53 protein-coding genes, 1 tRNA gene and 3 pseudogenes (2 of these 57 only partly in view) are annotated in these 57,671 nt (G+C 44.0%); 5 read left to right on the top strand and 52 right to left on the bottom strand.

Annotation, left to right across the window (positions count from 1 at the left end; translation table 11 throughout):
- On the bottom strand, positions 1–277 hold the 5' portion of the coding sequence (locus MKY54_RS30495; protein WP_339189019.1) for an S-layer homology domain-containing protein. Its footprint begins 2,588 nt before the window's first position; only the first 277 of its 2,865 coding nucleotides appear in the window; the start codon lies at positions 275–277; the stop codon falls past the left edge of the window.
- Positions 278–593: 316 nt separating this feature from the next.
- Here MKY54_RS30495 and MKY54_RS30500 point away from each other — a divergent pair, with 316 nt between their 5' ends.
- The gene (locus tag MKY54_RS30500; protein WP_076181746.1) at positions 594–1,034 is read left to right on the top strand and encodes a pyridoxamine 5'-phosphate oxidase family protein; all 441 of its coding nucleotides are present in this window, start codon (positions 594–596) and stop codon (positions 1,032–1,034) included.
- On the opposite strand, the gene MKY54_RS30505 is transcribed toward MKY54_RS30500, so the two are convergent.
- The 10 genes and pseudogenes from MKY54_RS30505 to MKY54_RS30550 all read right to left on the bottom strand — a co-directional run bounded on the left by MKY54_RS30505 (position 1,024) and on the right by MKY54_RS30550 (position 11,854).
- On the bottom strand, positions 1,024–1,215 hold the full coding sequence (locus tag MKY54_RS30505; protein WP_339189023.1) for an HTH domain-containing protein: 192 nt from the start codon (positions 1,213–1,215) through the stop codon (positions 1,024–1,026). The two genes, MKY54_RS30500 and MKY54_RS30505, sit on opposite strands and share 11 nt — an antisense overlap.
- Positions 1,216–1,266: 51 nt before the next feature.
- Positions 1,267–3,858, bottom strand: coding sequence for an FtsX-like permease family protein (locus tag MKY54_RS30510; RefSeq protein ID WP_076181744.1), 2,592 nt, complete (start codon positions 3,856–3,858; stop codon positions 1,267–1,269).
- Positions 3,855–4,435 (bottom strand): annotated as a pseudogene (locus MKY54_RS30515) (ABC transporter ATP-binding protein). Before MKY54_RS30515 ends, MKY54_RS30510 begins: the two are co-directional and overlap by 4 nt.
- Positions 4,436–4,459: 24 nt before the next feature.
- Positions 4,460–5,398, bottom strand: a complete 939-nt coding sequence (locus tag MKY54_RS30520) for a VanZ family protein (protein WP_339189025.1) — start codon at positions 5,396–5,398, stop codon at positions 4,460–4,462.
- A 101-nt stretch (positions 5,399–5,499) separates the two neighbouring features.
- Positions 5,500–6,338: pseudogene (locus MKY54_RS30525) on the bottom strand (HAMP domain-containing sensor histidine kinase); the annotation flags it as partial.
- Positions 6,335–6,481 (bottom strand): annotated as a pseudogene (locus tag MKY54_RS30530) (DNA-binding response regulator); the annotation flags it as partial. The pseudogenes MKY54_RS30525 and MKY54_RS30530, both read right to left, overlap by 4 nt.
- A gap of 95 nt (positions 6,482–6,576) precedes the next feature.
- Positions 6,577–8,820: a DUF3656 domain-containing protein gene (locus MKY54_RS30535; RefSeq protein WP_339189027.1), complete on the bottom strand. Its 2,244-nt coding sequence runs from the start codon at positions 8,818–8,820 to the stop codon at positions 6,577–6,579.
- Between the two features lie 1,005 nt (positions 8,821–9,825).
- Positions 9,826–10,680 (bottom strand): AraC family transcriptional regulator, encoded by an 855-nt coding sequence (locus MKY54_RS30540; RefSeq protein ID WP_094869785.1) that lies wholly within the window; start codon positions 10,678–10,680, stop codon positions 9,826–9,828.
- A gap of 90 nt (positions 10,681–10,770) precedes the next feature.
- Entirely contained in the window at positions 10,771–11,250 is a 480-nt protein-coding gene (rlmH, locus tag MKY54_RS30545) for a 23S rRNA (pseudouridine(1915)-N(3))-methyltransferase RlmH (RefSeq protein WP_036677839.1), read from the bottom strand.
- Positions 11,251–11,518: 268 nt separating this feature from the next.
- Entirely contained in the window at positions 11,519–11,854 is a 336-nt protein-coding gene (locus MKY54_RS30550; protein ID WP_339189029.1) for a helix-turn-helix transcriptional regulator, read from the bottom strand.
- A gap of 142 nt (positions 11,855–11,996) precedes the next feature.
- Between MKY54_RS30550 and MKY54_RS30555 the strand changes: the two genes are divergently transcribed.
- The gene (locus tag MKY54_RS30555; protein ID WP_339189031.1) at positions 11,997–13,409 is read left to right on the top strand and encodes an MFS transporter; all 1,413 of its coding nucleotides are present in this window, start codon (positions 11,997–11,999) and stop codon (positions 13,407–13,409) included.
- Between the two features lie 98 nt (positions 13,410–13,507).
- On the opposite strand, the gene MKY54_RS30560 is transcribed toward MKY54_RS30555, so the two are convergent.
- The 8 genes from MKY54_RS30560 to MKY54_RS30595 form a co-directional block, all read right to left on the bottom strand.
- Positions 13,508–13,675 carry a CxxH/CxxC protein gene (locus MKY54_RS30560; RefSeq protein WP_063829780.1) on the bottom strand — a complete coding sequence of 56 codons (168 nt, stop codon included), beginning with the start codon at positions 13,673–13,675 and terminating at the stop codon, positions 13,508–13,510.
- 231 nt (positions 13,676–13,906) lie between these two features.
- Positions 13,907–15,658: a thiol reductant ABC exporter subunit CydC gene (cydC, locus tag MKY54_RS30565; protein WP_339189033.1), complete on the bottom strand. Its 1,752-nt coding sequence runs from the start codon at positions 15,656–15,658 to the stop codon at positions 13,907–13,909.
- Positions 15,655–17,421 (bottom strand): thiol reductant ABC exporter subunit CydD, encoded by a 1,767-nt coding sequence (gene cydD / locus MKY54_RS30570; RefSeq protein ID WP_339189036.1) that lies wholly within the window; start codon positions 17,419–17,421, stop codon positions 15,655–15,657. Before cydD ends, cydC begins: the two co-directional genes overlap by 4 nt.
- Positions 17,421–18,437, bottom strand: a complete 1,017-nt coding sequence (gene cydB / locus MKY54_RS30575; protein WP_076191480.1) for a cytochrome d ubiquinol oxidase subunit II — start codon at positions 18,435–18,437, stop codon at positions 17,421–17,423. The genes cydD and cydB overlap by 1 nt, the downstream gene beginning before the upstream one ends.
- Positions 18,424–19,827 carry a cytochrome ubiquinol oxidase subunit I gene (locus MKY54_RS30580; RefSeq protein ID WP_076105177.1) on the bottom strand — a complete coding sequence of 468 codons (1,404 nt, stop codon included), beginning with the start codon at positions 19,825–19,827 and terminating at the stop codon, positions 18,424–18,426. Before MKY54_RS30580 ends, cydB begins: the two co-directional genes overlap by 14 nt.
- Before the next feature lie 222 nt (positions 19,828–20,049).
- Positions 20,050–20,277, bottom strand: a complete 228-nt coding sequence (locus MKY54_RS30585) for a cold-shock protein (protein ID WP_036677829.1) — start codon at positions 20,275–20,277, stop codon at positions 20,050–20,052.
- Between the two features lie 92 nt (positions 20,278–20,369).
- Positions 20,370–20,570, bottom strand: coding sequence for a cold-shock protein (locus tag MKY54_RS30590; RefSeq protein WP_019914582.1), 201 nt, complete (start codon positions 20,568–20,570; stop codon positions 20,370–20,372).
- A 419-nt stretch (positions 20,571–20,989) separates the two neighbouring features.
- A complete protein-coding gene (locus tag MKY54_RS30595) occupies positions 20,990–22,237 on the bottom strand; it encodes a trypsin-like peptidase domain-containing protein (RefSeq protein ID WP_076124305.1) in 1,248 nt (415 codons plus the stop codon).
- A 388-nt stretch (positions 22,238–22,625) separates the two neighbouring features.
- On the opposite strand from MKY54_RS30595, the gene MKY54_RS30600 reads away from it, so the two are divergent.
- Positions 22,626–22,832 carry a hypothetical protein gene (locus MKY54_RS30600; protein ID WP_036677826.1) on the top strand — a complete coding sequence of 69 codons (207 nt, stop codon included), beginning with the start codon at positions 22,626–22,628 and terminating at the stop codon, positions 22,830–22,832.
- Here MKY54_RS30600 and MKY54_RS30605 read toward each other — a convergent pair.
- The 21 genes from MKY54_RS30605 to rpsF form a co-directional block, all read right to left on the bottom strand.
- On the bottom strand, positions 22,801–23,607 hold the full coding sequence (locus MKY54_RS30605) for an MBL fold metallo-hydrolase (RefSeq protein ID WP_036677825.1): 807 nt from the start codon (positions 23,605–23,607) through the stop codon (positions 22,801–22,803). The two genes, MKY54_RS30600 and MKY54_RS30605, sit on opposite strands and share 32 nt — an antisense overlap.
- Positions 23,608–23,621: 14 nt before the next feature.
- Positions 23,622–24,362 carry a two-component system regulatory protein YycI gene (gene yycI / locus MKY54_RS30610; protein WP_036677823.1) on the bottom strand — a complete coding sequence of 247 codons (741 nt, stop codon included), beginning with the start codon at positions 24,360–24,362 and terminating at the stop codon, positions 23,622–23,624.
- Between the two features lie 38 nt (positions 24,363–24,400).
- On the bottom strand, positions 24,401–25,693 hold the full coding sequence (gene yycH / locus MKY54_RS30615; RefSeq protein ID WP_339189041.1) for a two-component system activity regulator YycH: 1,293 nt from the start codon (positions 25,691–25,693) through the stop codon (positions 24,401–24,403).
- Positions 25,690–27,519, bottom strand: coding sequence for a cell wall metabolism sensor histidine kinase WalK (gene walK, locus MKY54_RS30620; RefSeq protein WP_339189044.1), 1,830 nt, complete (start codon positions 27,517–27,519; stop codon positions 25,690–25,692). The genes yycH and walK overlap by 4 nt, the downstream gene beginning before the upstream one ends.
- Positions 27,519–28,250 carry a response regulator YycF gene (gene yycF / locus MKY54_RS30625; RefSeq protein WP_076124308.1) on the bottom strand — a complete coding sequence of 244 codons (732 nt, stop codon included), beginning with the start codon at positions 28,248–28,250 and terminating at the stop codon, positions 27,519–27,521. The genes walK and yycF overlap by 1 nt, the downstream gene beginning before the upstream one ends.
- Before the next feature lie 190 nt (positions 28,251–28,440).
- Positions 28,441–29,988, bottom strand: coding sequence for a M23 family metallopeptidase (locus tag MKY54_RS30630; RefSeq protein WP_339189046.1), 1,548 nt, complete (start codon positions 29,986–29,988; stop codon positions 28,441–28,443).
- A gap of 316 nt (positions 29,989–30,304) precedes the next feature.
- Positions 30,305–30,949 (bottom strand): hypothetical protein, encoded by a 645-nt coding sequence (locus tag MKY54_RS30635; protein WP_339189048.1) that lies wholly within the window; start codon positions 30,947–30,949, stop codon positions 30,305–30,307.
- Between the two features lie 188 nt (positions 30,950–31,137).
- Positions 31,138–32,424, bottom strand: coding sequence for an adenylosuccinate synthase (locus tag MKY54_RS30640; RefSeq protein WP_076105178.1), 1,287 nt, complete (start codon positions 32,422–32,424; stop codon positions 31,138–31,140).
- 211 nt (positions 32,425–32,635) lie between these two features.
- Complete coding sequence (gene dnaB, locus MKY54_RS30645; RefSeq protein ID WP_036677807.1) at positions 32,636–33,997, bottom strand: replicative DNA helicase; 1,362 nt, start codon at positions 33,995–33,997, stop codon at positions 32,636–32,638.
- A gap of 1 nt (position 33,998) precedes the next feature.
- The gene (gene rplI / locus MKY54_RS30650) at positions 33,999–34,445 is read right to left on the bottom strand and encodes a 50S ribosomal protein L9 (protein WP_036677804.1); all 447 of its coding nucleotides are present in this window, start codon (positions 34,443–34,445) and stop codon (positions 33,999–34,001) included.
- The gene (locus MKY54_RS30655) at positions 34,442–36,448 is read right to left on the bottom strand and encodes a DHH family phosphoesterase (protein WP_076124313.1); all 2,007 of its coding nucleotides are present in this window, start codon (positions 36,446–36,448) and stop codon (positions 34,442–34,444) included. Before MKY54_RS30655 ends, rplI begins: the two co-directional genes overlap by 4 nt.
- Before the next feature lie 11 nt (positions 36,449–36,459).
- Positions 36,460–37,377, bottom strand: a complete 918-nt coding sequence (locus MKY54_RS30660; RefSeq protein ID WP_076124314.1) for a DUF2232 domain-containing protein — start codon at positions 37,375–37,377, stop codon at positions 36,460–36,462.
- Positions 37,378–37,383: 6 nt separating this feature from the next.
- The gene (locus MKY54_RS30665) at positions 37,384–37,686 is read right to left on the bottom strand and encodes a MazG-like family protein (RefSeq protein ID WP_170914153.1); all 303 of its coding nucleotides are present in this window, start codon (positions 37,684–37,686) and stop codon (positions 37,384–37,386) included.
- Positions 37,687–37,909: 223 nt separating this feature from the next.
- Positions 37,910–38,335 (bottom strand): CBS domain-containing protein, encoded by a 426-nt coding sequence (locus MKY54_RS30670; protein WP_036677795.1) that lies wholly within the window; start codon positions 38,333–38,335, stop codon positions 37,910–37,912.
- A 194-nt stretch (positions 38,336–38,529) separates the two neighbouring features.
- Positions 38,530–39,555, bottom strand: coding sequence for an LCP family protein (locus MKY54_RS30675; protein ID WP_076099795.1), 1,026 nt, complete (start codon positions 39,553–39,555; stop codon positions 38,530–38,532).
- 322 nt (positions 39,556–39,877) lie between these two features.
- Positions 39,878–40,822 (bottom strand): D-alanyl-D-alanine carboxypeptidase family protein, encoded by a 945-nt coding sequence (locus tag MKY54_RS30680; RefSeq protein ID WP_036677789.1) that lies wholly within the window; start codon positions 40,820–40,822, stop codon positions 39,878–39,880.
- An 84-nt stretch (positions 40,823–40,906) separates the two neighbouring features.
- The gene (gene opp4A, locus MKY54_RS30685) at positions 40,907–42,625 is read right to left on the bottom strand and encodes an oligopeptide ABC transporter substrate-binding protein (protein ID WP_076278205.1); all 1,719 of its coding nucleotides are present in this window, start codon (positions 42,623–42,625) and stop codon (positions 40,907–40,909) included.
- A gap of 193 nt (positions 42,626–42,818) precedes the next feature.
- Positions 42,819–44,768 (bottom strand): DNA mismatch repair protein MutS, encoded by a 1,950-nt coding sequence (locus tag MKY54_RS30690; RefSeq protein WP_339189051.1) that lies wholly within the window; start codon positions 44,766–44,768, stop codon positions 42,819–42,821.
- Positions 44,769–45,279: 511 nt separating this feature from the next.
- On the bottom strand, positions 45,280–45,552 hold the full coding sequence (rpsR, locus tag MKY54_RS30695; protein WP_036651767.1) for a 30S ribosomal protein S18: 273 nt from the start codon (positions 45,550–45,552) through the stop codon (positions 45,280–45,282).
- 21 nt (positions 45,553–45,573) lie between these two features.
- Positions 45,574–46,080: a single-stranded DNA-binding protein gene (ssb, locus tag MKY54_RS30700; protein ID WP_036677780.1), complete on the bottom strand. Its 507-nt coding sequence runs from the start codon at positions 46,078–46,080 to the stop codon at positions 45,574–45,576.
- A 48-nt stretch (positions 46,081–46,128) separates the two neighbouring features.
- Complete coding sequence (rpsF, locus tag MKY54_RS30705; RefSeq protein ID WP_036677776.1) at positions 46,129–46,413, bottom strand: 30S ribosomal protein S6; 285 nt, start codon at positions 46,411–46,413, stop codon at positions 46,129–46,131.
- A 217-nt stretch (positions 46,414–46,630) separates the two neighbouring features.
- On the opposite strand from rpsF, the gene MKY54_RS30710 reads away from it, so the two are divergent.
- Positions 46,631–46,828: a YjzC family protein gene (locus MKY54_RS30710; RefSeq protein WP_036677774.1), complete on the top strand. Its 198-nt coding sequence runs from the start codon at positions 46,631–46,633 to the stop codon at positions 46,826–46,828.
- Positions 46,829–47,195: 367 nt separating this feature from the next.
- Here the strand turns inward: MKY54_RS30710 and MKY54_RS30715 are convergent.
- The 4 genes from MKY54_RS30715 to MKY54_RS30730 form a co-directional block, all read right to left on the bottom strand.
- Positions 47,196–47,286, bottom strand: a tRNA-Ser gene (locus MKY54_RS30715).
- A gap of 43 nt (positions 47,287–47,329) precedes the next feature.
- Complete coding sequence (locus MKY54_RS30720; protein WP_036677772.1) at positions 47,330–47,542, bottom strand: DUF951 domain-containing protein; 213 nt, start codon at positions 47,540–47,542, stop codon at positions 47,330–47,332.
- Positions 47,542–48,585: a mechanosensitive ion channel family protein gene (locus MKY54_RS30725; protein ID WP_076181708.1), complete on the bottom strand. Its 1,044-nt coding sequence runs from the start codon at positions 48,583–48,585 to the stop codon at positions 47,542–47,544. The genes MKY54_RS30720 and MKY54_RS30725 overlap by 1 nt, the downstream gene beginning before the upstream one ends.
- 21 nt (positions 48,586–48,606) lie before the next feature.
- Complete coding sequence (locus MKY54_RS30730) at positions 48,607–48,852, bottom strand: DUF3343 domain-containing protein (protein WP_076124321.1); 246 nt, start codon at positions 48,850–48,852, stop codon at positions 48,607–48,609.
- A gap of 119 nt (positions 48,853–48,971) precedes the next feature.
- Here MKY54_RS30730 and yyaC point away from each other — a divergent pair, with 119 nt between their 5' ends.
- On the top strand, positions 48,972–49,580 hold the full coding sequence (yyaC, locus tag MKY54_RS30735) for a spore protease YyaC (protein ID WP_036677770.1): 609 nt from the start codon (positions 48,972–48,974) through the stop codon (positions 49,578–49,580).
- On the opposite strand, the gene MKY54_RS30740 is transcribed toward yyaC, so the two are convergent.
- The 8 genes from MKY54_RS30740 to mnmE all read right to left on the bottom strand — a co-directional run.
- Positions 49,552–50,052, bottom strand: coding sequence for a DUF4446 family protein (locus MKY54_RS30740; RefSeq protein WP_036677768.1), 501 nt, complete (start codon positions 50,050–50,052; stop codon positions 49,552–49,554). The genes yyaC and MKY54_RS30740 overlap by 29 nt on opposite strands.
- A 36-nt stretch (positions 50,053–50,088) precedes the next feature.
- Complete coding sequence (locus MKY54_RS30745) at positions 50,089–51,234, bottom strand: aminotransferase class V-fold PLP-dependent enzyme (RefSeq protein ID WP_339189053.1); 1,146 nt, start codon at positions 51,232–51,234, stop codon at positions 50,089–50,091.
- A 197-nt stretch (positions 51,235–51,431) separates the two neighbouring features.
- Complete coding sequence (locus MKY54_RS30750) at positions 51,432–52,274, bottom strand: ParB/RepB/Spo0J family partition protein (RefSeq protein ID WP_248548868.1); 843 nt, start codon at positions 52,272–52,274, stop codon at positions 51,432–51,434.
- On the bottom strand, positions 52,267–53,028 hold the full coding sequence (locus tag MKY54_RS30755; protein ID WP_036677762.1) for an AAA family ATPase: 762 nt from the start codon (positions 53,026–53,028) through the stop codon (positions 52,267–52,269). The genes MKY54_RS30750 and MKY54_RS30755 overlap by 8 nt, the downstream gene beginning before the upstream one ends.
- A gap of 178 nt (positions 53,029–53,206) precedes the next feature.
- Positions 53,207–54,022 (bottom strand): nucleoid occlusion protein, encoded by an 816-nt coding sequence (gene noc, locus MKY54_RS30760; RefSeq protein ID WP_036677760.1) that lies wholly within the window; start codon positions 54,020–54,022, stop codon positions 53,207–53,209.
- 414 nt (positions 54,023–54,436) lie between these two features.
- Positions 54,437–55,162: a 16S rRNA (guanine(527)-N(7))-methyltransferase RsmG gene (gene rsmG / locus MKY54_RS30765; RefSeq protein ID WP_339189054.1), complete on the bottom strand. Its 726-nt coding sequence runs from the start codon at positions 55,160–55,162 to the stop codon at positions 54,437–54,439.
- A 3-nt stretch (positions 55,163–55,165) separates the two neighbouring features.
- Positions 55,166–57,052, bottom strand: a complete 1,887-nt coding sequence (mnmG, locus tag MKY54_RS30770) for a tRNA uridine-5-carboxymethylaminomethyl(34) synthesis enzyme MnmG (protein WP_036677754.1) — start codon at positions 57,050–57,052, stop codon at positions 55,166–55,168.
- Positions 57,053–57,091: 39 nt separating this feature from the next.
- Positions 57,092–57,671, bottom strand: partial view of a tRNA uridine-5-carboxymethylaminomethyl(34) synthesis GTPase MnmE gene (mnmE, locus tag MKY54_RS30775; protein ID WP_339191321.1) — the end only. It continues 797 nt past the right edge of the window; only the last 580 of its 1,377 coding nucleotides appear in the window; its start codon lies off the right edge, out of view; its stop codon occupies positions 57,092–57,094.

Here is a 57,671-nt window from a genome sequence, read left to right on the forward strand (position 1 = left end):
CGGCTTGATCAGCATTTGCTTCTAGCCCCAACGACAGGACTATGATTTTCGCCAGTTCGGCACGTGACATAGCCTTTTTCGGTTTAAAAGAGTTATCTTCATAACCTGAGATTATTCCTGCTTCAGTTAATGATTGAATCTCCTTTTGCGCATAAGAGCCTGTGATGTCTTTGAACTGCGCGGCCTCACCAAACACCATATGTGGCGTAAGAGTGCTTAATAATAGGGCAAACACAATCATCAGACTGAGTTTACGGCGTGCTGCTTGGAATAACATTGTTTCTTCCCCCTTCTTACTCTAAAAATATCAATGAGTCTGTCGTCCTAGTGAGTTCCAAGGATGGCATTTTACACCATTATTCGACAACTTCTTGATTCTACAATAGGACCAGGGTAATTTACAATGTCTATTACATAAAAAAAATAGATATATTTGTAGACTGGAGATTAAATGGCATAAAAAAAAGACCATCGAGTATAAGCTTGGATTGATGGCGATTTAATATTTTATCGTATTATTCTTCACATGCACTAAGATTTTACAATGATAAGCTTAATAATGTATGCCTTATGACACTTTAGGAGGTAATATAATGGGCAAGTACGACGAAGCCATGAAGCTGCTGGAAGAACAAGCGGGTAACAAGGACGGCCTGATCTCACTATCCACCATCGCACTGGAACCGGGGGCTAATGGCAAAAGCCATCCCTCCGCCCGCATTGTAGACGCCTATTATGAGGACGGTGCGTTCTACACCGTTACTTACGCGACCTCAGGCAAGATGCAGCAGATCGCCCAAAACCCCGAAGTTGCTGTTTGTATCATCGTCGAAAACTTTACGGCCGATGGTATCGTTGAAAACCTGGGCTGGGTATGTGACGAGAAAAACGCGGAGATGATGACAAAGCTGCGCACAATATTCGCCGGGTGGTATAACGAAGCCAATAACGACGAAGATCCTAACACATGCCTGCTGCGCATTCGCCTGACAAAGGGCCTGTGGAATGACGCCCATAAAGGGATCAGTCCATAATATAGTATCCTTCGCCCTTGCCGCTGAACGAGGCAATCGGTATGCCAGCTTCACTTATTTTTTCGATATCCCGGTAGATCGTCCGCAAGGATACCTCGAAATGCTCGGCAAGCTCCTTGCCCGTTACCGTACCTTTACCGGAGATGATCAGCAGCATGGAGAGCAATCGGTCGACTCGCATGATTGTGTGTGACGTCGGGTAACGTCTCCTCCTCTGGGTGAAGTAAGTGAATCATATATTCTCTTGCTTTAATGCATCAATAATATTCTCCTTTTTTACTTTAGCTCCGGAATAAACAACCGCAGAGCTGACAATGACAAATACACACACAATGACAGACAGAATGCTCATCCAGGGCAGGGTGAACCCATAGCTGAATTTGTTCGCAAATGCTTTATAGATCAGAAACATCACGGCGAAACTGACAGGAAGCCCATACAAGAGCGACTTGACCCCATAAAAAACACTCTCATAGTTCAGCATTTTTGCAAACCCCTTTGGCGTCGCGCCTACGGATTTCAGCATCGCGAATTCCCGTTTGCGAAGAGCCAGCCCTGTTGAGATCGTATTAAAGATGTTCGCAACAGAAATCGCAGAGATTAATACGATAAAACCGTAAGAAAAGACGTTCATCAGCAGAATCTGTTGTTCTTCTCTTATTCTGAATTGATATACATTGTAGACATTCAGATTGGTCTCATTCATCGCTTCAATTTCCTGCTGCGTTTTCACCGGTTCCGTGCTTTTCAAATGGAGGTACATCGAAGCGTTAGCCAGCTCCTCGCCGTCTGCCAGCCGATTCATGACGCGTTCCGACACGATCATATTTAACCCGCCTACGCCTACCGGGCTCATCCCCATCGGTGCCTTATCCGTCAATGCGGCAAATATCACTTTATTTGCCTTCGTTTCTTCCCCGCTCGCTTTAATAAAACTCGTTAGCTCGATATGTTGTCCGATATTCGCATATATGGACTTCGTCTGAATATATTTACCCGTATCTATATCTTTGTAATGAATCGTATCCATCACGATTGCGGCGGGATGATCCAGATCCGTAAGCTGTTCGTAATCTGCGCCAACCGCTCTGGCATAGGCTTGCAGGCTCGAATCATTCATTGCATAGAGCTTAATTTCGTAAGGGTATTTCCCGTCTTGCAGCATACTCTTATCCTGCTTAACCTTCTCTTGCAACTCGTCGGCGATGCTTGCTGCATCGACCCAAGCGTTCCCGACTAACTCATGACTCACGTTGTATTCCGTGACGCCATCCAGAGATACAAGCGATTGCATCAACCGGTCATCTAGTCTTTCGCCATTACTGGACGACACTTCAATATCGTAATTGATGCCTTCCAGCGACAATGCCAGAGATTGTGTCAGGCCAGTCGTGAAAAACGATATCGTCAAAAACAAAACGATGCTGATGACAAGCGAAAAAAGAATAACATGATGTCTTCGTTTGTTCCTTTTTAAGTTTTTCAGCCCGATTTCTGCTTCGATTCCGAAGAGCTTACGAATGATCTTCGACGTCTTCACTGCTTTGGCCGTAAGCTTTACGTCAGTGGTTTGGCGAATCGCGTCCACGGGAGATGCCCTGGATGCTTTAACCGCCGGGAGATACGCCGAAACGAAAATCGTCAGCATCGAAACAAGACAAGTAATCAAGAGCAATAACGGCGTGACGATAAGCCTCAGCTTTTCACTAGTCCATAATGCCCCTTCAATCATTGTGTTCATGAACGAAAAGGCGATTCCGATTCCGGCAAGACCGCATAAGATACCAATGGGAATGCTGATCAAACCAATGACGATACCTTCAAAAAATACGGAATTTCGCTTCTGCCTTTTCGTCGCCCCCACGCTCGCGAGCATCCCTAAATGGCGGGAACGTTCCGAGACGGATATCGCAAAAGCGTTATAGATGAGTCCAACCGAGCCAATTATAATAGTCCCTATAATGATTGCCGATAATGAGAACATCATGCTGGATGAGGCCCCGCTGCTGGACAAGCCATAATAACGAAGCAAATCGTTATTATATTGGACAGTGTCAATTTGGTTTTTCTCAGCCAGCTTCTCCGCATGTGCGAACAAGAACGGATTGACCCGCTGCAAGACCACCGACGCATCGACCCGATCGTCCCCCCCGATGATATGATCATCGACATAGCTAATGATCGTATAAGCCGGGGCCCAAGCCGTTTCCGACACCGGACGTTTAATGAAGCCTACCACCGTATAATCCCTAATTATGCTATGCTGTAATGTCTCGGTCAATGTGCCGTCTTTCCTGCGCAGCGGTTCCGTCTGATCCAGGGGATGATCGCCCCCTTGTTCGAATCGGTCGCCGACGCGAAGCGTTAGACGGTCGCCGATTTCGTACTTCACTTTGCCATTTGTTGCAACAGACTCGGAGATCACAACCTCCTTGTCCGTGTGCGGAAGACGTCCCTTGCTTATTTCAATCTGAAATTGTGTGAACCCTTGCACATCATATTCCTTAATGAACAAGTACGGCTTATTGGAATTTTGTCCCCCTTCTAATGGGGCATACCCAAGGTCTCTTGTGATTGCAACCGTTTTGGTTGCATCATCGCCCTGTATCGCCGCAAGCTGTTTCTTGGTTATATCTTGATACTGAATATGCCACTCCCCTGTATCTGTGATAGTTTGTCTGATCATTAAATCCGCAAAGGAAAAAACAAGCGTAATGACAGCGGTCATCATGGATACCGAAATAATTACGCCAAAAATAGTCACAAGTGTTCGTCTCTTGTTCTGCTTCAGATGCCGGATGGTTAATGTATTGACAATATTCATCGCCTTATCACCTCGTTTTTGGCAATCCTCCCATCTTCAATCGAAATGATTCTGTCGGCTTGCAGGGCGATCCGTTCGTCATGCGTGATTACGATCAGTGTCTGATGATAGGTCTTATTCAGTATTTTCAATAAAACGACGATCTCGCTGCTATTCCTGCTGTCCAGATTCCCGGTGGGTTCGTCGGCCAGCATGATCGCAGGATTGCCGATGATCGCCCTGCCAATCGAGACACGCTGCTGCTGTCCACCGGATAGCTGATTCGGCAGATGGTTTAATCGATGCTGCAAATTCAACGTATTCACAAGATCAGCCCGATTTGCCTGCGTCTGAAGATGGCCAGCTGCGTTTCGTCCAAGGTATACATATCCGTATCCTGTACATACACTTTCCCGCCAGTCGGTCGATCCACACCGCCCAGCATATGAAGGAGTGTCGATTTCCCCGATCCGGAAGGTCCGATAATTGCGACGAATTCACCTTTTTGGACCGAAAAGGAAACATCATCAAGCGCCTTCACCGCCGATTCGCCTGTGCCGTATATTTCGGACAAATTTTCAATTGTTAAAATCTCCATTGCCATCCCTCCTTCCCTAGATGCTCAATTCCAGGTATATACCATCTCTCTATATCCAACATCCCAAAGGGTTTCATTCCCCTCAATGGTTATCTTAAGCTCCTTAGCCCCGGTGAGATAAAGGATCCTCATATCCGGCTCATGGAGCTGATCTTCTGTAGATACAGACAGGAGCTCATGCCCGTCAACGGTAACCTTAATGCTGCCCTGAAAATCCTTATGATCAGGAATTCCATAATTCAAGCTAAGATACAGATCTCCCTTATTGTCTAGCGAATACGTATATGTTTCCTTCTTTTTACCTTCGATGCCATACACATTATATTGGGGTGTCACGTCTTGACCGCCAATCTTAAGACTGTTCTGTTTGGTTCCCGTTAATCGATTTCCGGTACTATCTTCCCATTCGTTTATCGCTACAAAAGGGGCCAACTCTTTGGTGAACACTTGATCAACTACTCCTAAGACCCCCCACACGCCGAGCATTAAGACAGCACTGGCAATTCCCGTAGCAGTGATATTTCTCCAGTAGTTTTTTGTACGGAAGCCAATCTTGTAGGCCCCGAATCCAATAGCAGCGCCCAATGAGTTCTTTATGACGTCGTTCGTGTCAAAGCTGCCGAGGAATGTTAGTGCCTGGATGGTCTCCACCACAAGAATGGACAGGATAAACCCTGTCATGAAGCGAACAAAGCTGGTGCGGTATAACAACGGAAACAGTATGCCAAAAGGTATGAAGGCTGCAATGTTTCCAATACCCACCAAGTCCATCAGTGTCGGATGTAGAAGATCGGAAAGACCCGGCACCCTAAAAAAATCGTCCGGCAAAAAAATAAAGGTGTACTGACTGGTTAGATCTACCTTATCCGCTCTGCCGAAAGCAAAAAACATAAAATAAAGAATAATCAGGGTGTAGCCTATCGTGATAAAAAAAGTAATCTTGCGATGCTGCTTCATTTGCATGGTTGTACCTCCATCGTTCATCTGATGAATATCATTTTATCTGTCCAAAATGACTTTACAGTGACATTGGAGGTGACAGTTTAGTCACTTATGGAGTGCTGTTAAATCACATGCTTATAAAATTTGATCCGAAACTCTGTACCAGTCCCGCTGTCGCTCGTTACATCAATCACGCCGTTCTGGCTTGCAATGATGCTGTGAGCCATCGCAAGCCCTATACCGATGCTTCCTTCATTAGCATTCTTTCCTTTATAAAAACGTTTGAATATATAAGGCAAATCCTCTTTCGGAATGCCCTCTCCGTTGTCAGCAATAACGATTTCCGTAAATAGCACGTTGTCGGAAAATGTGATGGTAATCGCACCGCCCTCAGGTGTATGCTCCACTCCATTCTTCAAAATATTGATAACCGCTTCAGCAGTCCAATGGAAATCGCCGTCAAAAGAGACGTTGTCATCCCCTGTGATGGAAACGGTCTGTCCCTTAATATCCATCGGAATCATAACCGGCTCCAGTGCATTTAGGATTAGGGTTTTCATGTGTATTCGATCTTTTTTGAACGGGATAGTCCCCCATCCATTTTCGCTAGCTTTAATAAAGATGAAACAAGCCAATCGATCCGTTCAAGTTGAATGCGAATATGATGGGTGAACTCCGTTCTTTTGAGTGGAGGCAGATCAGGGGCGCTTAACAGATCTGCCATGACTGTCATAGAGGTGATCGGTGTTTTGAGTTGATGTGAAATATCGGAGATGGCATCGGTCAGTTGAAGCTTATCCTGCTGCAATAGAGAACGATGCTCGGAGAGCATGCGTGTCACCTTGTAAATATCATTCTTTAAGATGCTAAGCTCACCTTCTTGATTATCGCGAGGGTCAAGGGAGGCCTGGCCGCTGCTAATCTCCCGTAAATAGATGGACAGCTTCTCTAGCTCGTAATAGTGAACTGATCGATGTCTTCGGCGAGCACCTTTCGGGCTGAAGCGGCATTATCGCAGAGAACAGTCCAATAACCCTCTTGCTGCAGCGAATATTCCAGTCCCGACGCGATCGTCTTATCATCTTCAACTAATAATATTTTCATCTGAAGTTCATCCTTATGATTGGATTGAATTGCACCTGTCTCGGATTTACTTATAGTATTCCCCAAGATTTTAGAACATTTAATGAATTCCACGACTACACAATCTCTTTATTAAAATGTCCTCTTGTGTCTGTTTCCTGATTAAAGACAGCATTATTCATAGAGCCATTTAATTTGCCTGACGCCATATTAATGACTTTCACAACCTGCTCTTTTGATTCAACTGTGAAGTTTAATCTGAGCGCCTCGATTCCTTTGATGATTTGTAGCTCATCTAAAAGATTAAGCGTCTTCCCATTAAGGAGAGTCGTTGTACAATCATTATGGGAAATGATAGGGAACGTTCCGTGCTCATCTTTTAACTCATAGCTCTTCGTTTTGCAAATTCTGCATTGATTCATTTTTTTCATCGGGCAATATTTTGTAAACATCAAAGGAACCTTGCCATATACAATCATTTCCAGTGCAGGATAGCCGTCATTTTCTTCATAATAGGCATTCCTTAAATCTTCAATTTGGCTCTTATTCAATTCATAAGATAAAGTGACTCGTTTTGCACCTAATTTATATAATTCATAGCAACTAGTAGCATTAACAACATTTAGAGAATAGTCCGTAACAAACGGATTCGTTTCTCTGTAGTGATAAATTCCGCCATATCCTCCGATTAGTAGCTGCCCTTCTTTTTCCTTATAACGATTCTGATTTCTTCTAACAACATTTTCATAATAGATTTCCTTAATTCCACAGCTCACGCAAGCATCATACTGCTCCTTAGTCGTTACAGAGGCCGTAAAGTATGGTTTTTCAGGGGCAAAGCTTATTTTTTCTTTTGCTTCCAAAGCCTTGGTTCTTTTCTTCTGGCTGTTAAGCTTTAAGTCATATAAGCCCAGTACAATATCTCTTCTTGCTGCATTTAACAGTTTAGCTGGAATAAAAGCATTGCATTCCTCAAAATCCACATGATTAAGTTCGAATATCGTATCATTTAATCTTGAAAATTGCTTGATTACCTGGTCTTTTGTTGTTGGATTATTAATGGCTTCGCCTAGTATTTCCTCGCTTTCATATGAATAATGACAGCCTAAGCCCTCCGCATCTATGACAAGCTTTGAATCTGGACGTGCATATACTCTAATATCGAGGTTAAACCGCTTAAATTCTTTTTCCAGTGATGATTCTAATTCTTTGTTATAGAAATAATCCTTCGTTTTATATACTAAATCTCCCGTAGACATCTTTTCTTTGATTTTGATATAGCAGACATCATCTGCTTTGTTGATTAATTCGCCCTCTTTATCGTACAGTTTTGCAACCGTTAAATTAACATCTTCATTGTTGTGACTGATTCGAATGGTATCGTTCTGATTTAAAGGACGTGTAAGTGTTATTTCATACCTATCTTTAACAATCTTGCTGATTGTTCCAATTTCATAACCAAAGTGATTAGGTCTTAAAATGTTTGTAATATTTCTCCTATCTTCGTGAAACAAATATCCTTTAGTAAATGTTCGATTGAATGTTTTCTTCAGATTTTCTTTATCTTCTTCGGTTATTTTATGATCTAAGGCCATGCGATATTTGGATACAACATTAGCAACATACGTAGGCACTTTCATTCGGCCTTCTATTTTTAAAGAATCGATTTCTTTTAAATCCTCGATATAGTCGATTGTGTTTAAGTCCTTGGTAGATAGAATATGGTTTTTCCCTAAAGATGTACCTGTTGTCTTATCCATGAGTTCATACTCCTTACGGCATGAACCCACACATCTTCCGCGATTTGCGCTTCGATTACCCATTAATCCTGACATTAGACAGTTTCCCGAGTAAGATACACATAAAGCACCGTGAACGAAAATTTCTAAAGGTATCTCAGCTTTTCTTTTGATCTCTTTTACTTTTTCAATCTCAACCTCACGGGACAGAACAACTCTTTTGGCACCAAGTTCTTTTAATAATAAAGTTCCGTCTAAATCGTCTATTCCCATTTGAGTTGAACAATGTGCTTCCATATCAAGAAAGTTTTTAACGATATAATCGAACGCAGTCAGATCCTGGACGATAATGCCATCAACACCGATTTCATTTAATTCGTGTATCTGCTCTTTCATCTCTTCAACTTCATTTTCAAAAACGATGGTATTCATTGCAACATAGATTTTAACGTTCCTCAGGTGCGCATACGTAACAGCCTCTTTTAACGTTTCTAAATCAAAATTAGATGAGTATGCACGTGCACCAAATTTTTGCATTCCTAAGTATATTGCATCACAACCATTAGAAATTGCAGCTTTTAAAGCTTCCATATTTCCTGCTGGAGCTAGTAATTCAGTCATTTCTTCCTCCTTATGACCCAAAAATTAATAAAATTTGTAGTTACTTGTGATACGGTTCAGCGCTTTGTCTGTAACGGCAAGTTTTGCATGCTAGTTTGTCCAAAGGTGTTCTTAAAAGTACATCGTCAGGACTGCATGGTATTGAAGAACGGTTAAAGGTCGTTTTCACGCTTTTGTTATTGCTTTTGTTATTGCTTTTCTTAACAGCAGGTTTCCGCTTGCCGTACTGCGTCATCTCTTCTTCTTAGTCCCCTGCTTCATCCCAGTTAAGATGGATAATACGATAATAACTACTATAAATCCGATAAATGACGACATGGCCGCTCCCGTTTAAATTAATAAGATTATTAGAAAATCAAATTTCAGACTATTACCATTAATCATAAAATAAGAACTATACTTAAGCTGCAGCAAAACGCACAAGCCAATGGCTTGTGCGCTTGTTTTAAATGACCTCATTTGCTCTGAGGGACGTATCTCATAATAATTCTTTAAGTACATTTTTCGCCACGCGTATCTTCTCATCATTAGCGTCACGAAGCATACCTACAATATCCTGAATATCGCTCTCAGCTGAGGTAACCATAAACTCTTCACTCCTCATGTATAGAGAATTATTTGGCTCCTGGAGCCAAAATTGAGCAGGAATTATGGGTGCCTAGCATTGCCAAGTAGCAAACATTTAATTTTACATAAGTATGAGCGAGCATCTGGCGCATTGATTAGCAGCCTTAAAAGAGCCTCCACTAAAATCGAAGTGGAGGCTCTTTTTACATTTTTGTTATTTCAATTGTATTGGCTTTCAACCGTTATGCCGTGCAGTTCAAGTCATTTAAACTAATATTGAGTTCTGTTCTCCGCTTTACCACTACTTATGATACGGTTCACCGCGCTGTCTGTAACGGCAAGTTATAGGGCCATCCTTTGTGGGGATGACCCTTTATTAATCTAGATTTGTTCAGTTGTCATCTTCGTTAACGCCTACATTTCGCTCGCATAAGAGCGTTATTTTTTCTTCACCGGTATCCAGATTTCTCCTGAAACATTCCCATGCCGTGCCATTCCATAATACATTTCGAAACTAGGGCCCTCAACCTGTTCGTATTCAGATGTCGGAAACCACTCAGAATAGATTCGTTGCCATAGTTTTTGCATATCACATTGCGGCTCCGGGAAAATCGCCCACGTTAATGTTGGGACAGAAAGTTTTGTAAATCTCTCCGGAATTTCAAGACCCTTAGGTAAATGATAACAGACCATGTATTTGAAAGATTCTTTAGTGTGATCGTAAAGGGCGGCGTGTAACATGGTGTCACCAAAACGTCCCAGTAAGTCGTTCATAAGATCAACGCTGCCATCATCATCACATTTTATACGGAATTGAGGAACTTCAGAGAACGCTGTTTTCTGGTCTGCATTTATAAATCCATATACTCCAAACATCTCAAAAGAACCTCTTTGCTCAATACGGTAATTCATTTCGACATCCCCTTTTATTGAAATATGAAAGGACATTCGAGGATAGGCTTTTAGAGAAACGCCTGTATCGCGCGCAGATGTCGGCATAATACCATGAAGATTCTTAAAGGCCCGTGCAAACGCCTCCGGCGAATCATATCCATATTTCATAGCTACATCAATAACCTTTGAGTCTGTTGTCTGCAGTTCGAATGCCGCCAATGTCAACCGTCGACGTCGAATGTACTCCGATAACGATACGCCAGTAATAAATGGAAACATTCTTTGAAAATGATAGGTAGAGCAACAGGCTCTCTGTGCTATTTCATCAAATGAAATAGTGTCCGCTAGATTTGTTTCGATATATTCCATGGCACTATTCATCCTGTCCAACCAATCCATCGTATTCCCTCCCTTCAAGGCAATTTTATCGGAAATAAAAAATGAATACCTTGCAATTTCTGCACGAAAAAGTCAGCAAAAAACTTGCCCTTATTTATGATACGGTTCCCCCCGATTGATCTTCACCGCGCGATACACCTGCTCCACCAGCACCAGGCGCATGAGCTGATGAGGCAGCGTCATGCGCCCGAAGCTCATGCGCTGCTGCGCGCGGCGCATGACCTCGTCGGAGAGCCCGTGGCTCCCTCCGATGACGAACACGACATGGCTCGTCCCGTAGGTGCCGAGCCGGTCAATTTCTGCGGCAAGCTCTTCCGAGCTCCACAGCTTGCCGTCGATCGCGAGCGCAATGACATGCGCCTCGCTCTTAATCTGCGCGAGGATGCGTTCGCCCTCGCGTCCCTTCACCTGCACGACCTCTGCTTCGCTTAGAGAATCGGGTGCTTTTTCATCTGCCACCTCAATGACCTGAAACTTCAGGTATGGTGTCAGCCGTTTTGCATACTCCGCGATGCCATCGATCAAGTACTTTTCCTTCAACTTTCCTACGCCAATAATTTGAATAAGCATAAGTGCCTCCTGTCATAATCCTCTATAGAAATAGCAAAAGGACGCGCACTGGGCGTCCCTTGTAGTTTTAGTAAGTACCTTCTGTTCTATCACATATTTGGTGGAAAAGAAACGACAATTAAAACGGCCTACCTTGCGCAGTCCCTAAATGTCCTATTTTTCATGCAATCCCTGGATCTGATCCCACGTATTCCTAGATTGCCTGAATCTAGAATTTCATGTATTCCCCGTCCTCAGCAGGTTCAATCTACTTCTACTTACTCTCCCCCTACTCCTCCATCACAAAATCCGGTTTCTCCCCAGCTTCATAAGCACTCAATATAGAGTCCAGCAAGCCTGGGAAACGTGCATTAAGATCCTCAGTCCGCAGGGACAACATGCGCTGTGTTCCTTGAACTCGTGTAAAAACAACCCCTGACTCGCGCAGAGTACGGGCATGGTGAGACATAGTGGATTTTGCGATCGGGACGTTGAAGCAGTTGCAAGCCTGTTCTCCATTTAAGTGAATATCCGATACGATATGTAAGCGAATCGGATCGCTGAGTGCATACAATACGGAGGCAAGCTGAATGTCCTTGCGGTCCGGATGAAATAGTATTTTCACGGATGATTATCCCCTTTTGTCGTACGATGAATGCGAAAAAAATATTGGTGTTCCTAATTGCATTTTATATCAACGCATGCTATATTTCAATTGTTCGTAAGTAATCGAACTATTAAACAATAATAAAAGGAGTGCTTCGCACATGACTTCAGTAAATAACCTCTCCGCGAATGCGGATCATGAAGCCTCCGTTCCGGAAGTGCCTCTTCCACGAGAAGGCCTGCTGACCCTGCTGTTCAGTGTCGCTGTGGTTCTCGTCATCATGAATACGGCTATGTTCAATCTGGCGCTGCCTGATGTGACCGAAGCCTTTGGGATTACGGCTGCGTCCGCTTCTTGGATTGTCACCGGGTATTCCATTATGTTCTCGATTACCTCAATCACGTACAGCCGGCTTTCTGATTTTCTGCCGATTCGCCGTCTGTTGGTTATAGGCTTGTTGACGCTGGGCCTCGCGGCTGTTGCCGGCTTTTTCAGCACCAACTTTATCTTCCTGCTTATCGTTCGCATTCTCCAGGCCTCGGGCGCGGGCGCGGTAATGTCCTTATCTCTTGTCCTGTTTACCCGCTATATCCCGCAAGCCCGCCGCGGCAAAGCAATGGCGACAATTATGTCAGCCGTCTCGCTGGGTCTAGGGCTTGGGCCGGTCGCGGGCGGAGCCATCGTCGAATATCTCGGTTGGATTTGGTTATTCTCTGTAACGGCAGCTATTCTGCTTCTAGTGCCGCTGTTCCTTATTCTGCTGCCCAAAGAAGTACCCACCCGTGGCTCCTTTGATGTGCTTGGCGGGCTGTTCTTGGGCGTCGGCACGACCGGGCTGCTGCTGTTCCTGACCAGCGGGCTGTGGATTGCCTTGATCGCCGGAATTGTCGCCATTGCTTTATTTGTTGGCCGTATCCGCAGCACACCTGATCCATTCGTGATGCCGGAGCTTTTCCGTAACCGCTCATATCTCGTGTTGGCTCTGATCGGAGTTGCCTCCTACCTGTGCAGCTTTGCCACGTTATTCCTGCTGCCGCAGATTTTGACTCACCGTTTCGGCTTCAGCGCAAGCCATGCCGGGCTTGTGATCTTTCCGGGTTCGCTGCTCGCCATCTTTGTCTCCCGCTCCGTGGGACGAATCATTGACCGTTATGGCAATGCGGGGATTTTACGTTTTGCACCATTGCTCGTATTGACCGCTACCATCCTATTCGCTTTCTTTGCTGGGCGGTCATGGATTGCCGTCATGTTCATCTATATGATTATGAGTCTGGCCTTCACGACACTGTCCAGTAGTGTATCCAATGAAATCTCTCGGATTCTGCCTTCTTCGCAAATCGGCTCTGGGATGGGCCTGTTCCAGCTGCTGCAATTCTTTAGCGGCGCCTTCAGCGTAGCTATGGCCGCAAGCGCTCTGGAATGGCAGCGCGGACTGCCGCTTTCTGCAGCCTACTCCAATATCTACTGGGGACTCTCTATTGCAGCATTGATCGCCATCATCTCAGCTATTCTCTACCGCCGAGGCAACCGAAGCAGCTCGCTGACCGACATAGTAGATGCAGCAGATGCATAAGACCTAATCGGCTAACACATATATTATTTCATGCAAAAAAACACCCTGCGGCCCATTTCCGGGACTGCAAGGTGTTTTTAATAAATTTTAACAGTCCTTTAGACCACTAAATATTCCGCATTCTTCTCACATTCCGCACATTTGGCCGGCGGGTCCCAGTCCGAGAACTCGGTCTCCTTCAAGTCCACAATATCAGGTGCATCCTCATACTCGTCCACAAATTTGTCGATGGCTAACTCTACATGTTCTTTACATACTACATACATTCAACCAAGCATCCCTTTCTGTGCCGCTGCGGCCTAATACTCCTTCTATTGTTCTACCATACTTCCCACGAAAATGGAACTCCTATCTATCCATTCCAGCAATCTGTTCATCCATTGTCTATATTCTTGCCCTACCGAAATAAAAGATTCCTCCCACCCCAAACGGGCAAAAGGAATCTCTTCACTAATATCTCTCTAATTTCTATAAATGTTATCTGCAAACTCTCCATCCTACCCTAGAAACTCCACTGGACGATCCAGCTCATACAATCTGCGGTAACGTGGTTCTTTTTCCATCAGCTCCGCATGGGTTCCACGCATTTCTACCGAGCCATTTTCCATAAAAATCACTTCATCCATCTGCTCCGCACCAACCAAATGATGCGTTACCCAGATCAGAGATTTACCGTCCATAGCTTCAAACATCGTCTGCAAAAGATCACGCTCCGTGCTTGGGTCCAACCCTACGGTCGGTTCGTCAAGAATGACGACAGGTGTATTTTGCAGCAAAATACGAGCTAACGCTATCCGCTGACGCTCTCCACCGGAGAAACGTTGCCCTGCTTCACGGACAAAGGTATTGTATCCATCTGGTAACGAGGAGATCAACGTATCCATTTTGGCTAATGTGCCAGCTTCTTTAATCGCTTGTTCGGAAGCCTTCGGATCACCCATACGAATATTGTTCGCTACTGTAGTATCAAATAAGTGTGGGCTTTGATTTAGCACCGCTATAATAGAAGGAATGTTATCGCCATAGGCAGCAGCCGCGATTCCATTAATCATAGCCGAACCTGCAGAAGGTTGGATAACCCCTTGAATAGCCTTTAACAACGTCGATTTCCCTGCCCCGCTACGGCCGATGATGGCAATTTTTTTGCCTTGTGGGATGTCGAGGCTGAGATCACGAACCGACCAATTATCCTCTGATCCATAGCGGTAACCCACATTTTCGAGCTTGATATGAGCACTTTTTATGGCCTGAGGTAGAACATCGACTACAGATGCCTGTTCGGAAACTATATTCTGCTCTTCTCCGACCACTCCAGACAACCGCTCCAGCGAGTTACGGTACTGCGGGATTTTCTCCACCGCTTCGGATACTGGCAAAAAAGCATCTGCTACAGGAAAAACAACCAAGACAAACGCCGCAATCAACGTACCTGCAATAGCACCATCCGCATACTCCCCGGCGGCCCAATATAACATCGAAAGCACGCCAACCCCAACAACTGCTTGCCCGATGAACGCACGTAGACGCGCCCAGCTGCGCAGCGCTGCATCAGTTTTGGCCACTTTTTTCTCATCTGCTTCATAGGTCTCCACGAACTGGCTTTGCCGTCCACTAATGACCCAATCGCCCATACCGAGAACGGCGTCCGTCAGCTTTTGATAGAGGCGATTACGCTCTACCTTCACTTCACGTTGACGTTTCTGGGTGAACAACAAAGATATAAGCGGCAATACCACGACCAGCACCAAAATATACAAAGCCATTAATAACGCAAAACCGATATCAAAGGTGCCCAACGCAATCACTGCAACCCCGTAGATCAATAAAGCAATAACACTTGGAAATACGGTTCTCAGATATACATTTTGCAAATATTCGATGTCATCAGCTAACATCCCGAGAATATCCCCAGTACGGAAACGCGACGACAGGAACAAGGCCTGTGGCTCCAAAATATTGTACAGGCGCACACGCATTTTAGAAAGAATCCGTAAAATGGTGTCATGCCCAATCAGCCGTTCCACGTAGTGAATGACTGCCCGGCTTGTTCCGAACGTACGTACACCAACAATCGGCACGTAGATCATCAGGATATTTTCGACCGGTGTAGACGCTTTTGAGATCAGAAATCCTGAAGTATACATCAATGAAGAGGCAGTAAAAATCGTCAACGCCCCAAGCACAATAATTAGCACAAAACGCCAAAAATACGACGATACATAGGGAGCAAACCATCCTTCACGTTTCAATGGATTCCCTCCAATTGCGACCCAATCAACTCATAATACGCACCCTTGCGGGCAAGTAACTCCTGATGGGTACCGATTTCTGCCACTTGGCCTTGCTTCATTACTACAATAATGTCCATATCGAGCATCCAGTGCAGGCGATGGGTAGCCAGAAAGACCAGCTTTCCTTCAATAAGGGGCACCATCGTCTCCTTCAGCTCATATTCCGTTTCAATATCCAGATGCGCCGTTGGCTCGTCTAGAAGCATAATCGGACGGCTGCTAAGCAGTGCCCGGGCTAATGCCACCCGTTGCTCCTGGCCACCGCTGAACGAACGGCCGCCGCCACCAATCATCTCATCTAAGCCATGCGGAAGAGTATCCACCAGCCCCGATAAACCAGTAGCTTTCACTGCCGCGGCAACAGCCTCCATAGAAGCCTCAGGGTAATAAAAACGTATATTATCCGCTAACGTGCCGCTAAAAATATACGGACGCTGCGGGATATACGAGGTCTGTTTTCGCCAAGCCTCATCCGTTAATGCACTAACCGTAGTACCGTTAACCGTGATACTTCCTGAAGTAGGGTGTAAGAAGCCCCCTAATATATCCACTAAAGTAGATTTACCGGCCCCGCTCTCTCCGATAATCCCAATTTTGCTAGCTCCTTTAAATTGCAGGTTCAGCGCTTCCAGCGAAGAAAGCCCTGCTTCCTCATACTTCACGCTAACGTCATTTAATGTGAGCACGCTATTCTCATGCCAAGTGAATATTTGTTCCGATGTTTTTGCTGCAGAACTGACAGATAGATCACCGTTAGGGACGATTACTTCAGCCTTCACCTCATCTTGATCTATAATGCTCTTCATTGCTTCAGCGGCTTCTTTCCCATCCAAAGTAGCATGGAAATCTGAACCTACCAATCTGACAGGCAGGAAATATTCCGGAGCCAAGATTAGAATCGTTAAGCCCGTAACCAATGTCATTTGTTCATTTACAAGCCGCAAACCAAGACTTACCGCTACAGAAGCTACAGACAGCATAGTGAAGAAATCCAGGGCGAACGATGACAAAAAGGCCACTCGCAGCGTACGCATGGTCGCCGAGCGATAACGATCGCTGACAGCAGCAATGCTGTCGCTATGACTACGACTGCGTCCTAGAAATTTTAATGTTTCTAGCCCACGTAATGAGTCTACGAAATGATTAGATAATGTGCGATACGATTTCAATTGCCGATCCATTTGCTTACGGGCCGTCATCCCAATCAAAATCATAAAAACAATAATAATCGGCATAGTTACCGTAAGAATAATCCCGCTCGTAGTGTCCATCGTAAAGACGTAAATAAGCACCAAGATCGGTGTAACAGACATCCCTACCATTCTAGGAATGATCGCTTCCAGATACGTGCGGAATTTAGTTACGCCTTCCAGCACCAGTGTAACAAGATCCCCGGTTCCACGCCCGCCCACCATTCTAGGGCCAAGCTGGAAGAGCTTGTCCATCATTTCCCTCCGCATAGTGCTGCCCGTTGCTTCCGCGAAGCGGTAAGAGACACGGCTCATCAGCATAGCACAAGCATGGCGCACAAGAAATGAAAGAAGGAACAATAGCGCAGTGCCCCATTGTTCCTTCAGAGGTTCTCCCGCAAATAGCGCAGAGATGACTTCTGCCAGCGATTTAGCCAGCAGAAGTATGGACAAGCTTTGCACCAGGGTAAGGAAGCCTACAATCAGAAAGACTGGCTTAATTCCTTTATACCCAAGCAAGTTTTTATCCATTAGTATTCAAGATGCTCCTTCTCGTGAACCCGTTTATGAAAAACAAAGTAACTCCAAATTTGATATCCCAATACGAACGGAAGGATAGTCAGTGCCACAATCGTCATTACCTTCAAAGAGTAATGGCCCGAAGCCGCATTAGTGATCGTCAAATTAAAAGCTTGATCAATTGAACTAATCATAACACGCGGGAACAATCCTACAAAGATAGAAGTTACCGAAAGCGCCATTACCGCTCCTGTCATTCCAAAAGCGTAGCCATCCTTCTTCTTCGTCATGAAGTAACCGGACAGTACAAAGGCGATAACTCCCAGGGCTACAATAATCATAAGAATCGTTCCACGTTGCTCGAAAATATCCGTCATATTATAAGTCATAATCACAAAAGCAGTAAATAAAGCTGCGAGCGGGATTAGCAATTTTTGAGCCAACTTGCGAGCGCGAACCTGTAGATCCCCCACTGTACGCAGTGTTGTGAACATAAGACCATGCACCAGGCACAGAAGGACAACAGTAAGCCCTGCTACTACAGTGTACACATTCACGATATCTGTGAACCCTGCATACATTTGCATATCCCCATCAATAGGCAATCCTTTGATAAAGCTTGCAAATACTACTGCTAAGAGGAATGGTGGAAGGAAGCTGCCAATAAAGATACAAGCATCCCAAGTTCTTTTCCAAGCCAATGAATCACGTTTACCTCTGAATTCAAAAGCGACACCACGCGCTATCAGAGCTAATAAGGCAAATACAAAAGGTATATAGAATCCACTAAACAGCGTTGCATACCACTCGGGGAAAGCCGCAAACATTGCACCCGCAGCTGTGATAAGCCATACCTCATTCCCATCCCAGAAGGGTCCGATCGAGTTAATCAGAACACGGCGCTCTGTATCATTTTTAGCGAGAATTTGTGTTTCCATCCCTACGCCGAAATCGAAACCCTCCAGGAAGAAGAACCCTATAAACAGAACTGCAATCAGCACAAACCACAATTCATTAAGAGATATCATGGGAACCCTCCTCGTTATATGGATCATTCGAATCGCCGTGATCGTTATCCATTGCATAAGGACCTTTTTTAATCACTTTAATAAACAATCCGACCAACACTAATCCTAGAATTAAATAAATCGTTGTAAAAGAAATCACGGAGAACAGAACTTGACCACTTGTAATATTAGGCGACACACTGTCTTCCGTTGTCATCAGTCCGAATACCGTCCATGGCTGACGCCCGAATTCGGTCATAACCCAACCGGCTGTATTCGCAATCGGAGGAAGCAACAAGCCCCATAACATAAACCGCATAAACCAAGTGTTCGGACGGTCCATTTTTTTGCGCCACATTAAGTACATAGCATACATTCCCAATACAATCATTAACGTTCCTGCTAGAACCATGATCCGGAAACTCCAGAATGTCGTACGTACAGGTGGAATATAATCACCGGGGCCATAGGTTTGCTCATACTCCGCTTGCAGCTCAAGCATACCTTTAACTTCACCGGAAAATTTACTGTATGAAAGGAAACTCAGCATATAAGGAATTTGAAATTCTCCAGTACTGATTTGATTCTCTGGATCAATGTTTGCCCATACGGTCCAAGGTGCCGGGTCACCACTCTTACCCCACAGTCCTTCGGAAGCTGCCATTTTCATTGGTTGAGTTTCAACCAAATATTGCGCTTGGGCGTGACCAGCAACAGCTACACCAATAGAAGAAATAATCCCTACGATGGCTGCAATCTGAAAAGACTTCTTAAAGAAAGAAACCTCTTGTTTCTTCAATATTTTATAAGCACTAATACCTGTTACAAGAAAAGCACCTGTTGCATAAGCAGCCAGTACGGTGTGTGGGAATTCAACCAGCAATTGTCCGTTCGTAATAAGCGCGAAGAAATCGTTCATTTCTGCACGTCCATTATTTATCGCAAAACCCACAGGATGCTGCATAAAAGAGTTAGCCGCTAGAATCCAGAATGCAGATAACATCGTACCGAATGCTACCAGCCAGATGGACAGTAAATGTACTCGCTTGGACACTTTATCCCAACCGAATATCCATATCCCAATAAAAGTAGACTCCAGAAAAAAGGCTGCCAATGCCTCAACTGCAAGTGGAGCCCCGAATACATCACCAACAAAACGTGAATAATCGGACCAGTTCATCCCGAACTGAAATTCCTGCAAGATTCCTGTAACTACCCCTACTGCAAAATTGATGAGGAATAGCTTTCCCCAGAACTGCGCCATTTTTTTGTACTCTTCATTACCTTTTCTAACGTACATTGTCTCCATGATTGCAATCAAGAGCGCTAGTCCGATTGATACCGGTACAAAGAAATAGTGGAATATTGTCGTCGACGCAAATTGTATACGCGACAGCATTACTGTATCCATATTTGTCCCTTCCTTCTCCCCTTTTCGTTAATTATATTCTGTCAAAAATTTAAACTTCTTTTTGTGATAAATGTCACATAAAGATAGTCATTTAACGGTGAAATTCAAATGATTTGTGACAAAGATCACAATTTAGCATAAAGAAAGCAAAAAAAATAAGACGGTTTACCCGTCTTGAGTGGTTCGTCGTTCTATTAAATGCTTGACTCATTTAGGTATTGGTTAGATGGAAATACCCTTCTTCAGCGATTTGAGATCGCCATTCGAATTAAGCAATTGGGGTAGCATCTTCGTGCTGCGAACCATTGGAGAGTCACATAGACGGCAAGAAGGCGCATGTTCAAATGCGAAATTATCCCTCATCCATCCGTTGCATCCCTCATTGGTACATGCCCAAATTGCGGTATTTTCTTCCGGTATTTCTTCCAAAGGTTTCTTCCGGTAGTTCATTGCCGTTCCTCCCATCCTGTAAGTCAATAGTGAGTAACTAGATATAAAAAGACCGTCCCAACTTTCACAAGCTGGGACGGTTTCTTCTATTATTACAGTTTTACAACGTTTTCGGCTTGTGGTCCACGGTTGCCTTGAACAACGTTGAATTCAACGCGTTGGCCTTCGTCCAAAGTTTTGAAGCCGTCGCCAGTGATTGCGCTGAAGTGAACGAATACGTCGCTTCCGCCTTCAACTTCGATAAATCCGAATCCTTTTTCTGCGTTGAACCATTTAACTGTACCTGTTTGCATGTGTGTTACCTCCACAAATTTAAATTAATATGTTCTTTTTATCTTCAAACAAAGAAAAAATTCACACATTGAAAAAGGTTGTATTACCAAATATGACAGCCCTTTTCAATGCGAGAATTAGGGACTAAATGTATGATTGATATCATATTACCACACCTGATTAGCAAAGGCAAGCAAGCATCCGAATATATCCGGTTTTGCCCTAATAAGTATTACCTTCCAATGTAAGGGCTGCCACTTAGTGTTTATTCCCTAAATAGATCCTTTTTCTGGCATAATTATCATGGTTTTAGAAAAATAGCTTTTCCAAAAACGTTACTTTTATCCGTTTTTTCAAGAAGGTACCCCCTCGGAATCGAAGGGGTAGTCCGCTCTACTTGTCGTAACTGCTATATCATTATATACCGACTTCCAGCATATTATTCCTGTGGTTTTTCAAGAAGTTTAACTGTTGCCTGTTTGGCCTCGCCGTTTCGATAATAAGTAATTTTCAGATCATCACCGATCTTCGTATGATTATATAAGTACTTGCGAAGAGAAAGGGTAGATATGATTGATTGATCATTAAATTTGGTAATGACATCATTGAATTGCAGTCCAGCTTCCTTCGCAGGGCCAACGGCTTCTAGAACAACTACTCCATCCTTAACACTGTTCGGCAGGTTCAATTCATTGCGTTGATCTTCTGCTAGTGGAACGTACGGATTGTTCAAATCAACTGAATATACACCCAAGTACGAACGGGCAATATGTCCTTTTTCAGCCAGCTCATTAGCGATATCTATCACATGATTCGCAGGAATTGCAAAACCCAGACCCTCTACACCCGTATCTGAAATCTTCATTGTGTTAATTCCAATGACCTTGCCATCCAGATCCACTAATGCGCCGCCACTGTTTCCTTCATTAATCGCCGCATCGGTCTGTATCACTTCTTGTTCCCAGTCATATACTCCATCCTGATTAAGGGATACGGGAACCATCCGTTCAGTATAGCTAACAATCCCCGAGGTCAATGTATCACCAAGTCCTAGCGGATTACCGATAGCAATGACCGTTTCACCTAGACGAAGCTTAGAGGAATCACCGAGCTGCGCGATGGTATCGATTCCTTTGGCATCAATAGAGAGTACCGCAATGTCGCTTACTTTATCCGTTCCAACGAGTGTTGCCTTACGAGTCTCTCCGTTCACTGTAACTACTTCGAGATTACCGGAGTCTTCAATGACATGATTATTGGTAATGATAAATGCTTTATTCCCTGTCTTTTTATAGATCACTCCTGAGCCTAGTGCAGACTCATCCAGAATGTTTAATTCTTCATTATCTTCTTTATGATTGATAATACTTACTACTGCAGGGCGAACCGTGGCAGCAGCTTGAATAATCCGGTCAAATGGATCACTACTGCTTGGGGCAACATTTCCAGTTGCTACAACCGGCTTCTGAGCAGTCTCATGACTCATCTGGCCTGTAAACATACTGAATAACAAAACTGCCACCACAGCGCTGACTAAGGAGCAAACGGCGGATATTTGCCAGGTAGATAAACCCTTACGCGATCTGCGTACAGAATGTCTACGATTAGCAAACGATCCCTTTGATGCTTCATCCCCTCTGGACCGCGAAACTTTAGTTGAATAGAAATCATCATCAAACAATCCCACCGAAAATCTCCCCCTTCTATTGCCAAGCGTTCACTGTTGGTAAGACCTGAACCTATAGCAACCACGTCCGAACCAAACCTCTGTAACCATTAGACTCCAAATATCACTAAAAAGTTTCACTTTATCCATTAACCCCACAAGAGTTTCGATCAATCGTTAGATTATGATAATCTTTTAATATATCTTCTCTATTAGGAATATTTTGCAACTTAAAAGACTACAATAAAATAGAAGTGTCCCTAAAATTTTAGCATTGCTCATCACGCTTTTAATTGTATCACAGGCAACCTGCAATTCGGGATTTTCCTCAGCTAAAACACCTGCGAATTTTTTACAGTTTTCAGTTCTAATTACACTATATATTCACACTATTAAAGGAGGATTAATTATGAGTTCTTTTTCAACAAGTATGGATTTAGTCGAGTTTATCGGTAAGCTTGGTGACTTAAAGGATGAACACTACCACATGACCCTTGCCTTTAGCGCAATGATCGAATTGATGATTGAAAAAGGTCTAATCTCCCGCCAAGAATTAGATCGCAAGACCGCTGAACTTGATCAGCTTATGACTGGCTCAGCTTATCCCATGGCGTAGGTTGATCATAATACGTATCACACAGTCTGAACTCACTATCTTTGAAAAAACAGCCCCGATCCTCCATTGCGCCGCGTACTGACATTTTTGCCAAATCCATCATATTGTGATCCCGGCTTAAATGCGCCAAATAGGTCCGTTTGGTCCGCCCTGTAAGAATTTCGCTAAGCGCAGCTCCAGCTGCCTCATTGGAAAGGTGACCCATGTCGCCTAGGATGCGCCGTTTCGTATTCCACGGATAACGTCCCATTCTCAGCAATTCGATATCATGATTCGCCTCCAGCACCAATACATCTGCATCTGAAATTGCATCTCTTACCTTATCACTAACATAGCCCAGGTCTGTAGCTACACATAACTTCTCTTTTCCATCATAAAAATTGTAACCCACTGGCTCCGCTGCATCATGAGAAATCGCAAAGGATTCTACTCGCATACTGCCGAAATCCTTGTGCTGGCCAGACTCCATGATCATACGGTTATACTCCGGTATTTTACCAATTCCCTTCTCGATAGCTCCCCAGGTATTGGTGTTCGCATAAATCGGAAGATCGTATTTACGGGCCATGGCCCCGAGTCCCTTGATATGATCGGAATGTTCGTGTGTAACTAGAATCCCGTCTATATCATTACCCGTTAGTTCACGCATGGCCAACAGCTCATCGATCCGCTTGGCACTAAAACCTGCGTCAATCATAAGTGTTGTCTCCCCGTTTCGTACCACCGTTACATTGCCGGTAGAACCACTGGACAGTACTGTAAATGAAATCCCCATTTTCCTTACTCCTTCTACTCTGTTGTCTTAGGACTGATGATGTCCGCACTAATAGCATCCACATAATAGGCATTGCCGTTCTCCAGCATAAACCGCCACATCGGCGAAGCTACCTGACTTTCCGAGTTGAACAGCTCACCGTAATATCCCAGCTCAATCTCCTTCACTACGGAATCTGCCGGGAAATACTTCTCTATCAAACTACTAAGTGCTTGCGATGCTGGAAGCACCTTCTGTTCTTTATCGCTGCTGCTTGTCCCTATTTCAATCTTCGGCCAGCGGTAAGCTACGATTTTTTGATCACTGTTAATCAACTCTAGCCTAACACGGAACAACGACCACTGATTTTGAACCAGCGGATGAAGAACGAACTTCCCAACCTCACTTTCCTGTGAATCAAAGCGATAATTGGAAATGTCAGGAATCTTATCCTCAAGCGCCTTGCTAAGCTCTGAGAAGGAAGAATAGATCAGCTTGCTGTCTATAGGTACATCTAATTTAATTGGTGGTTCAGTCTGCTCTTCAGCAGAATAACGATAAGTAATGTTAGGAAGCTGCGGGGTAGAAGCCGGAATGGGACACAATACACGAATCCCTTTCTGCTCCATTACGGCTTGGGTCTCAGCAGACAGGGAAGTAAAATCAAGATTAGCACTAACCTGATCGCGTAAATCGACCCACAGCTGGTAACATAGCAGCAGATTCAGACCTAAAAAGGCGCAAATCAGTACATTTTTAGCTCTTCCCCAATCCATACCCGAACCTCCTAAATGTTATATGAACCACTTGCCCATTAATTCAAAGTAAGCACGCTGCCATCACTAAGTGTAACTTTCCAGACAGGTATCAGCTCCAGATGATCTTCCTTCACCTCAGGCACATAGGCAGGCGTTAAATCCTTCACTGCCGAAGTTTTACTGACCAGAGACAACCTATACTCCAGATCCGCACCTCCAGATAGCTCCACTACCTTTTTTACGGCCTTACTTTCATCTATATAGATTAGAGAACGTTCATAAGAGGATACTGTTCCCTGCTGCAGTTCCAGATTTATTACACCATACTGTAATGATGAATGGCTCATTATCGGATAGGAGCCGTACGGATAGGAGCCATAATATTGTTGTAAAGAGACCTTTCTCTCCTGTCTCCCTTCCTCTGTAGCCTCCAAACGGTAAGTCCCATTCCATCCGCCATGCTGGTTCACAAATTCTACAGCTTCCAAAGCATCCTTGGCAGGGGTACTTTCTCCAGCTGGAAGAGCCGCAGGGTCGCTATAGCTCATCCAGTTCTTACCCTGGTCCACCTGAAGGCTTCGTTTGCTGTCCGTATAAATCTCCGAGCCGTTTTTCTCCCGGATATATCTAGTGCTTCCAACATCGAAGAAAAGATTACTCTGCATTTGCTCTATGGTGTACATCCCGGAAGGCATGTCTACCTGAACCAGAGAAATCTTACTGTCCGGCACATAATAATCCCCGCTTACGGTCTTGTAAGGCGTCCAATTCTTACCGAAATCGACATGCTGCTGCACATCCTGAACCGTTAAATCCGCTTTTGCCGCTTCGTATATGATGTCGCCTCTCGTACTGAAGAAAATAGCATGGGCCTTGGAATCGTTCTTAATGTTATAGATCCAAATGCGATCGATGCTTTCTCCTTCAAAAAGGGAATCTGGCGATAACTGCATCACCCGCTGCAATAACGTTACCGGAATGCCCGCTCCGAACGAAAGCTCAATCCCAGGATTCTCATTGCGGATCTTATCCCAATCATAATCCTGTACCGAGTGCCGCTGAAAGCTTTCGAAGCCACGACCTTTTAAGCGATTCATGATCAAGCTATAGAACGTAGAGTCCGGATAAAAAAGCGTATGCTTGCCTTCCCCCATATGGATGATCATTTTGTCAGGGTATAACAGGTTCTCTACCTTCTCTTCCGGACCCATATTATCTGTCTTCACATACAGGTTCTCAGAAAGCACCGCAGAATCAGCACCAGGCAAGCGGTAGATCAAATAATAGCTTTCAACCAGGCTTCCGAGCACGAGCAAGGCTAGAATGCATGATTTGATTCGTTCCTTCACGCCTCACTCCCCCTTTGCTCGTTCAAAGGCAGGGTAAAGGTTACCTTTGAACCTTCATTTAGCTCGGATTGCAGGGAAATGGAGCCTCCATGTGCCTTCACAATTTCCCGGGCAATGGAAAGGCCAAGTCCAGTGCCTCCCATGTTCCGCGAACGTGCCTTATCCACGCGATAAAATCGTTCGAAGATCCGCTCGATATCTTTTTTCGGAATCCCTATCCCCGAATCACGTACAGAAATGGAGAGCATTCCATCCTCATTCTTCAACGCTTCCAATTCAATTGTACCGCCTTCTGGCGTATATTTTAGCGCATTGGAGACCAAATTCCCCAAGACCTGGTCGATTTGATCACGATCAAGCCACGCCGTAGTAACATCTTTGCGGACCCTTGTACTGATATCGATACGCTTTTGCCGAATTTGAAAAGAAAAACGATCCGCAACATCCTCCAGCATCTCGGTAATATCTGTCTGCTGAATTCGAAGAAGAGCTTCCTTGGAATCCAGACGGGAAAGATGCAGTAAATCCGTAACCAGACGAATCATCCGTTCCGTTTCGTTGCGAATCACCCCAACAAACCGAACCGCCAGCTGCGGATCTTCAAGTGCTCCATCATCCAGTGCTTCAACATAGCTTTTAATAGTGGTAAGTGGTGTTCTTAGCTCATGCGAAACGTTCGCCACGAACTCCCGGCGTGATTCCTCCAGATTCTCCTGTTCGGTGACATCCTGCAACACAGCAATTGTGCCGGCAATGCCACCCTCTCGACGATGAATCGGAGTAAACGTCACTCTTACGATATTAGAATCTTCTCCACCCATATGGGTCAGATGAAGCATTGCAGATTGGGCATTACCTTTAGCCAGAGATCCGCTTTGTTCGTAATCTAAGCCCAACAGTTTATCTAGAGGAGCACCTTCCTGCAACGGACCTTCATTTCCGAGCATCAATGCTGCCCGCCGATTCATCAGAATCACTACTCCGTTCTCATCTGTAGCCACAACACCATCACTCATGTTCGTCAGAATAGAGGTAAGCTTCTCCTTCTCTTCTTCATTCTGCGAGAGTGCCTCACGCAATCTACCGGTCATATAATTGAACGCCTGACTGAGTTGTCCAATTTCATCATTGCCCAATACGGGCATTTTACGATTGAATCGGCCTTCAGCGACCGCCGTAGCATGCCTCGTCATTTCCTTAATAGGCTGCGTGATAGTGTGCGCCAGAATGACGCATAAAACAACCGTTAACGCTAGAGCTAACAGCAAACCTGAGATAAATACACTATTGATCCGGCCCATCGTGGCGTACAGATCCTTCATGTCAGCAGCAATATAGATTGCGCCCACTACCTTGTCACCTGAGAGCACAGGCTTAGCCACAACCTTTTTCCGCGCATTATCATCCGCAATAATATATTCCTCGTTATCACTGATGCCCTGCAAGGCCCGATTCACAACTGTCTGGGTGTTACGCTGCCCGACATAGTCATTCTGCGAGGGAACGGAAGTGGTGATGATTTTGCCGCTGGCATCCAGTACCTGAATTTCAGCCCCGTTAATGTACAGATTATTGACCATCCCGCGCAGACTTTCCACAGCCGTTTCCTCATCAGCCGTTCCAGCCTCACTACCAAATTTATCAGCAGTCAGGATAGACAACATCTCAGCACGTGCTTTAAGGTCCTTGGTGAAATTATCTGTTAACGAGTTCTTCATCGAGCTCACAAAATAAACCCCGATCAACTGCATAGCTATCAGAATCAGCAACACGTAAATAATAATAAGTTTTGCCTGAATTGTCCGGATAAAGGACCGCCACTTCATCACAGTCCTCCATTTTTAGGGCTATGCATCAAATAGCCAAGTCCACGCCGAGTATAAATATATTCGGGCTTGCTGGGGTTCTCCTCAATTTTCTCTCTTAGACGACGGATCGTCACATCAACGGTCCGCACATCACCGAAATACTCAAATCCCCACACTGCCTGCAGCAAATGCTCCCGAGTCATCACCTTACCGGCATGTTTGATCATATAGTAGAGCAGCTCATATTCACGATGGGTCAAGTCAAGCGGCTCCCCGCCCTTATAGACCATATACATATCTGTATCTATAAACAGATCAAAATGATAAATGCCCTGCTTATTCTCTGCTGGTTCACTCGCCATCCCCTGTGGTGACGGTTTATGCTGTCTCCGCATCTGGGCTTTAACTCTGGCCAGCAATTCACGTGTACTAAAAGGTTTGGTCACATAGTCATCAGCACCAAGCTCCAGGCCAAGTACCTTATCAATCTCTCCGTCCTTGGCTGTAAGCATAATGATAGGAATGTCCAAGTGCGCAGAACGCACCTCGCGGCAGACGTCCATGCCATCTTTGCCGGGCAGCATAAGATCAAGCAGCATAAGATCGGGCCTTTTGGACAATGCCAGCTCCACTGCGCTGTTACCATCAAAAGCACAAATAACCTCGTAGCCTTCTTTTTCTAAATTAAATTTCAATATATCAGCAATAGGCTGTTCATCATCTACTACCAGAATCGTTCCCATCTGCATGTCCCAGCTTCACCTTCCTATCCTTACTTAATGATCATTCCTTTATTTTAACATACCTGTCTAACCGTCACATCCTACGAAATAAGCAATCCCCCTGCCCAGCAAAAAGAAACGGCTTTGCCGTCACTCGTAGATTAAAAAAATAAAAACCGCCCGATTAAAATCGAGCAGTTAAAGGATTAAGTATGAATTATTGCAAATACTTCATTGGATTTACAGCAGTGCCATTCTTCCGAATCTCAAAATGCAGATGTGTACCCGTCGAACGTCCGGTGCTGCCCATTACGCCAATCTTGCCACCCTGCTCCAAGCGTTGGCCTGTAGAAACCGAGATGCTTTTTAAATGACCATAATAGGTCTGGTATCCGTTGCGATGATCCACAATAACTACATTCCCGTATCCATTCTGCACCCCTGCAAAGATTACGGTCCCGGCATCAGAAGCTTTTATATTCCGATTGCTAGATACCATATCAATACCCTTATGGGCACGGCTCCAACGCTCACCGAAGCTACTTGTCAGGGTTGCCCCGCTTACCGGCCAACTGAACATGCCTGTTCCTTCACCAACAACCTTCGTTCCCCGATAAACAACTTCTGGCAGCGAGGCTTTTATAACGGTCTGGCCTAACCATTCTTCTTGAACAACCATGCCATTTTCCTTTGTTACCCGATACTCCATTTCTTTAAGTCCAGTTTGTCCTGGACGAACCACTTTGCTTTTGCCTGCCGCTAGCTGATCGCTCGAACGCACAACCACTTCCGGCTCAGTCACTATCTGCTCAGTCACTTTTTCCACAGTTACTACTGTAACATCTGGTTGGGGTACCTTCAGCTTTAGTGTATCTCCAATCTTCAACGTCAGCTCTTTCACGTTAGGGTTGTTACTATAAATCTCTTTTTGGGTGATTTCAAACCGTTTGGCAATCCCCGAAATCGTATCACCCTCTTGAACGGTATAAAGAAGAGGCGCCTCTTTACCTTCAGTAAGTGTCTGGACCGCTGCCTCCACATCCAACACTTTATTAGGATCTGCTTTGATAGGAACGATAGAAATATCTTCACTAATCTCTACCGACTCTACTTGCTCTGGAGCCTTCGATTTTGCAGCAGATGAGCTGGAAGCAGCTGTTCTCGATAGCTTACTAGCCGTCGTTGCTACTTCTGCTTGTGGGACATAATGATTTTTTACCCCTTCGAGCACAGCATTAGCAGTTTCCTGATCCTTAACTATGCCAACGGCCTTGCCATCTACCATCAATTGCACGCCTACCGCATAAGCTTTCAGCATTCCATCTAGTTTAGTAAGTGTCGCCTCACTATCAACTTCTGGCTTGTATGCCTTCTGCTCTTCTATTGTTATGCCCTCTGTTTGCAGCACCATGGTTGAATTCGGATATTTCTCCTGATATTCTCGTTGTTTCTTCTCGTATAGCTGGTTAAGCTGCGTCTGATCGGTAAGTCTTCCGACTTCTTCACCCTTCACCAACACTTGATAATAGGTAACCGTGTTAGCGGCTACATACTTTTTCTCTGCTCCAACCAACACCGTAGCTAGAAGCACAAGGCCGACAGATCCCAAAATCCAAGCACGCCGAAATCTGCGAGTACCTTTCTCTTGTTGAAAGTGTTTGGAGTCGTGATCGAAATTGTGGCTCTGTTGAACATTCGCCTCGGATTCTGCTGGATGTCCATCCTGCAGCTTGCTCATCCGACGCATGAACTTAAATCCCTTCATGAAACTCTCCCTTTCAGTCCGCTTTTACTTCCGACAAAAGCGGCCAAGCTAATTGTACGACCTCGATTATATAGATTACGTCCATGTAAATTTCTGCGTATACTAGTGCTTAATTCCTGCTTCTAATGAACCTATAAAAAGGTTGTTAAGGAGGTTACAAAAATTTAACCTCTTGAGGTCCTTGTTTACTGTACCATAGCTTAGAGAAAAATTTCAACTTTAGACATGACAAAAAACCCGCCAAATACGCGGGTTTTTTGCGCAAATATGAAATTTTAACCTTTTTCTTGTGTCTATAAAGTGACAATTATAAAAGCTATTGCGTAGATTCTGTAGTTGGTGTAAGCATTTTCATTATGCTCTCATATTCGTCTGCATCAACATATTTTGCAATTACCTGTTGCAGCTCTTTAACCTCATCTTCTGTTAATCCATCCTCCATCGCTGTTGAAATTTTTGCCATCTCATCCTGGGGTAGTTTGGACATCAAAATATTGAATATATTTACCTTCTCTTCCGATGGAAGATTATCTTTGAAGTCACTGAGTGCCTCAGGTGTCATTACTAATTGTTGGTCACCAACACTTCCACTTCCGTTATCAGTTGAACTTTCGGTTGTAACTTGCCCCATAACTGGTAAGGCATCAGTTGGAGTATTATCATCTACGGGCTCGCCCTTGCCTTTAGCTGGCGAATCCGTGCTTTTGTCGGTCTCCTTGCTAACTGTACTCCCTGTGGTTACTTCTTTATTGGCTGTATCCGAGTCAGATTTGTTATCCATGCCAATGATGCTCCGAATCATTCCTCCAAATCCCGGACCGGGAGTATTCACTTTAATATCGAAGCTAGCCAGTACCGACTGAATATAAGCATTTACAACCACGCCCGTTGTTAGAATTGAAAGAGTGCTGGCAAGTACCACAATCAGACATACGCTAAGTGCACGCTTCACGATCTTCATCTTCATTTCTCCTCTCACCTATGTTCAAGTCTATCTGGTAGATCATGTACATGTTCTTCTATACATCCAGTATTGACTAGAACCGGCCTTGGGAAACGTCTAGGTATAAATCTAGGCCCCAAAAGAGAGAGATAGTCCTCAGAACAAAAAAAAGAGCCTCTAACGAGGCTCCTTAGTATAACTAGGTTTTAGATATAAATTGGCAATACTTGATTCGTCTGCTCACGGTTACGACCCACTGAGAAGATAGCAATCGGAATACCTGTAAGCTCAGATACACGTTCAACATATCTGCGTGTATTTGCTGGAAGATCATCCAACGTTTTTGCAGAAGTAATATCTTCGCTCCAGCCTGGAAGTTCCTCATATACCGCTTCACATTCTGCCAGCATTTTGAGGCTAGCAGGGTAATGAGTAATTACCTCACCACGGTATTTGTAGCCTGTGCAGATCTTCACAGTCTCAAGTCCGCTAAGTACATCCAGCGAGTTAAGAGATAGCCCTGTGATTCCACTTACACGACGAGCGTGACTCACAACTACACTATCGAACCAGCCTACACGGCGTGCACGTCCGGTAACTGTGCCATATTCATGACCTGTTTCACGGATATAATCACCTGTTGCATCATTCAGCTCTGTAGGGAACGGGCCATCTCCAACACGAGTGGTATAGGCTTTTGCAACCCCAATAACCTGTTTGATTTTGGACGGTCCCACACCAGAACCTATGCACACCCCACCGGCAGATGGGTTGGATGAAGTAACAAACGGATACGTGCCTTGATCGATATCAAGCATTACTCCTTGCGCACCTTCAAACAACACTTTGCGATCCGCATCAATGGCATCATTAAGAATAACAGAGGTGTCTGTTACATAATTACGCAGCACTTCTGCATATTCCAGGTATTGAGTCAGAATCTCTTCTACGTTAAGAGCTTCGGCACCATAGACCTGCGTAATCACTTGGTTCTTCTCTTGCATCAAGGGGCGGAGTCTCAGTTCGAATTCCTCAGCGTCCATCAAGTCAGCAATACGGATACCGTTGCGTGCTGCCTTATCCATATAACAAGGACCGATACCTTTACGTGTAGTACCAATCTTGTTCGGACCCTTACGGTCTTCTTCGAGAGCATCCAGCACCATATGGTATGGCATAATGACATGAGCACGATCACTGATCACTAAGTTCTTAGTATCAAAACCGTTCTCATGAATATAATTAATTTCTTGGATCAAGGCAGCCGGATTAATAACCATTCCGTTACCAATTACACAAGTTTTCTCTTTATAAAATACACCCGAAGGGATCAAGCTGAGCTTAAACTTCTCACCGTCAATCAGAATCGTGTGACCGGCATTATTGCCCCCTTGATAACGGGCGACCACATCTGCACTTTCCGCTAGAAAGTCAGTGATTTTCCCTTTACCTTCGTCTCCCCATTGTGTTCCCACGACGACTACCGTTGACATGTTCATTCCTCCGTAGGTGCTACTTAGCACCATTATTTTTCATAATATGGACCCTATACGTCATTCTTATGTACGTGGCCCTCCGGACGCCAAGCAGATTTAACCCGCTAAAGGACAATTCTCAGTGTAACAGCGGTTTTTTTCAAAGTCAAATAAAACGAACGATTACACAAAGAAATGTGCAATCGTTCGGGAATTATACATGTCAGGTTTAACCAGCAAATGGTTCCGCATGTGCTCGCTCGTAGTTAACGAACTTGTTGAAATTTTTAAGAAAGACCAGTTCTACCGTGCCTACGGGACCATTACGCTGTTTAGCTATAATGATCTCAATAATATTCTTCTTCTCCGTATCCGCATTGTAATAATCATCACGATACAGAAACGCAACAATATCGGCATCCTGCTCGATAGAACCCGATTCACGCAAGTCACTCATCATTGGACGTTTATCCTGGCGCTGCTCTACACCCCGGCTTAACTGCGACAGGGCAATAACCGGCACATCCAACTCACGGGCAATCTGCTTCAGTGTACGAGATATATCCGATACTTCCTGCTGACGGTTCTCTCCGCCTTTACCGCGGCCCTGAATGAGCTGCAAGTAGTCGATGACGATCATGCCAAGTCCTTTTTCCTTCTTCAGTCTCCGGCACTTTGCACGAATATCGGTTACCGTGATACCTGGTGTATCGTCGATGTAAATCTCCGCTTCAGATAGAGACTGAATACCCATCGTCAGCTTGGACCAATCATCATCACTCTTGAAGTCACCGGTACGCATAATATTGGCATCTAAGTTGGCTTCAGCACAAATCATCCGCTGTACCAGCTGTGGCGCTGACATTTCCAGACTGAATATCGCAACAGTTTCTTTAGCGCGTACTGCCACGTTCTGTGCAATATTCAGGGCGAATGCAGTCTTACCAACAGATGGACGAGCCGCAACAATGATCAGATCGTTACGTTGGAATCCGTTAGTCATATGATCTAAATCCACAAATCCGGTTGGGATACCTGAGGTACCCCCCTTATTTTGATGAAGCAACTCAACCTTGTCGAACACTTCCATCAAGACATCGCGGATCGCAATAAATCCACTGCCGCTCCGCCGGTTGGAGATTTCAAGAATGCGCCGCTCTGCATCACTCAGCATATCGGCTACATCTTCACCGCCAGTATAACCTTCGCTCACAATTTGCGTGGCTGTGCGAATCAAACGGCGCAGCATGGCTTTCTCTTCGATAATCTGGGCGTAGTATTCTACGTTAGCAGCAGTAGGCACGGCATGCGCCAGCTTAGCTAAGTAGCTAACCCCACCAATATCTTCAAGCTCTCCTTTGTCCTGCAGTCTGGACGTAAGTGTAACAAGATCAATCGGCTGGCTCTCTTCTCCGAGCTGCACCATCGCCTCAAAAATCATTTGATGCGCTTTATCGTAGAAGTCTTCGGTATTCACCCGTTCCATTGCAGTAATGAGCGCTTCATCCTGCAACAGAACCGCACCAATTACCGCCTGCTCGGCTTCAAGATTCTGCGGGGGAACCCGATCGAAAAAGAGATCTCCACCCATGTTACTCCTCCGTTACCTCAACCTTAAGTGTGGCCTTTACTTCAGTATGCAATTTTACGCTTACTTGAAATACTCCTATATGGCGAATTGGCTCACCTAATTCAATCTTGCGCTTATCAATAGTAATTCCTTTGGTGGAAGCCAGTGTCTCAGCAATCTGTTTGCTTGTAATAGCACCGAATAAACGTCCGCCTTCACCTGATTTTGCTTTCATTGTCAGTGTTAGCTCGTCAAGCTTCTTACCCAATTGCTGTGCTTCTTCTTTTTCGTTATCTTTACGGCGTTGTTCAGCAGCCGCTTGATTCTCCAGCGTCTTCACGTTACCTTCCGTTGCCGGACGAACCAATCCACGTGGCAATAAGAAGTTAGAAGCATAACCTTCGGATACCTCTTTAACCTGACCTTTTTTACCTTGACCCTTAACATCTTTTATGAATATGACCTTCATTCGAATAACCCCTCTTTCGATTCGATTTCAGCCAGCACCTGCAGTAATCTGGCTTCTGCTTCTTTACATGTTCCTTCAAGCTGTACCGCGGCATTGGACAGATGCCCTCCGCCGCCTAATTTCTCCATCACGACCTGTACATTCATACGTCCTAGTGATCGGGCACTAATGCCAATCAGGCCGTCAGGCCGCTCGCTGATGACGAATGAAGCAACTACGTTGGTCATCCCAAGCAGCGTGTCCGCAGTCTGAGCAATAAGAAGCTGCGGAATTTTCATGCCTGGTGCCGTAACTACAAGCGCGATTTGGTCATACACCATCCGCGCATGTTTGATAATTTCGGCTTTGGAAATATACTCCTGTAAATCCTCCTTGAGCATGCGCTGAATAAGTACGGTATCGGCACCATTCCGGCGCAGGAAGCCTGCGGCCTCAAAGGTACGCGACCCCGTATGAAGCGCAAAATGCTTCGTATCCACCGTGATCCCCGCTAACAACATTGTAGCATCCAGCGGACTGATCTTTACCTTCTCATGAATATACTGAAGCAGCTCTGTCACCAGCTCACAAGTCGATGAAGCGTAAGGCTCCAAATACACCAATACAGCATCGTTAATGAACTCTTCACCTCTTCGGTGATGATCCACCACTACAATTCTGCTGGCATATTGCACTAGCCGCGGCTCCATCGTCATAGACGCCTTATGTGTATCCACAACAATAAGCAGGGTATGCTCTGTCATGATCTGTAGGGATTGCTCCGTTGTGATGAATGACTTATACAACTCATCATCCTTACGAATCTGCTCCATCATGTTAGTTATCGATGGATTAGGAGTCTCCATCACAATGCTAGCCTCTACATTATACATCTGCGCAGCCCTTAACAGGCCGATTGCAGCACCCACAGCGTCGATATCCGGTGTCCGATGACCGAGGATCAGCACACGATCGCTCTCCTGCATCAGATCCCGCAAAGCATGCGCAATGACCCGCGCCCGCACTCGGGTACGCTTCTCAGCAGCATTACTCTTGCCGCCGTAGAAGGATAACCGTTGGCCTGCTTTTACAGCTGCCTGATCACCACCTCGGCCAAGCGCCATATCTAGACTGGATTGGGCCAATGCCCCTAATTCACTTGCTGAGTCTGCGCCAAAGGCCAGACCAATACTCAGTGTCATGGGTACCTTAAGATCAGCAGTCATTTCTCTGACTTCATCTAGAATCACGAAGCGGCTCTCTTCCAACGCTTGCAGGCTACGATGATTAAGCAGCATTAGATAACGTTCCGAGGACAACCGCCGCAGATAAACCTCAAACTGCTTACTCCATTCAGTGATTTCACTCGTCACCTTAGCAATCAGCGAGGTTCGCTGTTGATCATCCATCCCTTGAGCGGATTCATCCAGGTTATCCATCATCACTATGCCGATTGCCAGCTTCTCATCCTCATACCGCTCACGTAACACCACAAGCTCAGTGATATCATACAAGTAAAGAATACGCTCACTCGGAATAATGACAGCTTGATAAAATCGTTCATCCACGGTGATCTCAAGGCGGGTGTCATGGAGCACACCCTCTTTGGCGACCTCCCGTTTACCCGCTGCAGCACCTGTGAAAAAAGACTGCATATCAGGCAATAATTCTTGCAGTGATTCCCCAACTAAAGACTTGCGTGCGAAAATATCGCCGGCATAGCGGTTATTCCATTCCACCGTTCGATCCTCGCTAAACAGAATGATTCCAAGCGGCAGCATGCTGACTGCTTCGCCCTCTACCCGCTTAATGCGGAAAGATAGCCCATTAATATATTCCACCAGATTACGGCGGAACGAGATCTCCGCTTTCAACATATAGAAGCATAAAGTACCTGAGAGAAACAGGCCGGCGACCCCAAGCGCCCAGTTATAAACACTGACAATTATAATAAGGACCAACAGCAGCATGAACGCCCATACGGTATGATAGCCGTGCCAGCGTCTTTGCAGAAATTTAGGCATGAACTCTCACCCTATCGTTTCGATTTGGTCACATACTCCCGCAGTGGGAACGCAAGATCAATAATACCAATAATGCGCAGCGGCGGCAGTAAAATAACCGGTATCGCTAACAAAACGGCAGACATCTTGTTCCATTTGCGTTCATGCGCCAGGAAGAAGAAAAATCCGATGGCCTGAATCATAAAGCCAATTCGCAGCAGTGGCAGAAGATTGGCAGAAATCATGAGGATGAAATTGTTCTCCGACCCTGAGAAGAAGAGCTGTAGAACAACACCAATCAGATAGTACCAAATAAACGATCTCGAAAGTCTCCATTCACGTGCAGGCTTCATCTTAGGCACTGCATAATTCATACTGTTCAGAATCGGGCGGGCAATAGAATGCGTAATCACAGCAATCATGAAGGAGCTTACGATTAGAGTCATAGGGATCATTTGGACCGTCATATGACTTATCTTGTTTACATCCTCAGTTGAAAATCCAATATCAGTGAGCAGAGGATTAGTAGTTCCGAGCTCAGACAGAGGTGAATTAACCATTTGCAATACATCGTTCACATAGGTAGACAGGTCAAAATTAAATAATGCCGTACCCAGCAGCAAAAGCAGCAGGAACTGTGCAAGAATCGTAACCGTACCTGCGATCACAGTAGACATGGCCGGGGCATGTCTTTTATACCAACGCCCCATAACCAGAGCCGGTATTAAGAAATACGCAGCTATCAACAGATAAATTGGTGTAATCAAGCCTACAATCAGCAACACCGGCAATACATGCAGTACAAATTGTCTCGTGTTCAGTGTAGTAAACAACACTACTGCCGGAACAATCATAAAAAGGGTAGTGATGATGAGGAGTGGAGTCGTTAAACTAAGCAGCAAAAGTAAGTATGCTACGCTCCAAGCCACAGATGACCAGCGAAATTTCAACAGTATTCACCTCTTACGCATATGTTCTTCTAAAGCAGATATATCTTGGTACCAATCTTCCAGTTGATGCCCTTCCTGCTTGTGCTTTCTAAGCTTCTCCAGTAGCAAGTCATCTAAAGAACGATAAGGAATCCCTAGTCTGCGGCCCAAAATATAAGAGCTCATAATCAAGCTAGCCAGACTGTCACCGACACGGGTAGTACTGCCTTCCCATAACGCTTTAAATAACCTTGAAACTTGATCAATCACTTCGGTTTTCAGCCATTCAATTACCTTGGCGCGCTTGGCTACATCCAGATCCTTCGGCACATTGGACACGTCTCTCTACCTCCGGCAAAAAGCTTTATTCTCCATTATAGCATAAAAAATTCGGTGTCACACTGGACGCCCCGCGCCCCTTAAGTATGCTTCAATCCATGCTGTCTATGCCTCTTTTTGGAGAGGAGCTTTCTTTAAAAAAGACCCGCATTCCGTTATCGCCGGAAATACAGGCCTTGTTCCGATAGCTTCTATAACCGCGAATACACTGGGACTATAATGATTCCTGTGATTGTCTTGTTACAAATTTCTCGCAATATTCTATGACTTGACTCCGGCGAACAATTCCAATAAACCGGTTCATATCATCGACCACAGGTACAAAGTTCTGCACCTTAGCCAAATTAATTAGATCTTCCATATCCGCATCAATCGAGACCGGCTTGTTATTCATACGTAATGGAACGTCCTTCAGCAAAAATTTTGAAGCGTTCTCAAACGAAACCTTACCCTCCGACTCTTTCATGTACCAGAGCAGATCACCTTCCGTTACCGTGCCAGCATACTCTCCATTACGGTTAAGAATCGGGACTGCTGTATAGCGGTGAAACTCCATCCTCTCAAGCGTTTGGCGCAGCGTAGAATCGAGCGTTACGCAGGCCACCTCCTGTTTCGGAAGTAAAAAAAATGCAATATTCATCTCTTGATCCTCCTCAAAGAGTTCCGAAGGAATTACGGTTCTTTAACTTCCTTTTACTGCCATGTCAATGTGATTATACGTAGCAGCTAAATAATAGTTCCAACTCATTATAACATGAAGACAGTAAGCAGCAGCCATGAGAATGTTTATGGCTGCTGCAATTTATTTATATGAGTTTAGCTTTCCAATTAGAATTACTGTGTAACTGCTGTTGCTTTGGGCTCGAGTGCATTACTTGCTTTTCCCGGCTCAATCAGTTGATCTACAGGTGTTCCTGCATTCATCCAATTATCAATCAGCGCCTTAGCTTCGCGCAAGTCCTCTTCATCAACGATATCATAATAAAGTCCGTCAATACGTTTTCCTTCGCCCATTACCGTAAAGCTTGAGATATCCATATCTTTGCCGCCCATAAATTTCTTGGCCAGACTAATGATCATTGAAGGCTCAATATCGGTCTTGAAATTATCGCCCATAATATCCAGCAGCTTAGGAATATTGCCGATTTGGCTGATCGATAACATTTTATTAGCTACGACATCAATAAAAACCTGTTGGCGTTTGGTCCGGTTAAAGTCACTATCTTCACGGTAGCGTGTATAGTTGAGTGCTTCTTGACCGTTATAATTCGACTTTCCACCCTCGATCGTAAACTTTTCATGGTCCTTACCCTTGTTTACAATATCCTTCTTGATTGGCAGCGGAACGCCTCCAATAGCATCAACGGCATCCTTGAGCCCTTGAAAGTTAATGGTGGCATAATACTGAATATCATGCTCCAGCAGTGCTTCCAGAGTATCCTTAGCCATTTGCTGCCCACCAAAAGCATAAGCATGGGTAATCTTATCTTTTTTATTATCGTTATGCCCAATAATCTCGGTATACGTATCACGTGGAATAGAAATAAGCAGAATTTTGTAATCCTCAGGACGAACAACAGCATACATCATAGTGTCTGAACGTGCGGTTTCATTGTCGCGTTGATCAGTCCCGAGCAGCATCAGCGAGAATGGATCGCTTTTGTATACAACCGGCTCTGGCTTAACCTTATTCTCATCCTTAAGTGGCTGGTAAGATTCTTCTTTCAGCTTGCTTTCTACCCGATCGGACAAAAAGAGATCAAAGGCTAATACGGCCAAAGAATTCCGAAAGAGAAAGCCTCCCGCTATAACAACGACGAGAACAATTAGCGCAATGTATCTTTTCTTTATTTTTTTCATCTTTGATTCCTTCTTTATTGTAGAATAATTACACATACCATATATTTACAATGCCTCCTGATCGTTCTCAGGCAGTCATGGTTTTATTTCTCTCGGCGGCGAATTTACTGTCCCTTATTCCATTATCTTATTGTCCCCCCTTTCAGGAAATTCGGGTCATTCTAAATTATAGAAAAAAGTTTTTTTGCGTTTCTAAAATAATATGGGATAAAACAATATTTCTATTGTAATCACTAAATGGATAAAAAGAAACAACAAATACCGACATGAATAGGGAAAAAGCACCATACCAAGTAATAATTACTGGTATGATGCTCCAAATTTAACTTCGAATTCCAAGGGCATGTATAATATGTTTTACCCGTTCTCCATAATGTAAACCGCGGAAAAACCCATAATCGAACAATTTAGCAGCACCCTCAAATCGGCTGCCATAGGTCTCTGCCCCCATAACGACCGCAATAAGCCGGTGCCCCTCTCGCTGGGCTGATCCCGCAATACAATATCCCGTCTGGCTATCATATCCAGTCTTCAACCCATCTGCTCCATCGTATGCGTAAGCGCCGCCCATACCTGGAAGCATAAGGTTGCTATTACTAACATATAACCCTTTATCCTTTAATTGCATCTGAGTACGACCGGAAATATTCAGTACATCAGGATGATTATGGATTAGCGCAGCTGCCAATTTGGCTGTATCCCTCGCTGTCATCATCGTCTGGCCACCGATATGCGTAGGCTGACGAATGATACCAAGATCCTTGCTCGACAATCCAGAGGCGTTGGTAAATACCGTATTAGGAGATAAACCTAAACTACGTGCTCTATCATTCATCATAAGTACAAAAGAATCCTCTGATCCTGCCATATATTCTGCCAATGCAACTGCAGCATCATTAGCAGAATAGATGGTGATGCCTTCGAATAGCTCCCTTACTGTATAGAAATCTCCTCGTTTTAATGAGAGACTCATACCTCCCATTTGACTGGCGTAAGCACTAATAGGGACTCTATCCTCCCACCTAAGGGTTCCAGAGGTTATGTGATCCAGCACAATCATTTCAGTCATTAATTTAGACACACTGGCCGGTGGCATAGGCACATCGCCGTTGATATTGACCCATATGTCTCCACTATCCATATCTAGCAGCACTGCTGAACCCGCGTCAATATCCGGTTTAAAGCCCAGCTCGATAGGCCTCCACACCGTAATTAAGACAACGACTATCAAAGCTGCACCAGCCCATATCAATATCCGTCTCTTCATCGTTGTCATCCTCCATAATATATATGACGAATGAAACAGCAATTTGATTTCACTTTTTGCGTAATTTTTTTTATTTTTTTTAATTTAGTCCTTTATCCACCATTTATTAGGCTCAATTATGGAGCCCAAAGAATCAACACGCACACCTTGTAGACGTTTATTAACAGCAGTAATGCTTTCTCTTTCCGCAAAAAAGATCATTGGAACCTCTTCATTCACTAGCTTCTGCCATTCATAATAGATTTGTTGTCGATAATCTCTATCATATGCCTTCATACTTGTGCCATCGCGAATCAATTCTTCATTCCGCTCCGAGGACCAACGTGGGTAGTTCCACAAATCATTCTCCCTCCAGAGACCTGAAGGATCAGGATCATTAGCTAATCCCCATACCCCGTTAAACAACTCAATGGACGGATCATCAGCCTCTACTGCTTCATAGAAGGTGTTGAGCTCTTTTAACGCCCCACCATTAAGCTGCACATCGAGTCCCACATTTCGCCAATCCTCCAGAATAGCAGCAGTTCGTAACTCCGCTGAATGACTGCCTAGCATAGAATCATAATGAATAACTAACTTTTCTCCTTTTTGATCCTCACGCAGCCCATCTCCATCAACATCTACAAAACCAGCCTCATCAAGCAGCTGCTTCGCTTTTTCCGGATCATAGGGATACGTATTAATCTGACTGTCAGGGATCTTCGCCCAGCTTGCACTGGAAACCGGAGTTTCTATAGGCTTGCCTAACCCATGAGAAAATGATTGAATGATCCCCTCCCGATCAAGTGCATAATACATCGCCTGACGTAATCTTTTATCCGCAAATTTAGGGTTATCCATTACGATTTTTTCAGCTTCACTATCCCAATACCCAAATTTAAACCCTATATACTCATAAGCAAGCTCATTTGATTGTAAAATATTAATATTATCGAGTTCGCTCAGCTTTTCATAAGTATCTCGTGGGGCATTCTCTATATCAATTACGCCTTGTTCAAACAGGCTGATGATTTCCTTGTCATCAAATACCTTATACAACACACCATCCAATAAAGCCTTACCTTTATAGTATTGATCAAAGCGCTTCATCTCGACCCGCTGGCCAGGTTCAATAAGGCTCACCTCAAAGGGGCCAATCCCAATCGGATTTTTTCGCATCTGATCACTCTCAGGCATATCCTTAACAGCGACTCCAGTATAATATTTTTTATTCATCGGATACGGCCATAGATTATCAATCGTATTTACGCGGGCAGCTGTCATTGTTATTTTCAAAGTATAAGGATCTATAACCTTAAGACCTGTTATATTCTTCGCCTCACCCTTATGATAGGCTTCTGCACCTTGAATCATTTCCACACTATAATAACGCGATCCGGTGTATTCTGGACTAGCAATAGTCTCCATCGCAAATTTCCAGTCCTCTACGGTCAGTTCATCTCCATTATGCCAACGGATTCCCGGTTTAATTTTAAAGGTAAATATTCTATGATCCTCGGACTCCTGCCAAGTGGCGATATTAGGAACCGTTGATAAATCATCATCTATCGTAAACATGGCCTCAGTAATAAACTCCAGCACATGAAAGTCATCTTCACCTTCATAAAAAGCAGGCTCAAAGAAGCCCATAAACGGCGATGAGTATCCATAAGTAACTACTCCGCCAGTCTGTGGCTTTTCGACCACCTCATTGTGATGTAAAGATAATGAATTACTGCTGGTACCTGCTCTGCTGCATGCTGACAATACAGTAGTCATCACGAGCATTGTTAACAAGAACCCGCATATCTTCTTATTCTTCATGTGTTCCTTCCCTTCTCTAGTTGAACGTATATCTACATATAAGCTATGGAATAAATATTTACTGTAACAAAGTTTTAGAATGGTTACAATAACTTCTAAGCTTTAGGCCTATACTCCTGCTTGAATTTACGCATATTTCATAGTATTTATAAAAAAAGAGGGACCTACCTCATAGGCAGATCCTTTTATTACATTATTCTTCATCCTTATGCGTAATTCTCAGGCCTTCGACATGCTTACGCTGCATCAATTTCCGCTTTTTACGGGTATCCTTGCTCTCAAAAATTATATCAAAGTCATATTCCTCAGGATACAGCTCATCTTTGGATAGATATGGTTTTAAACGTTTATGATTAATCCGCATTTTTTGCTTCTGGATCATCACTCCGACCATTCCTAAGTGATCTCTTTTCTCATAAACAATGCCTATCCGCCCCAGTGAAGTTACAAGAACAGCATCACCAATTTCATATTGGGTCTGCTTCTCCTTATCGCTCAGTGATTCCGCAGACTTTTCTTCTTTTTCAAAATCCTCTATAACAGGTGCAGTCTTCCCTTTCTCTCCCTCTTTGCTAAAAAGACTTGCCCATGCCGACCCATCACCTTTCAGCAGCCTTTGCTGCTGCGCCTCAACGATCTCCCACGATCGCTTGATAACGTTATCCTGGATACCCAGCTTTTTGGCAATTTGCAGAGCGTAACTCTCCCCCGCTTCTCCGATAGTCAGACGATACAACGGCTGCAGCGTTTCTTTGTCGAATTCCATTCGTGCATTTTGAAAACCGGCTGTCGCAGCGGCAAAGGCTTTTAGCTCATTAAAATGGGTTGTGACGATAATATTGGCCCCTTTACGGCTCAGCTCTTCCAGAATGGCGATTGAGAGGGCGATTCCTTCACCAGGGTCTGTACCTGCCGCCAGCTCGTCAATGAGCAGCAGCACCCCTTTAGAGGCATCTCTCAGCATTCCCTCAATACTCTTCATTTGTGCCGAAAATGTACTCAGTGATTGGGCCAAACTTTGTCCGTCTCCGATTACACTGATCACATCCGTAAAGACCGTAAACTCACTCCCCTCCTCGACCGGAATCAACAGCCCGGATTGAGCCATGAGGGTAAGCAGCCCGAGGGTCTTGAGCACCACCGTTTTCCCGCCTGTATTTGGACCTGTAATGATTAGGGATTTATATCCCTTCCCTATCTCCAGGCTAATTGGAATCATGCCCTGCAGCATGGGATGTCTGCCTCCGTTCATCCTTAGAAAACCCCTATCATTTAGAGTAACCTCAGATGCTCCCAGCGTTCGTGCATATTTTGCTTTGGCAAAAATAAAATCATAGGTACCTGTAACCTCGATATTTAGGCGCAGTGCAGTTTGTTCCTGTTCTACCATGCTGGTCAGCATACTGAGGATCACAGCTTCTTCACGCGCCTCTTCTCCTAATAACAGATCCAGCTCAATCTGCATGGAGGCAATCTCCTCTGGTTCGATGAACACCGTCTGTCCACTTGTGGATTGATCAAGTACCGATCCCTTTATTTGCTTATGATACTCCCGCTTTACGGGGATAACATATCGTCCACCACGCTGGCTATAAATATTCTCTTGCAAAATCGATTGATGGCGCGTCATGATCCCGTCAATTTTTTTATGAAGACGTTCTTTAGCTACGACAATCCGTTTACGAACCCGCTCTAACCCCTTACTAGCTCCATCATCAATCGCCCCAAAGCGGATACAACGATCAATTGCTTCCCGCACATGATTTAATTCCAGCAGCGAGGAAGCATAAGCAGCAATCCGGGGAGCACTTTGCTCTTTAGAAGCCATATATTTGCGCAATTGACCACAGCTCTTTAGAAATGTAGCCACTGCAGTGAAGTCTTGCTCACTGTACAAATATCCAGTCCCCATTAGTGACATGATCCACTCAATCCCCTCTAATGAAGGAATCGGTACACTGGACCCCCGCTCGAGCAGCTCTTTAGCTTCAGACGTTTCCTCCATCGCTCTTTGAATCGAAGGCAAATAGGTCATAGGCATAAGCTCTTCTACAGTTTTCTTTCCTACATAAGATACCGCATGACGGCTAAGCTCGGTTTTAATAATTTCGTATTCCAACGTGTTTAGACTTTGTAAATTCACAGCAAATCCTCCTTATTGATCTAACTTTTTTTGGAACTAAATCTCCCTAACGCAAAAAGGACAAAGAATGCCACTATGGCAGTCCTTGCCCTTCTTTTTATGCTATTGTTCTCTGGCGTTTTAAGGTCCCCATAAAAGCCAGGGTGGCCGAAAAACAAAAAAACCGTGCTCTAAGAGCACGGTTAATTACAAAGAGAACAATAGCCGTAAAGAGGCCATATGACGCTTCGTGTGTTCTTAACTAAATCATCCACCGTTAGGAACAACAGACCTCTGCGCGAAACGAACTCAAATAGAGCACGTAAACGCCAAAAGACGAGCCTGCTAAAGCCTTCCTAATCCAGTGTTATGAAATTGCTAGTTAAGAACGGTCACCAACATCAATATTTCCCCTTTTGTTATAGGATAGCTGTAAATTTAACACATTCCAGATGGAACGTCAACGTAATCCACACGCTGGTTTTTCACAACAAAAAAGCAGCCGGTTTCCCGACTGCTTCTATAAAACGTCCTATTCCGTTGTGTAAGGAAGCAACGCGATTTGACGCGAGCGTTTTACAGCAATGGTAAGAGCGCGTTGGTATTTTGCACTTGTACCTGTTACACGACGTGGCAAAATCTTTCCACGTTCGCTGATGAACTTCTTAAGAAGTTCAGTATCTTTATAATCAATGTGAGTAATCTTGTTCACAGTGAAAAAGCAAACTTTTTTACGCTTGTTGCGTCCACCACGACGTGCTGGTCTTTTGTCGTTGTCAGCGCCTTCTCTTGGTTTAAAAGCCATATTCTTTTCAGTCCTTCCTAATTAAAATGGCAAATCATCATCCGATATATCAATCGGTTTACCATCGCCCGAAAAAGGATCTTGAGTATTGTTGTTACGCGAGAAATTATTGTTGTTATTTCCGCGTCCAGCGTTACCACCGCCACCATATGCTGGCTCTTCAGGCATACTACTTGCACCACTTGAAGTATTTCCACCTTCACGGCTTTGTGAAGATTCCAGGAAACGAACATTATCAGCAATAACTTCAGTTACGTATACACGTTTACCTTCGTTATTCTCATAGTTCCGCACTTGGATGCGTCCTTCCACTGCTGTCAGACGACCTTTGCGCAAATAATTGGCACAGGTTTCTGCTAGCTGTCTCCAGGTAACAACCGGGATGAAGTCTGCCTCACGTTCACCGTTCTGGCCCGTAAAGTTACGATCTACGGCAAGCGTAAATTGAGTTACGGCAACACCAGCGGGAGTATAACGAAGTTCCGGGTCACGGGTCAACCGTCCGATCAAAATGATACGGTTCAACAATTCTGGTCCCCTCCTTTAGAGCGATTCATTACAAAGCTTGTCAAGATCTTAAGCAACGTCGTTCGTAATGAGATAACGAATAACTTCGTCAGAAATCTTCATAAGACGTTCTAATTCAGTAACTACTGCAGGTTCTGCATTGAAGTTAACCAAAACATAAACGCCATCACGGAATTTCTTGATCTCATACGCAAGACGGCGTTTACCTTGCACTTCGTGCTTTGTAATTTCCCCGCCATTGGAGATGATGCCTTGGAATTTATCGACTGCTGCTTGAACAGCTTCTTGTTCAATGTCAGGACGAATAATGTACATCACTTCATATTTGCGCATAATTTTCACCTCCTTATGGTCTGAGGCCCCTAATCACGTCAGGAGCAAGGAACGAGCACAAACATAGACTCGCACCTGATTAATATACCAAAACGAGCAGCAGAGTGCAAGCAATATTAATACCGGACAACCCTCCACCCTCTTTTTACATGAAAAAAAGCCTACCTGCGCACAATAATCAGTGAATTCATCTGCACTTAAGGAAGGAGCGATAATGATGGGCGAAAAGACAGAATATGAAAAAGGCGACAAAGCCCCCAATCCAGGCATGTATACAGAGGTAGGTGAAGCGCGAAGCTTCCACACCGAAATTCAGAATCCACAGCATATTAAAATGGAAAAAGGAGACACCTTCCCCGAGACCAGTAACAAAAATCGGAAGTGGAAAAAGGTTGAAAAAGCACGTGTACATTAAATAAAAATAAATGTGTATAAAAAAAACGACATTACACATACTATACTCAGGCAGTACAAAAGAGAGGTGTGGTTCCGTTGGCCGTCGTAGACGAACACAATCACAGGATATCTGATTCAGCATCTATTGTTAGCTGGGAATAGTAGTGGGTTATTGTCTAAAAAGCAGTAACCTCAGCAACGCCTAAATCACTTTAGTCGCTATATACAGAGAAATTCCAACATCATTGATGTACTGCCTCTTGAAGAAGGACCCGAAAGGGCCCTTCTTTTTGCATGTTATGATCTTTTGCAAACAGCTCAGTGGACACAAAAAAACCTCCGTTACAGGAACGAAGGATTCATTAAAATGTTATATTATGCTGAAGTGGCGGAGAGGGTGGGATTCGAACCCACGCACGCTGTGACACGCCTAACTGATTTCGAGTCAGCCCCCTTGGGCCTCTTGGGTACCTCTCCGCAGCAAAAATAATTGTATCATGCAGACATGCCATTTGCAAGCTTAATTATTGTCTGTATTTCCCTCTGCAGAACGCAGTACCTTCTTCATATTCTTCTCGAATTTCGCCCGGGGAATCAGAACACTATGCTGACATCCTGTACACTTAATGCGGATATCCATCCCCATACGAATGATCTCCATCTCATTAGAACCGCAAGGGTGCTGTTTCTTCATCTGTACAATATCTCCAAGCTGAAAAACTTTACGTTCCACTACCCTTCCCCCTTTTTCCCCTCTTGTGTAGCTGCGATTTGGCGTCTTGATCCAGTGTCAGGCGTATCCGATACTTCCTGCTCATTTTCTGCTTTTGCCAGTTCAATTTCAGCCTTTGCTTCTTCTTCTTCTGCCTTCAAACGCGCTTCCTCTTCGGCTTGAGCAGCTTGGGCCTGCTCTAGACTGCTTAGTTTCTCTAGTGCCTGCTTAATATCATTCTGAATCTGTCTCTCCGCAACCTCTTTTGCATTAGGTAAACAGCTAGCCGCTATACGAATTACATATTCCGAAGTACTCATGGACTGTATACCGAGCACATTAGGATAAGCAAGAACATTAGAGTTACGCTCTTCTATTCCTTTTAGCGCTTCTCCAATCAAACCTAGCGTGGCCTCCAAGCTCCGCTCCATTTTTACAGGAACATCAACTACAGCCAATGCATTCGAGAGAGAATAATTGGTCACGTTCGTGATTAATCCATTCGGGATAATAAATACTTCTCCAGTTGTGCTTAACAGTCTGGTTGTTCGCAGTCCGATTAATTCTACCGTTCCTTTATAGGTCCCCGTTTGAATTACATCACCCACTGCAAATTGATCCTCTAAAATAATAAAGAAACCTGTAATAACATCCTTCACCAAACTTTGCGCCCCAAAACCCACTGCTAAACCAAGCACACCCGCTCCAGCCAACAATGGTGCCAAATCGAAGTGGAACTCAGAAAGCACGAGCATGATCATCACAAAATTACAGATAACTGTCACTACATTTTTCATCAATTCCCCAACCGTAGTAAACCTTCGTGTGTTGGACAGAAGTCTGCCCCCGGTTTTACGCTCAAGCGAACGATCAATAATATTAGAAACAATTTTAATAATAACCCGGGTTAAGAGAAAAATAACAAGAATCCGTAGACCCGCAAATAATACATCCGCCCACATATCAGCATCGGTAAACCAATTCCACACCTTATCTTTAAAGCGAATGGCATCTTTTAATGTATCCGCACCGGGTGTATCAGCCTCCAGTATCCACATATTCATCGCATGTACTCCTCCCTACCCCTAAATCAGTATGTAGTTCTCGTTGTGTTTTCCGTAGATGCCGCGTATTTCTATTTCCTGCTCAACTATAATTCTTTTTACCTCTTCCAGCGCATTTTGAAAAAACTGAATTGAAATTGCACAGCCTGCGGTGATCTCCTTCGGAGTTGGAAATATATCAATTTCTATTTCAGCATACTCAAGCAGCATTTCAGCACGAAGCGCCTGCTGGGTGGAGTCAAACGCTATTAACATCTCATCCTGCATATACGTCAAGCCTCTCCATAGGTTTATCGTCCTATCTCTTGCAGCTGGAGTATAAAACCCCTCTTCTATCCATATACTAGATACCAACAAATAGAATCACCCTTAGAAAGGAAGATGGTATGAACTCCTCATCCAAGGCTACAGCAGCGCAAGAAACATCCTGTTTAAAAATATCACATACAGATCCCGATATCTATTCCGCAATTACTCATCGGCTACTTTTCCACTTTTCACGCACGCGTCCAGAGACTCAAATTATCGTCATCTGTGTAGGCACTGATCGCTCCACCGGAGATTCTCTCGGTCCTCTTGTTGGTACTGCATTATCCCGTTTTCATAGTCCATTGTTTCATTTATACGGTACCCTTGAAGAACCGGTTCATGCCGTCAATCTTGAAGAGACTTTGTCTCTAATTAATGAAAAATATAATAACCCGTTTGTCATCGGAATAGATGCCTGCTTAGGTCACTCTACTAGTGTTGGCTGCATCCAAGTCGTTGAAGGCCCCCTCAGACCAGGAGCTGGCGTAAATAAACAATTGCCGCCGGTTGGAGATATCCATTTGACTGGAATCGTTAATGTCGGCGGCTTTATGGAGTATTTCGTATTGCAGAATACACGGCTAAGTCTAGTCATGCGATTATCTGATATTATCGCTACAAGTCTATATTCTGCTTTAAAACAATGGAACCTGCATGCTACTTCTGCTGCAACGCGAGAGTTATAACTTCTTTTTCTTCAGGCGATAAGGCGTATTGTGATTCCCCATTTTGCATAGGCTTGGAGTAAATATATGAGTTCTCACGATTATGAAGGCTGGTTAATACAATGCCACTGCTATTGTCATCCAGAATAGCCACCGAGAAGCTCAAATCATTACCACGTTCACCGAAGGCATTATAACGCTTCAGAGCGATATTTGACTTCATGCCGCGGATTTTGACTTGGGTAGCTTCTATCAACGCTTTTTGCTCACGTTGTTCTTCTTCCAGCATGTCGCTTTGGTTCTTCAGATCAACCAGAAGGCCTTCCAGATCCTCCACACCGCTTCCTGCCATCATGGCCTCATATTTGCGCCGTATAGTCCGCAGCTTAGCTCCCTGGGCGATTACAGTCACTATCAGTACTAGCATAATTACTACGAAACCAAACACAAACCACTGCAACTGTTCATTAATTAATTGATTCATTTCAGACATGAATGGACCATCCTTTTTATTTATCTGCTGCGGGCATCAGCCATATAACTCATCCATAGCAGCTAGCATTCTGCTTATATTATGCTCTGTTGTATCTACGCCTACACTCGCCCGAACAGCACCACTTTCTAGTGTATCAACAGCCTTATGTGCCAGTGGGGTACAATGCATACCCGCTCTGACGGCTATTTTATACTCACGATCTAGACGGTGGGCTATATTCGCCGATTCTTCCCCATCCACTACAAACGACACAATTCCAGTTCTCGGAGCCCCTAATGTGGGGCCTAACAGTTTAATGTTTCGAATATGGGACAAGCCCTCCATCAGCAGTTGAGTCAGCTTCCACTCTCTTTCGTGGATAACGTTTGTCCCTATCGATTTTACCTTTTGAACACCGGCTAGTAAACCAGCAATTCCTACCGCATTTTGCGTTCCCGCTTCATACCGATCTGGGCGAACAGAGGGTTGTTCACTATTCTCAGATTGACTGCCTGTCCCTCCATGCATTAAGGGCTCGAGATCCAATTCAGGTGATATATAGAGCCCACCAGTCCCTTGTGGTCCAAGCAATCCTTTATGCCCAGGAAAAGCTAATAAGTCAATATTCATCTTTTTCACATCAATATCAAGCGAGCCTGCACTTTGAGCAGCATCCACTAGAAATATAGCACCCTTTGCTTTAGCTAGATCCCCGATTTCACCAATGGGAAGTATACTACCTAATAAGTTGGAGCTATGATTACAAATTACCATTTTAGTGTTTGGTCGAAACGTTTTGCCCAATTCGTTCAAATCCAATTGACCCGCTCGATCCACCTTCAGATAATCAACACTTATCCCTAGTGACTTACGTAAATATTCCAAAGGTCTCCGCACAGAATTGTGTTCAGTCATTGTAGAGATTACATGATCCCCTGCTTTGAGCGTACCTCTAATCGCCATATTTAATGCCATCGTAGTGTTTTGGGTAAATGCTATGTCTTGTGCATTAGAAACCCCAAACAACTCCGCCAGCAAACTCCGGGCTCTCACCAACACCCGTCCGCTTCCCATGGCCAACGAATAATTTCCTCTGCCAGCATTTGCTCCCGACTGCAAAGCATTCATCATAGCAGCTGCCACCTCTGGAGGTTTAGGCCAGGACGTAGCCGCATGATCCAAATATACGAAGTCTTCCATAACCCCGCTCCTCGTCTCATACTCTTTTTCATTAAGAAGAAACAACGTTGTCGCCCTTTATTGATAATAACCTTATCTGTAGAAAATATAAGGATAATATTCAGCTGCACTTTATACATCCTTATATTTTGAAAAAACATACCCCTACTCATCCGATTACGGATAGCTCAGGATATGTTCTTGGCATAGATACCCATTTAGTTACCCAATAATTCTAACAATCTTTCTAAGTCCTGCGCACTGTAGTAATTTAGTTCAATCTTCCCTTTTTCCTTACCTTGTTTTATCTTAACCGTTGTTTTAAACCGTTCACGTAATACTTCCTCTACATTATCAATATAGGGATCACGTTTAACAACTTTAATCTTCGTACCGTTCGTTGGCTTTCGATCCAGATTTTTCACTGTTTCTTCAAGCTCTCTTACGCTCCATTGCTGTTCCACGCATTGTTCAGCTAATTGTTTAATGACTTCCGGATCTTTCAAGGCAACAATAGCTCGTGCATGTCCCATAGACATTGTTCCACGTGAAACATATTCTTTTACATCTTCCGGTAAAGTAAGCAATCTTAGAAAGTTGGCGATGTGGGATCTGGACTTTCCAACTTTAAGTGATAGCTCTTCTTGTGTGAGTGAAAATTGATCCATCAAACCTTGATAAGCAACTGCGATTTCCATTGCATTTAAATTTTCACGTTGCAAGTTCTCAATCAGGGCGATCTCCATGACCTGTTGATCACTTAGATTTCTTACGACTGCTGGAATCGTAGGTTTACCACAATATTGCGATGCCCGGAATCTGCGTTCACCGGCAATGATTTCATACCCCTTCAAAACACTACGTACAATGATCGGTTGAATCACGCCATGTTGTCTGATGGACTCAGCCAATTCCTGGATTGCTTCTTCATTGAAATCCTTGCGTGGTTGATAAGGGTTAGCCCGTAATTGAGCTAATGGGATTTCTACTACCTTATCATCTTCATTAATAGATAAAGAAGGAATCAGAGCATCCAGACCTTTCCCTAAACGTTTACTCATAAGAAATCACTTCCTTTGCCAACTCTAAATACACTTCTGCTCCCTTTGAGCGAGGATCATAAGTAATAATGGATTGTCCATGAGACGGTGCCTCACTTAAGCGGACATTCCGAGGAATGATAGTTCTGTAAACTTTTTCCTGAAAATACTTTTTAACCTCTTCGATGACTTGGATCCCTAGATTCGTACGGGCATCCAACATGGTTAATAGTACTCCCTCTATTTTTAAATGCGGATTAAGATTTTTTTGTACTAGACGCACGGTGTTTAAAAGCTGACTCAACCCTTCGAGCGCATAATATTCACATTGAATCGGAATGATTACCGAATCAGCAGCTGTAAGGGAATTGATCGTCAAAATCCCAAGGGATGGAGGACAATCAATGATGATGTAGTCATAATTATTTTTAACCGCATTTAGGGCTTTTTTCAATTTCAACTCTCTGGAAATCGTTGATACTAATTCGATCTCCGCCCCCGCTAATTGAATGGTCGCCGGGATGATGTGCAGTCCTTCATTTTGAGTTTCAAGTATCGTTTCTAGAGGATTTACTTCATTAATGAGAATGTCATATATACAATTCGCTACGTCCGCCTTGTTGATGCCAACGCCGCTGGTAGTGTTACCTTGAGGATCGATATCAACTAGAAGCACTCTTTTTCCTAATGTAGCCATACCGGCACCTAGGTTCACAGAGGATGTTGTTTTACCGACACCGCCTTTTTGATTTGCTATGGCAATAATCTTGGACACTAATTTCACCTCGAATAGTTAGGAAGAATCTTCTCGTAGATCGCAAGTACAAACGGCCAAACTATGTTACTTAATATGAGCTAAAACTCTAAAATGCAGGACTGAGCAATACATCCTGGTTTAAGTCACACAAAAGGCGGCCAATCACTTTAAGGCCGCCTTCAGCTTTTGAAACAATTTATCTTTTGGGGATCTGGATTACAATCTCGTAATGGTCACCACGGTCATTTTCTGACGTTTTGATTTCCATACCTGAGCCTGACACCATATCAATAGATTGACGAATTGTATTAAGAGCGAGACGAACATCCTTGGTATAGGAGACCCGTTTTGACTTTTTAGTTTGCGAAACTTGTTTATAGAAAGCAATACGAGCTTCCGTCTGTTTAACATTTAATCCTTTTGCAATAATCTCTGCCAAAACTTTTAATTGCATTTCCACACTATCCAGTGATAAGAGTGAACGCGCATGTCTTTCGGAAATCTGACGTTCCATCAACGCTGTCTTAACCTCTTCAGGTAAGTGGAGTAAACGAATCTTATTCGCAATAGTCGACTGACTCTTGCCTAAGCGTTGTGCTAAGCTTTCTTGTGTTAATTGATGAAGATCAATTAACTTCTGATAAGCGACAGCTTCTTCTATGGAGGTCAAACCTTCACGCTGTAGATTTTCTATGAGCGCAATAGATGCTGCCTGAGAATCATTGAACTCACGGACAATAGCAGGGATCGTCTCTAAACCAAGCTTTTTAACTGCCCGCCAGCGCCGTTCACCTGCGATGATCTCATATATGGAATCTCGCATACGTACAACAATAGGCTGAATGACACCATGAGTTTTAATTGTCTGACATAACTCATCAATTTTGTCATCATCGAATATAGTCCGTGGTTGGTAAGGACTGCTAACGACCTCATGAACTGGTATTTGTTTGATTTCTTCTCCGCTGCTCCGCTCGTTAAACCCAAATAGCTTGGTAAATTGTTCTTTCATTCCGTTCATAACCACCTAATTTCGTTATAGTACGATCTTCTTGACCTTCTTCACGGAAAGCATATCGTACAGCAATCTAAAACATTCTGATATTATGGAATTACCTGTAATGAACAGGCATCATAATCTCTCCTTCTTTCGAACAAGAGTACAGAGAAGGAGTTATATACAAAATTAAAGTCTACTATGCTATTCTATCACTTTTCTCCACATAATCATATTCTCCGTAAAGACCTATTTTTCCTGCATTTTTACAGGTGCAACAACCAAATCAGCTTATAAATCTAATTTTTATCTAATTTGATATTTATCGATTTTTGTTATCATCATCTTCATAAAAAAAGAGCATTCCCTTTGTTCAAAGAGAATGCTCCTAAAGGAACTTTGAGTATCGGCAATGTTTCACGTGAAACATTATTTTATCAATGGCATTTTGGCAGGAATTCCCGCTTTTCTTGGGTATTTAGCTGGTGTTGCTCCTGTCTTCCGGATCATAACAATATGTCGATCCGACTCCTCCACTGGTAAGCTGAACGACTCCACTTTGCTGAGTTCAGCACGAAGCTCTTTTAAGCTGTACTTAGCTTCGCTTAATTCCTCTGAAGGATCGCTGCCCTTCATTGCAGCGAACACCCCATCTTTGCGTGTGAAGGGAAGACAAAATTCATTCAATAAAGACAGTCTTGCTACCGCACGTGCTGTAACCAAATCATAGGCATCACGATGAGTGAACTTGCGCGCAACATCCTCTGCCCGCCCATGGATCAATTGTACATCAGTTAATCCCAATGTCGTACTTACATGCTGCAGAAATGAAATTCGTTTATTGAGCGAATCAACAATCGTTAGCTTCAAATGAGGAAAACATATTTTAAGTGGGATTCCTGGAAACCCAGCTCCTGAACCGATATCTGCGAGATTGGTGATCTCGTTAATATCAAGGAAAAAAGCTAATGAAATAGAATCATAGAAATGCTTCGTATATACCTGCTCTCGCTCAGTTATACCCGTGAGATTCATTTTTTCATTCCAGGTTACGAGTTCATTATAATACAGATCAAATTGTGCTAACTGTTCTGCTGTAAGGGATATGCCTCGTTCCTGTAATAGTTGTGTGAATTGAACTTCCGTATTATCCATAGCTTATCCTTTCGCCGCGGTTACCCGGTTGTAATGCTCAAGATATACAAGAAGAATGGAAATATCAGCAGGTGTAACTCCCGCAATCCGAGAAGCCTGCCCGATAGAGATCGGGTGAATCTTAGTCAGCTTCTGCCGCGCTTCCATCGCTAATCCATGGATTTCATTATAATTAATGTCATCTGGAATTTTTTTCTTCTCCATCTTTTGCAGGCGCTCCACATGTTGAAGTTGTTTTTCTATATATCCGGCATATTTAATTTGGATTTCTACTTGCTCCTTCATTTCTGCATCCAGCATCTCTGGTGATGGTGATACTTGATCAACAAAACTATATACAAGCTCTGGGCGCCGCATCAGAACAAGCAAATTACTGCCATCTACAATAGGTGCCGATTCATATTGCGCTAGTACTTGGTTTACATCAACAGGTTTAACCTTTGTTTCTTGCAGACGAACAATTTCACGCTCCACCCGTTCTTTCTTATCTGTGAAGTTATCGAAACGCTCCTGTGTGATCAAACCAATGTCATAACCGATAGGTGTAAGTCTTAGATCTGCATTGTCATGGCGAAGCAACAAACGATATTCTGCACGTGAAGTAAGCAGACGGTAAGGTTCATTCGTTCCCTTAGTCACGAGATCATCAATGAGTACACCAATGTATCCCTGTGAACGATCTAGGATTACGGGTTCTTTGTCTTGCACTTTGCGTGCTGCATTAATTCCAGCCATAACCCCTTGGCCTGCTGCTTCCTCATAACCGGAAGTGCCATTGATTTGTCCAGCAGTGAACAGACCTGGAAGACGTTTAGTTTCAAGAGATGGCCATAGCTGTGTAGGAACCATTGCATCATATTCAATAGCATAGCCGTTACGCATCATCTCTACCTTTTCCATACCAGGAATGGAACGTAAGATAGCTAGCTGTACATCCTCAGGAAGACTAGTGGACAGACCTTGTACATAGTATTCCGATGTATTTTTTCCCTCTGGCTCTAAAAAGATCTGATGCTTAGATTTATCACTGAATCTTACGACCTTATCTTCTATAGAAGGGCAATAACGTGGGCCAGTTCCTTCGATAATACCTGTGAACATCGGCGCACGATGAAGGTTATCATTAATAATCTGATGAGTAACCTCAGAGGTATACGTTAACCAACAAGGAAGCTGTTCGTTATCGGATGATTTCGTTTCGAACGAAAAGAATTTCGGTTCATCGTCCCCTGGTTGAATTTCTGTCTTAGAGAAATCGATCGTATCACGATGTACACGTGGTGGAGTACCTGTTTTAAAACGAACCAATTCAAACCCAAGCTCCCGTAAGTTCTCAGAAAGCTTCACGGATGGCTGTTGATTGTTAGGTCCACTTTCATATGTTAGCTCACCCATAATCACTTTACCACGCAGGTAAGTACCTGTTGTCAGGATAACAGTCTTACTATGGTACTCAGTGCCAGTCTTCGTAACTACACCTACACAACGTCCATCCTCAACGATTAAACGCTCAACCATCCCTTGACGAAGTGTCAAATTAGGCGTTTTCTCCATAGTTTCCTTCATTGTATGTTGATAAAGGAATTTATCAGCTTGTGCACGTAAAGCATGTACTGCTGGTCCTTTACCTGTATTCAGCATACGCAGTTGAATGAATGTCTTATCTATATTGCGGCCCATTTCTCCGCCAAGCGCATCAATTTCACGCACTACATGTCCTTTGGCAGGTCCGCCTATGGACGGATTGCAGGGCATGAATGCAACCATATCCAGGTTAATTGTGATCATTAACGTACTGCAACCCATCCGGGCTGCAGCCAGTGCTGCTTCACAGCCAGCATGACCAGCGCCAATGACGATAACGTCATAGTTGCCTCCATCATAACTCATGTCCTGTTTCCCCCTTGAAATTATATTAAATCGTGAATCTTATTTTCCTAAACAAAATTGTGAGAATATTTGGTCTAACAAAGAGTCAGCTGCAGTATCGCCAATTATTTCACCAAGCTGTTCCCATGCGAGCCGTACATCGATTTGAATCATATCAATCGGTATATACTGTTCTGCAGCATCGTATGCGTCTTGAAGTGATTTATAGGCTTTTTTGAGCAGGGCTATATGTCTCACATTACTCACATATGTCAAGTCACCCGATTCCAGCTTTCCACCAAAAAAGAGTGTCGAAATGGCATCTTCAAGTTTGTCTAGACCTTCCTCTTCCAGAACGGACATCGGTACAATGTTAGACTCTTCAAAAAATGAGAGCAACTTATCCTTATCCAGTTTGGGCGGTAAGTCCATTTTATTCATGATTACTAGGCACTGTCTACCGTGGATTTGTTCCATCAATGCCAATTCATCCTCATGCAGCTCTTCATTAGCATTCAGCACAAGTAGAATCAGGTCGGCGTCACTAACTGCCGCTTTGGAGCGCTCCACCCCAATTTTCTCAACAACATCCATCGTTTCACGAATTCCCGCTGTATCGAGCAGCTTAAGCGGTATATTA

Source organism: Paenibacillus sp. FSL P2-0121, assembly GCF_037975345.1.
GTDB lineage: Bacteria > Bacillota > Bacilli > Paenibacillales > Paenibacillaceae > Paenibacillus_AQ > Paenibacillus_AQ odorifer.

Coding starts and splice junctions, on each gene's coding strand:
- MKY54_RS30500 (WP_076181746.1), top strand. CDS start 594: ATGGGCAAGTACGACGAAGCCATGAAGCTGCTGGAAGAACAAGCGGGT.
- MKY54_RS30505 (WP_339189023.1), bottom strand. CDS start 1,215: ATGCGAGTCGACCGATTGCTCTCCATGCTGCTGATCATCTCCGGTAAA.
- MKY54_RS30510 (WP_076181744.1), bottom strand. CDS start 3,858: ATGAATATTGTCAATACATTAACCATCCGGCATCTGAAGCAGAACAAG.
- MKY54_RS30520 (WP_339189025.1), bottom strand. CDS start 5,398: ATGCAAATGAAGCAGCATCGCAAGATTACTTTTTTTATCACGATAGGC.
- MKY54_RS30535 (WP_339189027.1), bottom strand. CDS start 8,820: ATGACTGAATTACTAGCTCCAGCAGGAAATATGGAAGCTTTAAAAGCT.
- MKY54_RS30540 (WP_094869785.1), bottom strand. CDS start 10,680: ATGGATTGGTTGGACAGGATGAATAGTGCCATGGAATATATCGAAACA.
- rlmH (WP_036677839.1), bottom strand. CDS start 11,250: ATGCTTATTCAAATTATTGGCGTAGGAAAGTTGAAGGAAAAGTACTTG.
- MKY54_RS30555 (WP_339189031.1), top strand. CDS start 11,997: ATGACTTCAGTAAATAACCTCTCCGCGAATGCGGATCATGAAGCCTCC.
- MKY54_RS30560 (WP_063829780.1), bottom strand. CDS start 13,675: ATGTATGTAGTATGTAAAGAACATGTAGAGTTAGCCATCGACAAATTT.
- cydD (WP_339189036.1), bottom strand. CDS start 17,421: ATGGATAAAAACTTGCTTGGGTATAAAGGAATTAAGCCAGTCTTTCTG.
- cydB (WP_076191480.1), bottom strand. CDS start 18,437: ATGATATCTCTTAATGAATTGTGGTTTGTGCTGATTGCAGTTCTGTTT.
- MKY54_RS30580 (WP_076105177.1), bottom strand. CDS start 19,827: ATGGATACAGTAATGCTGTCGCGTATACAATTTGCGTCGACGACAATA.
- MKY54_RS30585 (WP_036677829.1), bottom strand. CDS start 20,277: ATGAACTACCGGAAGAAACCTTTGGAAGAAATACCGGAAGAAAATACC.
- MKY54_RS30590 (WP_019914582.1), bottom strand. CDS start 20,570: ATGCAAACAGGTACAGTTAAATGGTTCAACGCAGAAAAAGGATTCGGA.
- MKY54_RS30600 (WP_036677826.1), top strand. CDS start 22,626: ATGAGTTCTTTTTCAACAAGTATGGATTTAGTCGAGTTTATCGGTAAG.
- MKY54_RS30605 (WP_036677825.1), bottom strand. CDS start 23,607: ATGGGGATTTCATTTACAGTACTGTCCAGTGGTTCTACCGGCAATGTA.
- yycI (WP_036677823.1), bottom strand. CDS start 24,362: ATGGATTGGGGAAGAGCTAAAAATGTACTGATTTGCGCCTTTTTAGGT.
- walK (WP_339189044.1), bottom strand. CDS start 27,519: ATGAAGTGGCGGTCCTTTATCCGGACAATTCAGGCAAAACTTATTATT.
- yycF (WP_076124308.1), bottom strand. CDS start 28,250: ATGCAGATGGGAACGATTCTGGTAGTAGATGATGAACAGCCTATTGCT.
- MKY54_RS30630 (WP_339189046.1), bottom strand. CDS start 29,988: ATGAAGGGATTTAAGTTCATGCGTCGGATGAGCAAGCTGCAGGATGGA.
- MKY54_RS30635 (WP_339189048.1), bottom strand. CDS start 30,949: ATGAAGATCGTGAAGCGTGCACTTAGCGTATGTCTGATTGTGGTACTT.
- MKY54_RS30640 (WP_076105178.1), bottom strand. CDS start 32,424: ATGTCAACGGTAGTCGTCGTGGGAACACAATGGGGAGACGAAGGTAAA.
- dnaB (WP_036677807.1), bottom strand. CDS start 33,997: ATGGGTGGAGATCTCTTTTTCGATCGGGTTCCCCCGCAGAATCTTGAA.
- rplI (WP_036677804.1), bottom strand. CDS start 34,445: ATGAAGGTCATATTCATAAAAGATGTTAAGGGTCAAGGTAAAAAAGGT.
- MKY54_RS30655 (WP_076124313.1), bottom strand. CDS start 36,448: ATGCCTAAATTTCTGCAAAGACGCTGGCACGGCTATCATACCGTATGG.
- MKY54_RS30670 (WP_036677795.1), bottom strand. CDS start 38,335: ATGAATATTGCATTTTTTTTACTTCCGAAACAGGAGGTGGCCTGCGTA.
- MKY54_RS30675 (WP_076099795.1), bottom strand. CDS start 39,555: ATGAAAAAAATAAAGAAAAGATACATTGCGCTAATTGTTCTCGTCGTT.
- MKY54_RS30680 (WP_036677789.1), bottom strand. CDS start 40,822: ATGAAGAGACGGATATTGATATGGGCTGGTGCAGCTTTGATAGTCGTT.
- opp4A (WP_076278205.1), bottom strand. CDS start 42,625: ATGAAGAATAAGAAGATATGCGGGTTCTTGTTAACAATGCTCGTGATG.
- rpsR (WP_036651767.1), bottom strand. CDS start 45,552: ATGGCTTTTAAACCAAGAGAAGGCGCTGACAACGACAAAAGACCAGCA.
- rpsF (WP_036677776.1), bottom strand. CDS start 46,413: ATGCGCAAATATGAAGTGATGTACATTATTCGTCCTGACATTGAACAA.
- MKY54_RS30710 (WP_036677774.1), top strand. CDS start 46,631: ATGGGCGAAAAGACAGAATATGAAAAAGGCGACAAAGCCCCCAATCCA.
- MKY54_RS30725 (WP_076181708.1), bottom strand. CDS start 48,585: ATGAATATGTGGATACTGGAGGCTGATACACCCGGTGCGGATACATTA.
- MKY54_RS30730 (WP_076124321.1), bottom strand. CDS start 48,852: ATGCAGGATGAGATGTTAATAGCGTTTGACTCCACCCAGCAGGCGCTT.
- yyaC (WP_036677770.1), top strand. CDS start 48,972: ATGAACTCCTCATCCAAGGCTACAGCAGCGCAAGAAACATCCTGTTTA.
- MKY54_RS30740 (WP_036677768.1), bottom strand. CDS start 50,052: ATGTCTGAAATGAATCAATTAATTAATGAACAGTTGCAGTGGTTTGTG.
- MKY54_RS30745 (WP_339189053.1), bottom strand. CDS start 51,234: ATGGAAGACTTCGTATATTTGGATCATGCGGCTACGTCCTGGCCTAAA.
- MKY54_RS30750 (WP_248548868.1), bottom strand. CDS start 52,274: ATGAGTAAACGTTTAGGGAAAGGTCTGGATGCTCTGATTCCTTCTTTA.
- noc (WP_036677760.1), bottom strand. CDS start 54,022: ATGAAAGAACAATTTACCAAGCTATTTGGGTTTAACGAGCGGAGCAGC.
- rsmG (WP_339189054.1), bottom strand. CDS start 55,162: ATGGATAATACGGAAGTTCAATTCACACAACTATTACAGGAACGAGGC.
- mnmG (WP_036677754.1), bottom strand. CDS start 57,052: ATGAGTTATGATGGAGGCAACTATGACGTTATCGTCATTGGCGCTGGT.